Consider the following 57,234-nt stretch of genomic DNA (forward strand, 5'->3'; position numbering starts at 1 on the left):
GGCCGCCCGCGCGCCGCCGGCCGCGGCGGCGTCGGCGGGGATTTCCGGTGCATCCAGCAGCGCAAAAACCCGTTCGGCGGAGGCGGCGCAGGACTGCATCAGGGTGAGCATGCCGCCGATCTGGCCCATCGGCTGGCTGAAAAGCCGGCTGAACTGGATAAACGCCTGGACGCCGCCGATCGTCATGGTGCCGGTGGCGACCTGGAGGGCGCCGATCACCGCGACCGCGATGTAGTTGAGGTTGGAGACGAAGATCATCAGCGGCTGCACAACGCCGGAGAGGTACTGGGCGCCGGAGGCCGCGCGGAAGAGCCGGTCGTTGGCCTCCCGGAAGGTGGACGCGGCAGCACTCTGCCGGCCGAACGCCTTGATCACCTCATGCCCGGTGAAGAACTCCTCCAGGTGTGAGTGCAGGTCGCCGGTGCTGGCCCACTGCTCGGTGAAATGCGCCTGCGACTTGCGGGCCACGAGCACGGTGATCACGGTGGAGACCGGGACCGAGGCCAAGGCGACGAGGGCCAGCAGCGGGGACAGCCAGAACATCATGGCCAGGGCGCCGGAGAGCATCAGAACCGACATGATGAGCTGGTTGAGCAGCTGATTCAACGCCTGCGAGACGTTGTCGACGTCGTTGGTGGCACGGCTGAGCACGTCGCCACGGTGCTGGTCGTCGAAATGGCTCGAGGGGAGCAGGTGGAGCTTGCGTTCCACGGAGGCGCGGAGGCCGTAGCTGAGCCGCTGCACCGCCGTCGCGGTCAGCGCGCCCTGGATCCAGCTGAACAGCGAGGCGCCGAGGTACATGAGTGCCACGGCGAGCAGCAGCCGTCCGAGTTTCGACTGGTCAAAGGCGCCGCGCACCACACTTTCCACCACGACGTCGGTGGCGTCACCAAGGTATTTGGGCGCGGCCACGTTCAGCGCGGCGAAGCCGCAGGTCGCGGCGATGACGCCGGCCATCCGGAGGCGCACCGGGCGCAGCAGCCCCAGCAGCCTTCCGGCGGCCCGCCATTTGGCGGCGGCCCCGGCGGGAGCGGGGAAGGCGGCGCTCACGCGGTTTCCTCCAGGACCAGCTGGGAGGCCGCGATTTCCTGGTAGGTCGGCGAAGTCGCCATCAGCTCCTTGTGGGTGCCCTGCGCGACCAGCCGGCCGTCCTCCAACACCAGGATCAGCCCCGCGTCCACGATCGTGGAAACGCGTTCGGCCACGACCAGCACCGTGGCGCTACGCAGCAGCGGTTCCAGTGCGGCCCGGAGCCTCTCGTCGGTGCCGTAGTCGAGGGCGGAGAAACTGTCGTCGAAGACGTAGACGGGGGCAGGCCGGAGCAGGGCCCGGGCGATGCACAGGCGCTGGCGCTGGCCGCCGGAGAAGTTGGTGCCGCCCTGGCGGACCGGGGCGTCGAGTCCGCCCGTCAGGTCACGGACAAAGTCCGCGGCCTGGGCGGTTTCCAGTGCCCGCCACAGGTCCTCGTCGCCGGCCTCCGGCCGGCCCATCCGCAGGTTGTCCGCGAGCGTGCCGGAGAACAGGTAGGAGTGCTGGGGCACCATGGCAATCCGGCCGCGCAGCGACGCCAGCGGCAGCGCGCGGGTTTCGCGGCCGCCGATGCTGATGGTTCCTTCCGTCGGGTCGATGAAACGCGGCAGCAGGTTCAGCAGTGTGCTCTTGCCGCTCCCGGTGGCGCCGACGATCGCCGTGGTGGTGCCGGGGCGCGCGGTGAATGTGACCCCGGCCAGGACCGGCGCTTCGGCCCCGGGGTAGGCGAAGGCCACGTCGCGGAACTCCACGGTGCCTTGCGGCACGGGCCCTTCCGGCGCTGCCCCATCCGGGCCCGCGGGCCCAGGTACGGCCGGGCCGTCGATGGACGGCTCGGTGTCCAGGACCGCCTGGATCCGCTCGGCGCAGGCCGCCGCCCGCGGGGCCGTGGTGAAAACGTACATCGCCATCATGATGGCGATCAGGATCTGCAGGATGTACGCGATGAACGCGGTCAGGGCCCCGAGCCGCATCTCGCCGGACTGGATCCGGTGGCCGCCGAACCAGACCACCGCGACCGAGGACAGGTTCACCACCACCATGATCAGCGGATTCATCCGGGCCACCAGCAGCGCGGAGTCGAGATTGTTGCGGGTGAGGTCCTTGTTGGCGGCGTCGAAGCGGTGGATCTCGTGGTCCTGCCGGACGAAGCCGCGGATGACGTTGGCGCCGATGATCTGTTCGCGGAGGACCCGGCTGATCCGGTCGATGAGTGTCTGGCCCTGCCGGTAGAGCGGAATCAGGCGGCGGACGATCAGGAACATGATCACGGCGAGAACCGGGATGACGGCCACAACAATCCCCGTCAGGGGAAGGTCCTGGTCCAGGGCGAGGGCGATGCCGCCGATGAAGCTGGCCGGCGCCGCGACGAGCATGGTGAAGGCGAGGACCGTGAGGTTCTGGATCTGGGTGACGTCGTTGGTGGCCCGGGTGACGAGGCTGGGGGCCCCGAATACCCCGACCTCCTGCGACGAGAGCGTCTGGACCTTGGCGAACAGCTCCTCGCGCAGTTCCCTGCCCACGCGCATGGCGACCACCGCGCCAAGGTAGCCGGCTGCGATCGCTGCGCCCATCTGGAGCGCCGCGACGCCGGCCATCGCTCCGCCCAGCCGCAGGATCACGGGCGTGTTGCCGGCGACGATGCCGTCGTCGATGATGGCCGCGTTCAGTGTGGGAAGCATCAGGTTCGCCGTGGTCTGCACAAGTTGCAGGCAGATGATGGCCAGGACGGTCATCCTGTGGGCGGCGAGCAGCCGCCCGATCAGGTTAAAGAGCACCGAACCTCCATCATCAGAACAGGGCTCGGATCCGGAAAGGACGGCGGCCGCCCCCAGACCGCTGTGTCATTGTATGCCCACTACACACCAGTTGTTGTCACACGGCGTGTCACATCCGTCAAAACGGCAGGATCCCGGGGAACTTCCGGAGACGCGGCGCCCCGAAGCGGTGCGGCGGCGGGGGTTTAGCCACGCTTTTGAGCAACGGCGAAGATCCGCCGGAACGGGAACACCGTTCCATGCGGGCCGGGCGAATAGGCCGCGCGGAGCGCCCGCGCGTACTCCGCTTCGAACCTCGCGGCCTCCGCGGCCGTGAGCGCGGCCAGCACCGGGCGCAGCCCGGTCCCCCGCACCCAGTCGAGCACCGGGTCGGTTCCCGGCAGGAGCTGCAGGTAGGTGGTCTCCCAGGCATCGGCGTCGCAGCCGGCATCGAGCATCAGCTCAAGGTAGTCGGCGGGCCCGGCCACCACGTCCTCGTGTCGCAGCACGCCGGCAAGGCGGGGTGCCCATTCGTCCGTGCCGGCCAGGGCCCGCATCAGGGTGTGCGACGGTGCATGGAAGTTGCCCGGCACTTGCAGGGCGAACCAGGCGCCGGGCCCCAGCGCTGCAAGCCAGCGGCCCAGCAGCTCACGGTGCATGGGAACCCACTGCAAGGTGGCGTTTGTGACGACGACGTCGGTCTCCGGCGCCGGCATCCACCCGGCGATGTCCGTCTGGGCGAAGGTCAGGTTCGCGGCGCCGCCGGAAACGGCGCCGGACTGCGCGAGCATCTCGGCGGAGGAATCCAGCCCCTCCACCGCCGCCCCGGGCCAGCGTGCGGCCAGGGTGGCGGTGAGGTTGCCCGGCCCGCAGCCGAGGTCGACGACGTGCCGCGGCGCCTCCGCGCGGATACGTGCGGTCAGGTCGAAGAACGGCCTGTCCCGGTAGTCGCCGAACTGTACGTACCTGGCTGGATCCCACTTCACGCATTTCCTCCGCTTCACCCTGGAGCTCCCAGGCGAAGCCTAACCCCGCGGCGCCGGCCGGACGGTGCCGCCGGTGCCGCGGGCGGGGTTCACGCCGCGGCCAGCCCCCGGATCCAGGCATCCAGCTCGGCCAGGGTCTGGCCGGTGATGCCGTGGCCGCCGGGGTCGCGGCGGGAGTGCGCGGCGGCCCCGGACTCGGCCTGCAGATACTGCCAGGTGCGCGCCAGCAGCTCCGGCGGTATCACCCGGTCCTGCTCGCCGTGCGCGACGAAGACCGGGACGCCGGCCAGCTGCCCGGCGGTCACGGGCACGCCGGCGTCAAACGGCAGCGTGCCGTACAGGATGGCCGCACCGGCAAATCGTGCCGGGTCCGCGAGCAGGAGGCCGCCGGCAAAGGCCGCGCCGCCGCTGAAGCCGACCAGCACGACCGGCCGGCCGGCGGGCGCCACCGCGTCGAGCCAGGTCCGGAACCAGGACATGGTGCTGTCGAGCGATTCGGCGACGGGACGGCCGATGCCGCGGTTGGCGAACCAGGCATAGCCTCCGCCCTCGGCAATCGGCGCCCGGACCGCGGCGTAGGCCGGGCCGGACGGCAGCCGCTCCGCCAGGCCAAGGATCTCCGTTTCGTTGGAGCCCCGGCCGTGCAGCAGCACCACCAGCGGCGCCGCGGGGTCGGCCGACCCGGCGGTCGCCACTACGGGGTCCGTGAAGGTGGTTTTCATTTAGTTGGTGACCTTCAGTCCGGTGTCCCAGTTGAAGTCGGAGAACTCGGGGTTGGCCTGGAGGGTCATCAGGACGAACTGGAAGCCCTCGAGCTCCCTCGCCCGCTTGAGCGGGCCGACGACGAGCGGGCGCAGCCCGGCGGCCCCGACGAAGCTGCTGACCGCCCCGGTGGCCGCGGCGTCGTCGCCGGCAATAAAGACATCCAGCGGCTGGCCGCCGGACTGGCCCGCAAGCAGGGTTCCGGCGAAGGTCGTGTTGAAAGCCTTGACCACGTGGGCGCCCGCGGGGGCCAGCCGGGCGATTTCCTCGGCGGCGGAGGTGTCCGGACCGACGACCAGGGAGTCGAAGGTCTCGAAGTTCACCGGGTTGGTGATGTCCACGAGGGTCTTTCCGGCCAGGGCCTCGCCGTAGTTGCTGACCACGGATGCGGCGGCGGCGAACGGGACGGCCAGGACGACGATGCCGCCACGCGGCGCGTCGGCGGTGCTGCCGAAGGTGACGCCGGCGCCGAGCTCGGCCGCCAGGGCCTGGGCCTTGGCCGCGTCCTGGCCAAGGATTTCGACGTTCCGGCCGGCGGCCAGGGCAGTGGCCGCGATGCCGCGGGCCATGTTGCCGTTGCCGATGATGGTGATGTCAGTCATGGGGGTCTTCTTTCCAAAGATGCGGGCCAGGAGGTTTTTCATCAGAGTCTGTTCTGCCGGGTGGTGAATGTTTAGTTGAAGCTACAACCAACATACAGTTGGAAACTTGAAAGGTCAAGCAATGCCCCGCGATCGCCGGTGCCCGCTGCCGGCCGCCCGGCGGCCCACTAAGCTGGAAGGCAATGAAACTCGTAGATCAGCTCCCCGCCCCGGCCGCCCGCGTCCCCGGCAGGACCGGCCTCGACCCGGATGAGCTCTACACCCGGTTTGTCGAGTGGACGGAGGGCCGCGGGCTGGCCCTGTACGCCGCGCAGGACGAGGCCGTGATGGAGCTCGCGGCTGGCTCCAACGTCATTCTGGCGACGCCGACCGGGTCGGGTAAGTCGCTGGTGGCCATCGCGGCGCACTTCCAGGCCATGGCCCGCGGCGCCCGGAGCTACTACACCGCCCCGATCAAGGCCCTGGTCTCGGAGAAGTTCTTCGCCCTGTGCGAGATTTTCGGGGCCGAAAACGTCGGCATGATCACCGGCGATTCCGGCGTCAACCAGGACGCACCGATCATCTGCTGCACCGCCGAGATCCTGGCGAACGTCGCCCTGCGCGAGGGCCCGGCCGCGGACCTGGGCACGGTCATCATGGACGAGTTCCACTTCTACTCCGACCCGCAGCGCGGCTGGGCCTGGCAGGTGCCGCTGCTGGAGCTGCCGCAGGCCCAGTTCCTGCTGATGTCCGCCACCCTCGGCGACGTCAGCCGGTTCGAGGAGGGCATCAGCGAGCTCACCGGGCGCCCGACGACGACCGTCAGTTCGGCCGAGCGGCCCATCCCGCTGCACTTCTACTACCAGCAGACCCCCGTGCACGAGACGCTCGAGGAACTGCTGTCCACTAAGCAGGTGCCCGTTTACGTGGTCCACTTCAGCCAGCTTGAGGCGATCGACCGGGCCCAGAACCTGATGAGCATCAACGTCTGCACCCGGGAGGAAAAGGACAAGATCGCCGAGCTGATCGCAGGGTTCCGCTTCGCCGCCGGGTTTGGCAAGACCCTGAACCGGCTGGTCCGGCACGGCATCGGTGTGCACCACGCCGGGATGCTGCCCAAGTACCGCCGGCTCGTCGAGCAGCTGGCCCAGGCCGGCCTGCTCAAGGTCATCTGCGGCACCGACACGCTCGGCGTCGGCATCAACGTCCCCATCCGCACCGTGCTGCTGACGGCGCTCAGCAAATACGACGGCGTCCGCACCCGGCCGCTGAATTCCCGCGAGTTCCACCAGATCGCGGGCCGGGCAGGCCGGGCCGGCTACGATACCGCAGGGACCGTGGTGGTCCAGGCCCCGGAGCACGTGATCGAGAACGTCAAGGCGATGGCCAAGGCCACGGCCAAGTTCGGCGACGACCAGAAGAAGCTGCGCCAGGTGGTCAAGAAGAAGCCGCCGGAGGGCTTTGTCTCCTGGGGCGAGCCGACCTATAAGCGGCTGGTGGATTCCGTCCCGGACCCGCTGGTCTCCAGCTTCACCGTGACGCACGCGATGCTGATGAACCTGATGGAGCGGCCCGGTGACCCGTTCAAGGCCGCGCGCCGGCTGCTGACCGAGAACCACGAGCCCCGCGCCGCGCAGTTGCGGCTGATGAAAAAGGCCCTGGGCATCTACCGCGAACTGCTCGCCGCCGGCGTCGTCGAGCGCATCCCGCCCGCGGAGCAGGGCCCGGACGGCCGCAGCGTCCGGCTCACCGTCCACCTGCAGGCGAACTTCGCCCTGAACCAGCCGCTCTCCCCCTTCGCCCTGGCTGCCCTGGAACTGCTGGATCCGGAGTCGCCGTCTTACGCCCTCGACGTCGTCTCGGTGATCGAGTCGACGCTGGAGAAGCCGCGGCAGATCCTCTCCGCTCAGCAGAAGAAGGCCCGCGGGGAAGCGATCGCCGCGATGAAGGCCGACGGCATCGAGTACGACCAGCGGATGGCCATGCTTGAGGAAGTCAGCTACCCGCAGCCGCTCGCGGATATACTCGGCGAGGCATTCGAGGTGTACCGCAGGGCTGCCCCGTGGATCGGCGACTTCGAACTCGCCCCCAAGTCCGTGATCCGGGACATGTACGAACGCGCAATGAACTTCGGCGAATTCGTCCAGTTCTACGGCCTGGCCCGGTCCGAGGGGATTGTGCTGCGTTACCTGGCCGACGGCTTCAAGGCACTCCGCCAGACCGTGCCGCAGGATGCGCTGCGTGAGGACCTTGAGGACCTCATCGCGTGGCTCGGCGAGTTGGTCCGCCAGGTCGACTCGAGCCTGCTGGACGAGTGGGAGGAACTTACCTCCGGTGCCGCCCCGACCCCGCATGATGCCCCGCCGCCCCCGCCGCCGTCGCTGACCTCCAATATCCGTGCCTTCCGGGTCATGGTCCGCAACGAGATGTTCCGGCGGGTGGAGCTGTTCGCCGACGAGGCCGCCGCCGCCCTGGGCGAACTCGACGGCGGCTCCGGCTGGGACGCGGAGCGCTGGGAGGACGCCCTGGACGACTACTTCGAGGAGCACCAGGACATCGGCACCGGCCCGGATGCCCGCGGGCCCGGGCTCCTGATCATCACCGAGGAGCCGGGCACATGGAAGGTCCGGCAGATCTTCGACGACCCGGCCGGCAACCACGACTGGGGCATCTCCGCCGAGGTGGACCTGGCCGCCTCCGACGAAACCGGCACCGCCGTCGTGCGCGTGACCGACGTGAACCGCCTGTAGCCGCTAGTAAACTGGCGACCATGAGTGTAATCCGCCCGGCCACGCCCCACGACGTCCCCGCCATCCTGCAGATGATCCACGACCTGGCCATCTACGAGAAGGAACCGGACGCCGTTCGGAACACCCCGGAGATGCTCACGGAGGTGCTGTTCGGCGAGAACCCCCGGGTGTACGCGACCATGGCCGGGAACGAGGCCGGGGATGTGCAGGGCTTCGCGCTGTGGTTCCTGAACTACTCCACCTGGGAGGGCGTGCACGGGATCTACCTCGAAGACCTGTACGTGATGCCGGAGGCCCGCGGGGCCGGGCACGGCAAGGCGCTGCTGCATCACCTGGCCGCGACCGCCGTCGACCGCGGCTACGCCCGGGTGGAGTGGAGCGTGCTCGACTGGAACGAACCCTCGATCGCCTTCTACCGGAACCTGGGCGCCGCACCGATGGACGAATGGTCCACATTCCGGCTCACCGGCGAGGCCCTGGCGGCGTTCGGCGGCGACCGGACGGCAGCAGCCCGTGGCTGACACCGCGGCTGACATCGCGGCGACCGAGACGGCCGAGACGGCCCGGGTGCCGCACATCGTCAAAGCCAGGCACGACTACCGCGGCATGCGCACCGCGGAGCACTACTTTGAGGTGCCCCTGGACCACTTCGGCGACGCCGGCGAGACGATTACCGTCTTCGCTCGGGAGTACGTTTCCGCGGACCACAGCGAGGAGGCCGCCGCGGAACTGCCGTGGCTGCTCTACCTGCAGGGAGGCCCGGGCGGCCGCGGGAACCGTTTCCCGGCCCTGGGCGGCTGGAGCAAGGCCGCGGCAAAGGACTTCCGCATCCTGATGTTGGACCAGCGCGGCACCGGCCTCTCCTCCCCCATCGACCGCCGCACCCTTCCCCTGCGCGGCAGCGAACTGGACCAGGCGCAGTACCTGGAGCACTTCCGGGCCGACTCGATCGTGGCCGACGCCGAAGCGATCCGACGGGCCCTCGGGGCCGGGCCCTGGACCATCTACGGGCAGAGCTACGGCGGCTTTTGCGCCCTGAGCTACCTGTCCTTCGCCCCCGAGGGCCTGCGCGAGGCCCTGATCACCGGGGGCCTGCCGCCCCTGGCCGGCCCCGCCGACCGGGTCTACCAGGCCACGTTCGCGCGGGTCGCGGCCCGCAACGCCGAATACTTCGGCTGGTATCCGCAGGACCGGGAGCAGGTGAACCGGATCGCCCGGCACCTGCGCGAGGCGGAGGAAATCCTGCCCGACGGCAGCCGGCTCACCGTCGAACGGTTCCAGATGGTGGGCTCGTACCTCGGCGGCAACACCCGCGTGGACGGGCTGCACCACCTGCTCGAGGACGCGTTTGTCAGCACGCCCGATGGCGAACGCCTCTCCGACGCGTTCCTGGAGCAGGTCCGCGGCCTCGTCTCGCGCGCCGCAAATCCGCTGTACGCGCTGATGCACGAATCGATTTACGGCCAGGGCGAGGCCACGGACTGGGCGGCGCTGCGGGTGCTCCAGGACTTCCCGGAGTTCCGCCCGGACACCGCCGCTCCCCTGCTGACCGGCGAGATGGTCTACCCGTGGTACTTCGAACAGGACCCGGCGCTGCGCCCCCTCCGCGCCGTGGCCCAGCTGCTGGCAGAGAAGGACGACTGGAAGCCGCTCTACGACCCCGAACGGCTCGCACTCAACACGGTTCCGGTGGCGGCGGCCGTGTACAGCGACGACATTTACGTGGACCGGGACCTCTCGCTGGAAACTGCCGCCGCGGTGCGCGGCCTGCAGGTGTGGGAAACGGATGAGTTCCACCACGACGGCATCGCGGACGACGGCGATGCCATCTTCGGCCGGCTGCTCGGCATGGCGCGCGCCGCCCGGGCCTGACCGGCCCGGGGTTCCCGACTTCGGGCCCGTAGCCGGCGGCCGGGTGCGCCCTTAGCCGGCGGCCGGCTCCGGGCTGCGGCGTGACCGGACGGCCGCCGGCAGCGCGACGCCGAAAACCGCGGCCGCCACGGCGGCCGCGAGCAGGTTCAGCCCCTGGTAGCCGATCCCGCTCATCACCAGGCCGGCGAAGCCGGACCCCACGGCCCCGGCCACGCCCATCAGGGTGTCGGACACGCCCTGGACCAGGACCCGGTCCCCGGCCGCGACGCTCTCCGCGAGCAGCGTCGAGCCGGCGATGGTGGCCGCGGACCAGCCAAGTCCCAGCAGCACCAGCCCGGTCGTGACCAGCGCCGGCTGCCCTTGGCCGAAGCCGGCGACGCAGACGGCCAGCAGGATCAGCCCGTGGCCCAGCAGGATCACCGGGAGCCGGCCGACCCGGTCGGTGAGCCAGCCCATCACGGGTGAGAGGGCGTACATCCCGGCGATGTGCAGCGAAATGGTGAAGCCGATGAGCACAAACACGTCAGTGCTGGCGGCGTGCGCGTGCCCGGCGGGGTGCCCGGCCAGCGGGCCCTCGGTGAGCAGCTGCAGGTGCAGCGGCGTCATGGACATCACGGCGGCCATGCAGCCGTGCGCGGCGACGACGGCGAGCAGCGCCAGCCGGGCCCGGGGTGCTGCCCGGACCGCGCGCAGGCCGTTCCGCAGCGCGTGCCTTCCCCGGCTTCCCGTGGTCCCCTTCGCGGGTTCCTCGGCTGCGCCGCGGAGCCGGGCGGCCAGCAGCAGCGGATCGGGGCGGAGCCCGATCAGCAGCAGCAGCGCGGCGAGGGCCAGTCCCGCCGTGGAGAACACGAAAGGCCCGGAGATCGGCGGCAGGCCCAGTGCCTGCCCCACGAGTGCACCGGGCTGGATCAGGTTGGGCCCGGCGACGGCCCCGACCGTCACGGCCCAGACCACGATCGCGAGCGAGCGTCCGCGGTGCTCCGGGTCGGCGAGGTCGACGGCGGCGAAGCGTGCCTGCAGGTTGGCCGCCGTGCCGAGGCCCAACAGGGCGGCGGCCAGCAGCAGGACCGGGAAGGCGCCGGTCACGGTGGCCAGGATGACCAGCAGGGCGCCGGTCATTGCGGCGAGCAGCCCGGTCACGAGGGCAGCCCGGCGCCCGCGCCGGCCGGCCAGCCCGGCCAGCGGCAGGGCGGTCAGCGCTGCCGCCAGCGTCATGGTGGTGGTGACCGAACCGGCCCAGGCGTTGGAGCCGGCGAGCTGGACGGCCAGCAGCGAGCCGACGGACAGGCTGGCCCCGTTGCCCACCCCGCTGAGGAGCTGGGCGGCGCTGAGCACAACAACGGTACGGCGCTGCACCCGTTGCGGGTGCAGCGCCGTACCGGCCGCTGTTGCGGCATCAAAGATTTTCACGCTCCGAGCTTAGCCGGTGGCCGGGCCGCGGGGTGGCCCGGCCAACCGCGCTGCGGGGCTTCCGCTGCCGGACCGGGCCGCCGGCTACTCGGCGTCGGTGAGGCTCTTGCGGGAGTCCTCTTCGAGCCGGGCGTCCAGCTTCGCCTTGGAGGCCTTGGAGCTGACCAGGCTCGCGACGACCGCGATGATGATGGTGCCGATGATCACGCCGAGTGAGACGTACGTGGGGATCTCCGGGGCCCATTCGATGTGCTTGCCGCCGTTGATGAAGGGCAGTTCGTTGACGTGCATGGCGTGCAGCACCAGCTTGACGCCGATGAACGCGAGGATGACGGAGAGCGCGTGCTTGAGGTAGATCAGCCGGTTCATCAGTCCGCCGAGCAGGAAGTACAGCTGGCGCAGGCCCATCAGCGCGAAAATGTTCGCTGTGAAGACGATGAACGCGCTCTGCGTCAGGCCGAAGATCGCGGGAATGGAGTCTACCGCGAAGAGCAGGTCGGTCATGCCGATGGTCACGAAGACGATCAGCATGGGGGTGAAGACCTTCTTGCCGTCGACCTCGGTGCGGAGCTTGCCGCCGTCGAACTTCTCCGACATCGGCAGGATCTTACGGATCCGGGCGATCAGCGGGTTTTCCTTGTCTTCCTCGTCCTCGCCCTCGTCCTGGGCCTGCTTCCAGGCGGTCCAGAGGAGGAACGCGCCGAAGATGTAGAAGACCCAGCTGAACTGTTCGATCACGATCGCGCCGAGCAGGATGAAGATGCCGCGCAGCACCAGGGCGATGATGATGCCCACCATCAGCACTTCCTGCTGGTACTTACGGGGTACCGAGAAGCGGGCCATGATGATGATGAAAACGAACAGGTTGTCGATGCTGAGGCTGTACTCCGTCACCCAGCCGGCGAGGAACTGGCCACCGTATTCCGGGCCGGTGAACATGAACATGGCACCGGCGAAGACGAGCGCCAGCGCGATGTAGAAGGAGACCCAGAGGCCGGCTTCCTTCATCGAGGGCTCATGCGGCCGCTTCAGCACCAGCAGCAGGTCGATGGCGAGGATGATGCCGAGAACGACGAAGGAGCCGATCTCGAACCAGAGGGGAAGTTCGGGCACGTAGATACCTTTCGCAGGGTACAACTAAGCGGTGTAAGTCTCTCCGGCCAAGCCGCCGCTCCCCGGGCCATAAACCTCGGGTGCTGCTTCGCTGCCCGCTACGCCCGGCATGGCATCTGTGCCCTGCGTGTTGACGATCGTAGCGCTTGGGATACTCCCCTACGTTGGATCTACTTTACCTTAGGCGTGCCCGGCCGACTGCATCTGCCGCAGTTCCTTCTTGAGCTCGCCCACCTCATCGCGGAGCCGGGCCGCCAGCTCGAACTGCAGTTCGCCGGCGGCGGCGTGCATCTGCTCGGTTAGTTGCTCGATCAGGCCAACGAGGTCCTCGGCCGGTGCCGCGGCGAGGCCGTCGGCCCGGACCTTGGAGCCGCCCTTGCCCTTCCCGCGGGTCTTGCCGGCGCTGGCCAGCAGCTCGCGGGTGTCGGCGTCTTCCTTGGCGAGCTGGTCGGTGATGTCCGCGATTTTCTTTCGCAGCGGCTGGGGGTCGATCCCCTTCTCCGTGTTGTAGGCCACCTGGATGGCGCGGCGCCGGTTCGTTTCGTCGATGGCATGGGCCATCGAGTCGGTGATTTTGTCCGCGTACATGTGCACCTGGCCGGACACGTTTCGGGCGGCACGGCCGATCGTCTGGATCAGCGAGGTCGAGGAGCGCAGGAAGCCTTCCTTGTCCGCGTCCAGGATGCTCACGAGGGACACCTCCGGGAGGTCGAGGCCTTCGCGGAGCAGGTTGATGCCGACCAGCACGTCGAAGACGCCCATCCGCAGTTCGCGGAGCAGTTCCACACGGCGCAGGGTGTCGACGTCGGAGTGCAGGTATTCGACCTTCACGCCGTGCCCCAGCAGGTAGTCGGTGAGGTCTTCGGCCATCCGCTTGGTCAGCGTGGTGACGAGGACACGCTCGTTCTTCGCGGTGCGCGTGCGGATTTCGCCCAGCAGGTCATCGATCTGGCCCTTGGTGGGCTTGACGATCACCTCGGGGTCGATCAGGCCGGTGGGCCGGATGATCTGCTGAACAAAGCCGTCTGCCTTGCCGAGCTCGAACTTGCCGGGGGTCGCGGACAGGTAGACGGTCTGGCCCACGCGCTCCTGGAATTCGTCCCACTTGAGCGGGCGGTTGTCCATCGCCGAGGGCAGCCGGAAGCCGTGGTCCACGAGGTTCCGCTTGCGGGACATGTCGCCCTCATACATGGCGCCAATCTGCGGCACGGTGACGTGGGATTCGTCGATCACCAGCAGGAAGTCGTCCGGGAAGTAGTCGATCAGGCAGTGCGGCGCGGTCCCGCGGGCGCGGCCGTCGATGTGCGAGGAGTAGTTCTCGATGCCGTTGCAGAATCCCATCTGCTGCATCATTTCCAGGTCGTAGGTGGTTCGCATCCGCAGCCGCTGCGCCTCCACGAGTTTGTTCTGGCTCTCCAGCACCTTGAGACGGTCGGCAAGCTCGTCCTCGATCCGCTTGATCGCGCGGGCCATCCGCTCCGGGCCCGCCACGTAATGCGAGGCCGGGAAGACGTACATTTCGTTCTCTTCCCGGAGCACCTCGCCGGTCAACGGGTGCAGGGTGTAGATGTTCTCGATCTCGTCGCCGAAGAACTCGATCCGGATGGCGAGTTCCTCGTACATCGGAATGATTTCCACGGTGTCGCCGCGGACCCGGAACGTGCCGCGGTGGAAGTCCATGTCGTTGCGGGCGTACTGCATGGAGACGAACTTCCGGAGCAGGTCGTCGCGGTTCATTTCGGCGCCCTTGCGCAGCGTCACCATGCCGGCGATGTATTCTTCCGGCGTGCCGAGGCCGTAGATGCAGGAGACGGTGGCCACCACAATCACGTCGCGCCTGGTCAGCAGCGCGTTGGTGGCGGAGTGCCGGAGCCGTTCGACTTCCTCGTTGACCGAGGAGTCCTTCTCGATGAAGGTGTCCGTCTGGGCCACGTAGGCCTCGGGCTGGTAGTAGTCGTAGTAGGAGACGAAGTATTCCACCGCGTTGTTAGGCAGCAGCTCGCGGAATTCGTTGGCGAGCTGCGCGGCGAGCGTCTTGTTCTGCACCATCACCAGGGTGGGCCGCTGGACCTGCTCGATCAGCCACGCCGTCGTCGCGCTCTTACCGGTGCCGGTGGCGCCGAGCAGCACCACGTCCTTCTCGCCGTTCTTGATGCGCTCGGTCAGTTCCGCGATCGCGGCCGGCTGGTCTCCCGCGGGCTGGAACTCGCTGATGACCTCGAAGGGCGCCACAACACGGTTGATTTCCTGGGCAAGGCTCATGTACCTAATCTACCGCCGCCCTCCGACAGCGTGCCCGGATTCAGCTTTGGGCGGTACCCGGGTCCCCGGCGGCGTACGACGGCGGCAGCCAGCCGGTGCGGCGGGCCCAGTCCTCCATCCGCGGAGCGGCGTAGTGCGTGAACCAGTCCTCCTTGTCCGCGGCGTAGCCGGCGGTGGACTTGTCCACGCCGTGCCGCCGGGCCGCACGCCGCTTTTCCGCGACGTAGTCCGCGCGGGCGGCCGCGTCGTCGCGCAGCCAGTCCCGGAAGCACAGCGCATAACGCCAGCCCGGCGAGCCGGCGGCCCGGACGTGGAGGTTGACGGGCCGGCCGGGGTCCGCGTTGCCGTGCACCCGTTTGTCCCAGGCTGACGGGTCGGGGTGTGCCGGCTTGGGGTTGTCAGCCCCGATGCCCGGCCAGCGCGGGAACCCCGCCGCGGCCAGCAGGGGCTCAAGACGGTCCGCCGTCGCCAGGTCCGGGACGGTGAGCTGGAGGTCCAGCACGTCCTTCGCATCCAGCCCCGGGACGGCCGTGGACCCGATGTGGTCCACGGCCAGGATGTCCTCCGGCGCCACCGCCCGCAGCCGGCCGATCAGCCGGGAGGCCTGCGCCGGCCAGTCCGGGTTGGCGGGGCTGAGCACGGGACCGCCGGTGCGCGCGGCCATCCGGCCGCGGGCCAGGTTCTCCGCGAAAGGCTCCAGCCGGTGCCGCCACAGCCGGTCCACCGCGTCGCGCAGTTCGTCCTTGGTCCCGGAATTGTCCAGCACGACGTCGGCGGCCGCCAGCCGGTCCTCCCGCGTGGCTTGGGCCGCCATCCGGGAGCGGGCGTCCTCGACGGTCATTTTCCGGTGCTCCACCATCCGCCGCACCCGGACATCATCCGGGGCGTCCACCACCAGCACAAGGTGGAAGTTGGCGCCCTGTCCTGTCTCGACCAGGAGGGGGATGTCCTGGACCAGGACGGCGCCTTTCGGGGCGGCGGCCGCGAGGGCGGCGGCACGCTCCCGGACGAGGGGGTGGATGATGCCGTTCAGCACGGCGAGGCGCTCTGGGTCGCCGAAGACGAGGGCACCCAGGCGCGGGCGGTCGAGGGCCCCATCCGGACCCAGGACGGAGGCGCTGAAGGCGTCCACCACCCGGGCCAGTCCGGGCGTGCCCGGCTCCACCACTTCGCGGGCCAGCGCGTCGGCGTCGACCAGTACCGCGCCGAGCTCGCGCAGCCGCGAGGCGACCACTGACTTCCCTGAGGCGATGCCGCCCGTCAAACCGATCTTCAGCACCCCACCAGACTAAACTGAAGCGGTGCCAGATGACGCGGTTTCTCCCAGGGGCGGGGCCACGGCGTACACCACTCTGGCGGCCGGCGACGGGTTCCGGCACGAGCTGGAGATCAAACGCTCCCGGTTCATCACCGTGCTCCGGCGCACCGCCGACGAGGAGGGCGCCCGTGCACTGCTCGGGTCGTTGCGCCGGGAGTTCCACGACGCCCGCCACCACTGCTCGGCCTTTGTGCTCGGCCCGGACCGCTCGGTGCAGCGTTCCAGCGACGACGGCGAACCTTCCGGCACGGCCGGGCTCCCGATGCTGGAGGCGCTGCTGAAGCGCGAAACCGCGCCCGGTGTGGCGGACCTCAGCGACGTGACCGCCGTCGTGGTCCGGTATTTCGGCGGGATCCTGCTGGGTGCGGGAGGCCTGGTCCGGGCCTACTCCGAGTCCGTGTCCTCAGCGCTGGCGCTGGCGCCGCTGGTGCACCGGCAGCGGCTGCGGATCTGCGGCGTGCCGGTGCCGCATGCCGCCGCGGGCAGGCTCGAGAACGACCTGCGCGCGGCGGGCTATGTGATGGCCGGCGCCCGCTATGATGCGCAGACGACGGTTCTTCGGCTGGCGCTCCCGGACGAACCGGCGTCTCTGTCGCAGGCCGCCGACCGCCTCGCGGCGCTCTCGGCCGGAAGCGCCGCCCTGGTGCCCGGAGAAACGGAGTGGATCGATGTCGCCATCAGCTGAGCAGGTGCCCGTGGTGGCGCTGGTGGACGTGACGGATCCGGTGCTGGAGCGCCTGCTGGCGGTCGCCCTGCACGACGCGGACGCGGACGAGGTCACCCCGCCGCTGGGGACCGCCGCGGGCTGGAATACGGAGCGGATCAGCTGGTTCCGGGCCTATCACCACGCCGCGGCGGCCGGCATCGACGGCCCGGCACGGCAGAAGTCCTGGGCCATAACCGCCGACGGCGAACTGGCCGGTTCCATCCGGCTGGCCCGGGTCCCCGCCACCGGCGCGGGACCGTTCACGCGCGACGGCGGGGCGCTGGAGACCGGCATCTGGCTTGGCCGGAGCTTCCGGGGCCGCGGCATCGGCACGGAGGCGTTGCGCCTGGTCAAGGCGGCGGCCGCGGCAGCCGGGGCGGACCTGCTGGAGGCGGAAACGACGGCCGGCAACACCGCCGCGCAGGCCCTGCTCCGATCGTTGGGCGCGGAACTCGCCGCCGACGGCCAACGGGTCAAAGCACGTTTCACCCTGGGCTAGACCGGGGCACGGTTAGGGCGGGGTGCCAGCAGCCCTCCCCCGGCCGATGGACATGCCCATCTCCCGGCTCAGGGAATGAGCAATATGGCACTATGTCCAAGGTTCGGACCCAAGAATGGACATGCCCATCAGTGGTCCTGGTACCCCGCAGAGCATGCCCTCTGCCTACGCCGAGCAACGGGCATGCCCATCTCCCGGCACAAGGACTGAGCATGACGGCACTATGTCCAACGTTCGGACCCAGGAATGGACATGCCCGTTCGTGGTCCTTGCACCCCGTCGGGCATGCCCTTTGCCTGTCCCAAGCAATGGACATGCCCGTCCGTGGACGTTGCACCCCGCCGAGCCTTGGCGAGTACGCCAGGGCTGGCACGGTGCGGAAGTGTCGCCGGGGCGCCCTGCGTGCTTGGATGAGGGGAGGCGGCACTCCCGATCCGCGGAACGGCGGGAAACATGTGATCGGCCGGACGAGGAGAGGTGACGTGGACGACCCCTTCAAGCTCGTGCGTTTCGAGGAAGCCCAGGACGCCGTGGGCACCTATCAGCGGGCACTCTCGGAGCTGCGCGCCGGCGACAAGCGAAGCCACTGGATGTGGTTCATCTTCCCGCAGGTTGCTGGCCTCGGCCTGAGTCCGACCTCGCGGAAGTATGCCCTTTCTTCCTTGGACGAAGCGCGGGCCTACCTCAGCCACCCGCTGTTGGGCGCCCGCCTCCGTGAGTGTTTCCTGGCCGTCCTCGCCGTCGAGGGTCGGAGCGCGGAGCAGATCCTCGGCGGCATCGACGCACGCAAGCTGCATTCGTCGTCGACCCTGTTCCTTCGGGCGGCACCGGAGGATCCGGTGTTCCGGCAGATCCTCGACAAGTATTTCGGCGGGATCCCCGATGGGGCCACGGACCGGCTCCTGGGTGTGGCCACCTAAAAGCGCCGCAAGCCGCCCGTGACGACTCCCCCGCCGCGATTCCCAGCCCCGTACCAGACACAGGTCGCTTATGGACATGTCCAACGCACGCCGCGTGCAGTGGACATATGCGGGTTATGTCCACTGCACGTGCCCGGGAATGGGCATGTCCGTCGCGGAACGTCGGCAAGTCACGCACAGTCGCCCGCAGTCGCCCGCACAGCCACCCGCACCCCGCGCACCCCGGCCACCGCGTTAAACCCAAAGCGGGCCCCTGCACGTGGCAGGGACCCGCTGTGGTTGGCCCGGAGCGACCCGGGCCGGCGGCAATTAGTTGCCGGTCAGCTTTTCGCGCAGAGCCGCGAGAGCCTCGTCCGAAGCAAGGGTACCGGCCCCTGCGTTCGACTCGGCAGCCGGCTCGGAGGAGTAGCTGGTGGTGCCGGAGTCGCTCTCGCCGGACGTTGCAGCTGCAGCGTCGTCGGCAGCGTGCTGGGCAACCTGCTTCTTGTGGGCTTCCCAGCGGGTCTGGGCGTCAGCGTACTGCTGCTCCCAGGCGGCGCGCTGCGTCTCGTAGCCTTCAAGCCACTCGTTGGACTCCGGGTCGAAGCCCTCCGGGTACTTGTAGTTGCCCTCTTCGTCGTACTCTGCGGCCATGCCGTAGAGAGCCGGATCGAATTCGGTGGACTCGGCGTCGACGCCCTCGTTGGCCTGCTTGAGGGACAGCGAGATGCGGCGGCGCTCGAGGTCGATGTCGATGACCTTGACGAACAGCTCGTCGCCAACGGAGACAACCTGCTCGGCCAGTTCAACGTGGCGAACGGCGAGCTCGGAGATGTGGACCAGGCCTTCGATGCCGTCTTCAACGCGAACGAACGCGCCGAACGGAACCAGCTTGGTGACCTTACCCGGAACAACCTGGCCGAGGGCGTGGGTGCGGGCGAAGGTCTGCCACGGATCTTCCTGCGTAGCCTTGAGCGACAGGGAGACGCGCTCGCGGTCCAGGTCGACCTCGAGAACCTCGACGGTGACTTCCTGGCCAACTTCGACAACCTCGGACGGGTGGTCGATGTGCTTCCAGGACAGCTCGGAAACGTGAACCAGGCCGTCTACGCCGCCCAGGTCCACGAAGGCACCGAAGTTGACGATGGAGGAAACGACGCCGGGACGGACCTGGCCCTTTTCCAGCTTGTTGAGGAACGTGGAGCGGACCTCGGACTGGGTCTGCTCGAGCCAGGCACGGCGGGACAGCACAACGTTGTTGCGGTTCTTGTCCAGCTCGATGATCTTGGCTTCGATCTGCTGACCGATGTACGGAGCAAGGTCGCGCACACGGCGCATCTCGACGAGGGATGCGGGCAGGAAGCCGCGCAGGCCGATGTCGAGGATAAGACCACCCTTGACAACCTCGATGACGGTGCCGGTGACGACGCCGTCTTCTTCCTTGACCTTCTCGATGTCGCCCCAGGCACGCTCGTACTGAGCACGCTTCTTGGAGAGGATCAGACGGCCTTCTTTGTCTTCCTTGGTGAGCACCAGGGCCTCGACGAGATCGCCGACGGAGACGACGTCTCCGGGATCAACGTCGTGCTTGATGGACAGCTCGCGGGAGGGGATGACACCTTCGGTCTTGTAACCGATGTCGAGCAGAACTTCGTCGCGGTCGACCTTGACGACGGTACCTTCGACGAGGTCCCCGTCGTTGAAGTACTTGATGGTGGCGTCGACTGCTGCGAGGAAGTCCTCAGCGGTACCGATGTCGTTAATCGCGACTACGGGGGTACCGGGCTTCTCGGTGGAGGTGATGGTCATGTAGTAGGGGCTCCGTTGTGGATAGTTAGTCGGTCAGGCAAACCGTCCCGTCCGCGTCGGCGACACGGATGGGGAGCGCGGCAGATCAAAGGCGATCCGCCGGGTCATCCTGATTTTGTGGATTGAGTGCGCGCACGTAGTACACGCCCGTTTAGTCTAGTCGGTTCCGCCAACGCCGGTCAAAGCGCGACGGCGCCCGCCGGCAGCACCCGACGGGCCGTGCGGGACCGGTTGCCTAGAAGTGCGTCAGGCAGTGCGGCGCGCGTTCGACGGCGAACATCAGCCGGGCGGTCAGCGCGGCTCCGGGGGTGTGCTCGGTGATCCGCCCGGCGGCTTTCAGGGTCACCGGGCAGACCGCGCCCAGGTAAATGGAGCCGAGGTCCGCGACGTCCAGCGAAAGCTCCGGGTCCGCGTCGGCGGCCTCGGTGACCGTCGCCTCTCCCCCGGTGACCTCCACGGCGTACGTACCGGCGGCGAAGCCGAGGCTGTCGGTGACGCGCAGTACGAGGGTGCCGTCGGTGGAGTAACGCCGGGCGCCCAAAACCCTGACCGGGTCCAGAACGCGCAGCCAGAGCATGTCCGCGTGGTCGGACGACTCGATACAGCGGGGATCCTCGAGGGCCCAGGCCAGAGGATTGTCCACCGGCGCTTCCTTCCAGGTGACCCGCCGGATCAGATCCATGCTGCCGAGGAATTGCCACAGTTCCAGGTAGGCCGCGTCGGTGGCGGCCACAAGGTCCACGATCTCCACGGTGGCGGGTTCGGTCTCCCAGCCGGCGAACTTGTAGGAGACGTAACCGTCGACGGTTCCGGACGCGTCGTAGTGCAGGGCGCACCTGATCGCGTTGTCCTCGCCGCCGTCGCGGGCCAGCGTTCCGGAGACCCGCAGCCGGTAGGCTTCCTGCCGCATGATTGAGCCGGGTGTGGCGTCGTGGGTGCGTTCGAACACCGCCGGCGCCAGTTCCAGCAGTTCCTTCCGGTCCGCGAGTTCCACCGAACCACTGGCCTCGTGGCGCAGCCGGAACCGCGGCCCGGTCTCCACCTTGATGTCGCGCTCGAAAGTGGCCACACCGAAGCCGAACCGTCCGTAAATCGACGCCTCCGAGGCCGTGAGGGCAGCGAAGGGGACGCCGTCGGCCTTGGCCGCGGCGAGGTCCTCGGTCATCATCCGCCGCAGTAGTCCCTGCCGGCGGTGCGTTCCGCGCACGGTGACAGCGGTGACCAGCTGGGCCTCAAGCTGCCGCCCGTAACCGATGTTCAAATTCTTGCGCAGGGTGGCGAACGTGGCCACCGGAACGTCGGCGGACACGGCGTGCGGTGCCACAGCATTGGTTTGGTAGACGCCCGTCATTTCACGGTTGTCCACCCGGTACATCGCCATGACCTTGTCGATGAACTCGTCTTTGTGCTGCTCGTCGTAGAACCCGATGCCGACGCCGCGGAGCCAGGACACTCCCCGGGCGTACTCCGACGATTCCTTCCCGGCCGCACGGAACCGCCGGATTTCGTAGTGCTTCGCCACGTGCTTCTCCCCCTGGAATTTACTGCGCCCTAGAAACGAATAATGCTGGGCGGCGGCTGCCCGCCGGTGTTAGTGCCCGGCCTCGTACCAGCTGGTGCCGACGCCGATCTGTACTTCGAGCGGAACTGACAGTTGCGCCGCGGCGCCCATCTGTTCCGTGACCAGCTCCTCGACGGCCTCGCGTTCGCCTTCGGCGACTTCGAGGACCAGTTCATCATGGACCTGCAGCAGCATCCGGGACTTCAGGCCCTGCTCGGCCAGCGCGCCGGAGACACCGAGCATGGCCCGTTTGATGATGTCCGCCGCCGAGCCCTGGATCGGCGAGTTTAACGCTATCCGCTCGGCGTTCTCGCGCAGCTGGCGGTCGGTGCTGGTCAGGTCCGGCAGGTAACGGCGCCGGCCCTCGATGGTGGCGGTGTAGCCGTCGATCCGGGCCTGGTCCACAACGCCGCGGAGGTAGTCGCGGACGGCGCCGAAGCGGTCGAAGTAGTCCTTCATCAGGGTCCGCGCCTCGTCCACGGAAATTTCCAGCTGCTTGGACAGCCCGAACGAGGTCAGGCCGTAAGCGAGGCCGTAGGACATCGCCTTGACCTTGGAGCGCATGGCACTGGTCACCTGGTCGGTGGGCACGTGGAAGATGTTGGAGCCCACGAAGCGGTGCAGGTCCTCGCCGTCCTTGTAGGCCTGGATCAGGCCGGCGTCGCCGGAGAGGTGAGCCATGATGCGCATTTCGATCTGTGAGTAGTCCGCGGAGAGCAGGCATTCGTAGCCCTCGCTGACCACAAAGATGCCCCGGACGCGGCGGCCCTCCTCGCTGCGGATGGGGATGTTCTGCAGGTTCGGGTTGTTGGAGGAGATCCGGCCCGTGGCCGCGACGTTCTGCGCGTAGGTGGTGTGGATGCGCCCGTCCTCTGTGACGGATTTCTTCAGCGACTCCAGCATCTGGCGCAGCTTCGAGGACTCGCGGTGCGCCATCAGCTGGACCAGGAACTCGTGCCCGGTCTTCTCCAGCAGGTTCTTGAGCGAGGCCGCGTCGGTGGTGTAGCCGGACTTGATCTTCTTCGTCTTGGGCAGGCCGAGCTCGTCGAACAGGACGGTCTGGAGCTGTTTCGGCGAGCCAAGGTTGACCTCGTGCCCGATGGCCGCGAACGCCAGCTCCTGGGCGTTGTCGATCACCTTCGCGAGGTCCGAGAGCTGCTCGTCCATGCGGGTCATGTCGATGGCGATGCCCGCGAGTTCCATGTTGGCCAGGACCCGGCTGACCGGCAGCTCCAGGGTGGTCAGCAGGTCCTGGGCCTTCCGCTCCGTGAGTTCCGACTCGAAGTAGTGGCTCAGGGCCCGGACGACGGCGGCCTCGTGGACCAGCGCTCCCGCGGCGGCGGCGTCGTCGCCGTCGAACGCCAGCTCCAGCTGGCCGGCCTTGGCGGCCTCGGTGGATACGGAGATGTTGAGGTGGTGCTGGGCCAGCTCTGCGAGCTCGTAGCTGCGGCGGTCGGGCTGGATCAGGTAGCCGGAGATGGAGGTGTCGTCCGCCACGCCTTCCAGCTCCAGGCCGCGGGCGGTCAGCGCCTTCAGGGCGGCCTTGAACCCGTGCATCACCTTGGCTGCTCCGGCGTCGGCCAGCCAGGCGGCGAGTATGTTTTCGGCTGCGGCGTCCTGGCCGGCCAGGTCAATGTAGGCTGCGGCGTCGTCGCGGACGATCGCCAGGGCGGCGGCATCCTCGCCGATCCGGCCGGGCACCAGGTCGACGGCGAGGGCGGACCGCTTGCCGGCGCCGGCCGCGAGGAAGGCTGCCAGCTCGTCGGCGTCCGCGGGGGTGACGAAGTCCGGGGTGTCGAGGCTTTCACGCTCGGCTTCGGTGACTTCACTGCCGTACAGGGCAAAGAGCCGGGTCCGGATGGTCTTGAACTCGAGGGTGTCGAACAGGTCCTCGAGGGCGGCCTGGTCTGGCCGGGGGTCCGCGAGGTCCTCCAGCGTGACGGGCAGTTCGAGGTCGGTGTGCAGCCGGTTGAGCCGCCGGTTGCGCTTGACCTCCTCGACGTTCTCGCGGAGGGCGTCGCCCACCTTGCCGCCGATCGCGTCGAGGTTCTCGAGGACGCCTTCCAGGCCGCCGTAGAGGTTGATCCATTTGGCCGCGGTTTTGGGGCCGACGCCGGGGACGCCGGGGAGGTTGTCCGCCGTTTCGCCCACCAGGGCGGCGAGGTCCGAGTACTGGGTGGGGCTGACGAAGTACTTCTCCTGGATGGCGTCCGCGTCCATCCGGGGAATGTCGCTGACGCCCTTGCGCGGGTAGAGCACGAACACGTTGTCGGTGATGAGCTGGAAGGCATCGCGGTCGCCCGAGACCAGCAGCACCTCGTAGCCGGCTTGTTCACCCATGGCGGCGAGGGTGGCCAGGATGTCGTCGGCTTCCCAGCCGGGCATCTTGATGGTCTTGATGCCCCACGCGCCCATGACCTTGTCGATCAGGTCGATCTGGCCGCTCATTTCCCGAGGGGTCTCGTTGCGGCCGCCCTTGTAGCCGTCGTACTCGGCCTTGCGGTGCGTGGTGTCGTCGGAAACGTCGAACGCCACGGCCACGTGGGTGGGCTTCTGTTCCTTGATCAGGTTGATCAGCATGGAGGTGAAGCCGTGCACGGCGTTGGTGTGCTGGCCGGTGGCCGTGGAGAACTTGTCCGCGGGCAGGGCGAAGAACGCGCGGAAGGCCATGGAGTGGCCGTCCAGCACTAGCAGGCGGGGCTGGTCCGTGAGCGGAATCACCGGCGCCTCGGTGGCGGAAACAGACGCCGCGGCCCGGCCGGTCTTTCCGGCGGGCTTCGCCGCGTCTGCTGATGCGGGCTCAGCTGCCGGGAGGAGGTCAGTCGCGGAAGGGGAAAGGGCCGGTTTGGTAGTTTCGCTCACAGGTGCCAGCCTAGTTCCCATGATCGACAATTTCACGCCAGCCCCGTTCGCCGCCGAACTGGAAGCCGCCGGGGTTCCCGCGGAACTGCACGACTGGCTGGGCCGGATGGGCGTCGGTGCCCTCGTCGTGAAGATGGGCATCCACTTTGTGGAGCTGAGCCCGGAGCGCACGGTGGCCACTATGCCGGTGGAGGGCAACACGCAGGTGGCCGGGATCCTGCACGGCGGCGCGCACGTGGTGCTCGCCGAAACGCTGGGGTCCTTTGCCGCCGGCATGCACGCCGGCCCGGGCCGGCAGGCGCTGGGGATTGACGTCAGCGCCACGCACCACCGCGCCGTTTCCGCCGGGACCGTGACGGGCACCTGCACCGCCATCCATCTGGGCCGCACCCTGGCCACGCACGAAATTGTCATGACCGACGAACAGGGCCGCCGGCTTTCCACCGCGCGGATCACAAACCTGCTCCGCGATATCGACGGGTAGCCCGCGGGCAAGCCGGCCCGGAGCGCCTGCCCGGAGCGCCGGGGCGCCGGGCGGCGTCGTCAGGGCCGGGGCCCCGGGGCCGGCCCCGTGGTTCAGGTGGTGCCGGGGACGCGGTAGCGGAGTTCGACGATGCCGCGGCCCATGGTCCGCGAGGCAAGCAGCTCCAGCGGCGCCGTCGGCCGGGCCAGCGGCAGCAGCGGCTTCCCGTTGCCCAGCACCACCGGAATGATCGAGACGATCAGCTCCTCCAGCAGGCCGGCGTCGGCGAACTGGGCGGCAAGGACTCCCCCGCCCACCACCCAGACGTTCCGGCCCCTGGCCGCCGCCTTCAGGTCCTCCGCGAATTCGGTCACCGGTCCACGGACAAAGGTGACATCGGCGCCCTGCGGGGCCGCCAGTTCGTGGTGCGTGAACACCCAGCACGGGGTTCCGGGGTAGGGCCAGGTGCCGGCTTCGTGCTTCCGGAGCCACGCGTAGGTCTCGCCGCCCATCGCGATCGCGCCGACGTCGGCCATAAACGCCTCGTAGCTCTCCATGCCGCCGGCGAACCCGTCGAACTGGAGGAGCCAGTCAAGGTTGTCGTCCGCGGTGGCGATGAAGCCGTCCAGCGAGGCCGCTACGAAGTACTGGAAAGTCGGCATGGACCAAGCGTAGCCACTCGCGCAGCCCTTTCCCAGAGCGATAACTGCCGCCCCGCTGCCGGGGACCTACTTGCTGAAGTACGGGATGATCAGGTACAGCCCGAAGAGCACCGCGACGCCGCAGAGGCCGAAGCAGACGTAGGAGAGCGGCCGGACCCAGCCGGGCTGGTTGGTCCGCACGTCACCGGCGATGGCGGTGAGCCGGACGCCCAGGGCGTAGAGGACGACGACGGTCACCGCGGCGACGAGGGTTGCCCCCGCGACGAGGACGAGTTCGAGCCATTTCATTTGCGGCCATCCTTGGAGTTGTTGGTGCGGCTGACCGCCGCGGCCTTCTTCTTGGCGAACCGGATGGCCTGGCCGGCCTCTTCAACCTCGACGGCGTTGTGGTGGCCGACGTGGGATTTCCGGGAGGCCACAAACATGTACACCACTGCGGCGGTCCCGGCGACGGCGGCGATGACAAAGCCGACGGTGCCGGTGTGCACCAGCATCGCAGTCAGGGCGCCGACGATGCCCGCGGCCGGGAGGGTAAAGAGCCAGCCGACGACGATCTTCCGGGCCGTGGTCCAGCGCACGGAGGTGCCGCGCCGGCCCATGCCCGAGCCGATGACCGACCCCGAGGCGACGTGGGTGGTGGACAGGGCGAAGCCCAGGTGGGAGGAGGCCAGGATGGCGGCGGCGGTGCTGGTCTCGGCGGCGAAGCCCTGGGCCGGTTTCACGTCGGTCAGCCCGGTGCCCATGGTCCGGATGATGCGCCAGCCGCCGGAGTAGGTGCCCACGGCGATGGCGAGGGCACAGGCGGCGATGACCCAGAACTGCGGGCCGGTGCCGGGGGCCTGGCTGCCGGCAGAAATCAGGACCAGGGTGATGATGCCCATGGTCTTCTGCGCGTCGTTGGTGCCGTGCGCGAGGGCCACGAGGCTTGAGGTGAAGATCTGCCCGGTGCGGAAACCGCCGCGCTTCTGCGTGAGCTTGCTGCCTGTTTCGGGGTCGTGCCGGGCGGTCAGCGCATAGGCGAGCCGGGTGCAGACGTAGGCCACGGCCGCGGCGATCACGGGCGCGAAGACGGCCGGCAGGAGGACCTTCTGGACCACCGAGGTGAAGTTCACCGAGTGCAGGCCGATACCGGCGATGGCCGCGCCGATCAGGCCGCCGAAGAGTGCGTGCGAGGAACTGGAGGGCAGGCCCTTCAGCCAGGTGATCATGTTCCAAAGGATCGCGCCCATCAGGCCCGCGAAGATGACGTCCGGGGTGATCTGGACACCGTCGGAGCCTTCCCGGATGATGCCGCCGGACACCGTCTTCGCCACTTCGGTGGAGAGGAACGCGCCCACGAGATTCAGCATGGCCGCCAGGGCGACGGCGGTCCTCGGCTTGATCGCACCGGTCGCGATGGGCGTGGCCATCGCGTTGGCGGTGTCGTGAAACCCGTTTGTGAAGTCAAAGAACAGCGCCAGCGTTATCACTAGCGCCACCATTACGGTGATTTCCACCTGTTGCCCAATCTGCAGAGTCGACGGTCAGCAGTTTCAGTCCCCGTGGCGGCCCTGTTGGTCACTGTTCATCTGCTCTTAAGCTGGAATCCCTTGCGCAGTTCACCAAAGCTGTCCTGAAACCCAGTAGATCGTACGTGTCTATGCGTGCTGGGCAAAACAACGCGCCCGTGTGCCGCCGCCGTGGCCCGCCGTGGCCCGCCGTGGCCCGCCGTGGCCTGCCGCGGCTCAGACGGGCGGACGGCTGCGGGTCTGTCCCGCGTCGAGCATGCCGGCGATCTTCCCCTCCAGGGAGGCCAGCGTTGCTTCCGGCAGCACGATCAGGCCGTCCAGCTCCCGTCTGGCCCGCTTGTAGGCTGTCTGCCGTTCAGCCGGGGTGGCGGCCGCATCGGAGGCGATCCGCAGCAGCTTCCGGGCAGTGGCGAGCCGCTCGCGTTCCGGGCCGGTGAAATTGCTGTCCCGAATCCGCCGGGCCTCGCGCTCGGCGACGTCGAAGGCCAGCTCGAAGCTGCCCACCGCTGCCCGGTACTCCGCCAGCCGGGCCGCCGTCGACATGTCGGCGGCGGTGGCGGGCCGGAGTCCGTCGGCTTCGCGTTTGGCCCTCAGGAACGCCACAGTGAGGGGTTCTCGCACGTCGGTCATGACAGGGAAATCAATTAATTTACCGACGTCCAGTTCGTAGTCCAGCCAGCGCCGGTTGACCGCATCGTGGGCGTCCACAAGTGCCTGCACCTGGCTCCTGCCGGCCTGCTCGACTTCGGTCTGGTGGTTCCTGAGCCGGTACAGTTCCACCTTCCGGCGGTGCCGACGTTCGGCGGCCTTGCTCCAGGAACGGGCCCAGCCGCCTAGGAGGCCGCTGATCGGAAACACAAGCCACCAGTAGTGGCCGACGAAATTGAAAAGGGAATCCACGGCAACATCCTCCCACCCGGCAAAGACAGCGGAAAGCCCCCTCCGTGAAGGGGGCTCCGCGGGTAACCGCAGGCGTTGGCGGCTCAGTCCCCGTGCTTGACCTTGTGCACCCGCGTCACCACGGTGGGGCTCGTCACGTTCAGCAGCACGGCGTGGGCCGTGGAGCCAAGCACCAGCCGGGAGAAGCCACCGCGGCCGCGGCTGCCGACCACCAGCAGGCGCGCGTCCCGCGCCAGGTCGGTGAGCGCTTTCGCCGGTTCGGTGTCGGTTTCGAGGCGCTGGTGGATCACCAGGTCCGGGTACTTGTCGCCGAGCCCGGCCACCGATTCGGCGAGGACGATCCGGTCCTCTTCGACGATCGTCTCGGCGAGACCGCTCTCGGGCAGCTGGTGTTCAACCCAGCGGGCCGGGCTGCGGAAGGCCAGGACCACGGTCAGTTCGTCGCCGCCGCGGTCAGCCTCGGCGGCAGCGAACGCGACCGCCTGTAGCGACTCCTCCGATCCGTCCACCCCCACCACTACGCCGTGGCTGCCGGTTCCGGGTGTACTCGGGATGACGGCCACCGGGCTGTCCGAGGCGGTCACGATCTGGAGGGCGCGGTCCGTCATGGGTCCGCCGTCCATCCAGTGTTTATCGTGGGCGCCGACGACAACCATGGAGGCTTCTTTCGAGGCCTCGCGCAGGCCCGAGCCGGGACTTCCGTGCCGCAACTGGACGTCAACGTCGACGTCGGGGGCCTGGCTCTTTGCACTGGTCTTGGCCTTCTCCAGCAGTTCCATCCCGGATTCGCGGATGAGCTCGTGGTACTGGAAGTCCGGGGACATCCAGCGGTCGTCCACGGCGTGGACACACAGGACCGGGAGCTTCTGCGCTGCAGCGCGCTTCAGCGCCCACGTCAACGCGGCCTCACTGCCCGCCGAGCCGTTGATGCCGACGACGATTGGTTTACTCATGCTGAATCCTGCTCTTTTCCATGGCGCGAACGTGTGCGTGACCCCGAGCAGGGGCCCCGGCAGCGCACCGTTCTGTGACCACTGCTGAGACCGAGGCGGGGCCGTTGAAGGCCGCTGCTGTTTGGCATGACTCGCCGGCAGCACCGAGGCTCTGCCGACACTTCAGTGTGCCCCGGGCCCCGGCGGCCGGTTAGGGCCTTAAGCCCCTCACCGGGACGCTCCGGCCGCCGGTAGCGTCCCGGCCAGGATCAGCCGCAACCCCGACCGCAGTGCAGCGGACCAGGACGCCAGGACGGGACACGCCATGGACACGCACAGCCACCGGCAGACGCCGCCCAAGGACTCTGCCTACCCCGGCAGCGGAGCCGGGGGACTGAGCGGCCTGGTCTCCGTTGCTCTGGGCATCGTGGGCGGTGCGTTGGAAGGCGCGCTCAGCGGGCCATGGCCCGCGGCCGGGGACCCCGGCTACGCCGGCTACCTGCTCGCCAACCGCACGACGATCCGGGCCCAGAGTATGCTCTTCGTCTTCAGCTCGGCCGCCCTGCTGTGGTTCCTGGCCTACGTCCGCGGATACCTGCTGCGCACCGAAAAGGCTCCCGGCACACTCTCCGCCCTCACTTTGGGTGCCGGGGTCCTCGCCTGCGGCACGAACATCCTCGGCCAGGCCGCCCAGCTCACCCTCACGCTTCCGGCGGAGTCGCACATTACGCCGGACGTGGCGGGGGCGGTGGCCGACCTTTGCCTGGTGACGCTGAACCTGGCGAATCTGCCCGCCGGAATCATGTTCAGCGCCGTCGCGCTGCTGTCTCTCCGGCTGCGGGCGTATCCGCGGTGGCTCGGGCTCATCGCCGCCGCGGCGTTCACCTCGGTCTTTTCGCTCGTCCCGACGGAAGGCGCACTTGCACCCACGGGCTGGCTTGCCACGGTGCTGCGGCTGGTGCCGCTGCTCTGGTACGTCCCGGCCGCCGTCGTGATGTACCGCAGCCGCGGAATGCCGGAGCGGCTACGGCCGCCCTAGAAGCCGGTCGGTTCGGTCTCGAATTCCGGCTCCACGGCCGGCCCTTCGTGGTGCACCGGGCGCAGCGCCGCGGTCTGTTCCAGCCAGATCAGCGCATCGTAGCGCTCGCCCATCCGGGTCGGGACGTAGTTCCCGTGTTCCCGCTCCGGGTGGTAGACGACGCCGATGGCCCGGTGTCCCAGCCAGCTCGACTGCCACGGGCCGGTCCGGTCGTCGCCGAACTCCAGCACGGCGGGCACGCCGAGGGCCACGTGCAGGAAGTCCTCATGGCTGCCGGGCCGGGCGGCGGGGACGGGCAGGATCCGCTCCGGCGTCCCCCAGGCGTCCGCGGCGATCACCGTGCCGCGGTGGGAGGCGAAGCCCAGCAGCAGGACCCCTTCGGGGGCATGCCGTTCCCGAAGGAGCTGGCCGACGTTGACCAGCCCGTCCTGCGCCATGTCGGTGCCGCGCGCGTCCCCGATGTGGGTGTTGTGCTCCCAGATGATGCCCTTGGACCCAGCGCCCAGGTGGCGGCCCAGCCGGTCGATGGTGTCGGCCATGTGGTGGTCCCGGACATTCCAGGACTGCCGGTCGCCGCGGACCATGATCCGGTAGTAGTGCTCGGCATTGGCGGCCACTTCGGCGTTCTGGACGGCGTCGAAGGCCTCCTCGTCATGATCGCCCGGGCTGAACACCCGGCTCCGGACCTCGCTGAGCAGGGCCACGACGTCGGCTTCGCAGGAGTTTGGCACCAGCCGGGTGCTCCAGGCGTACTGGTGCGGGTCCTCGTGGTGCGGCAGGAAGCACTGCCAGGCGCGCATGGCGGCGGGGACGGCGTCGGGCAGGTGCTCCTGGAGCCAGCCGATAATCTCGCGCAGCGAGTCCCAGAGCGAGTAGACGTCGAGGCCGTAGAAGCCGACCCGTTCCGCCGCGGGCCGGCGGGAATTCCAGCTGCGCAGCCAGTCCAGGAACCCGGCCACTTCCTCGTTGGCCCACATCCAGGTCGGCCAGCGCTGAAATCCGGCGAGGAGCGCATGGACGCCCTGGTCCTGGCCGCTGAGCCCGCGGACCCACTGGTTAATCCGCCAGCAGTCGGGCCAGTCCCCTTCCACACCGATCCAGGTGTAGCCCTGCTCCTCGATCAGCCGGCGGCTGAGCGTGGCCCGCCAGGTGTAGAACTCGTGGGTGCCGTGCGAGGCTTCCCCGATCGCGGTGAAGCGGCACTCCGCGGCGCGCCGGACCAGGCCGTCCAGGTCGCGGTCGCTGCGGAGCTGGCGTGCGAGCGAGTGGATCTCGCCGAGGAGGGACGCCCTGGTGACGGTGCCCGGGTTCACCGCGGATCCCCGATGTCGATGCGTTCCAAGTGCTCCGGAACCCGGGCCCGCCAACCCAGCTCGCGCTTGATCCGGACCCGCAGCGCGTCGGCGGCCTCCGGTTCGCCGTGCGTGATGTAGGTCATCCGGGGTTCCCGCGGCGCCGCCTTCATCCAGCTGATCAGGCCGTCCGTGTCGGCGTGCGCGGACAGGTTCTCCATCTGGATGACTTCGGCCCGGATCCGTACGTCCTCCCCGTAGATCCGCAGCTCCCGTTCCCCGGCGGCCAGCGTGGCACCGCGGGTGCCGCCGGCCTGGTAGCCGCTGAGGATGATTGCGTTCTTGGGGTCGGGGCCGTAGGCGGCGAGGTGGTGCAGGATCCGGCCGCCGGTCAGCATGCCGCTAGCGGAAATGATGATCATCGGCCCGCCGCGCAGGTTTAGCAGCTTGGAGTCGTCCACGCTGCGGGTGAGCTTGGCGATGCTGTACATGTGCTCGTATTCGTCCCTTTTGAGCCGGTGCTCCTCGGGGTGCCGCTGGTACATTCCGGAGGCGTCGATCGCCATCGGGCTGTTCAGGTAGACCGGGATGTCCGGGATCGCGTTCTTGCGGCGGAGCCGGGAGAGGTACAGCATGAGCGTCTCGGCCCGTCCGACGGCGAACGCGGCGAACATCACCACGCCGCCCCGCTTGGCGACCCGCGTGATGATCTCCGCGAGCTGTTGTTCGGGATCCAGCGTGGAGTGCAACCGGTTTCCGTAGGTGGACTCGGTCACGAGGACGTCGACGGCGCCCAGCGGCCGGGGCGGGAACATAAACGGATCATCCGCGCGGCCCAGGTCGCCGGTGAAGTGCACCGACTGGGAGCCGATCCGGACGTGGACCTGCGCCGCGCCGAGGATGTGCCCGGCCGGCACGAACGTCAGTTCCATCCCGCCGCCTAGGTCCAGCGGGTCGTCGAAGTCGCGGATCTGGAAGCTGTCGAGCGATTTCACGGCGTCTGCGGCCGTGTACAGCGGCAGCGCCGGGCTATGCCGGGAGGATCCGCGGTGGGCCGCGTAGCGGGCCTCCTCCTCCTGCAGGTAGCCGCTGTCCGGCAGGATCAGCTTGCATAGGTCCGTGGTGCCGTCGGTGGCGATCACGGGTCCGGTGAAGCCGTCCCGCACCAGCGCCGGGACGTAGCCGGTGTGGTCCAGGTGCGCATGGGTGAGGACGACGGCGTCGATCGAACGCGGCGGAACGGGAAAGGGCATGCGGTTGCGCTCACGGCTGCGTTTGTAGCCCTGGAACAGCCCGCAGTCGACCAGCACCCGGCGTCCGCCGGCTTCAAGCATGTAGCGGGAACCGGTCACAGTGTCGGTGGCACCGAAGAACCGGAGGGTCGGCCGCTCGTGTTTCATGGTGCTTCCGTTCCCGAGTCCGTCAAACCCACCTTCCGCGCAATCCGGCCCCTCCCCTAGGGCCGAAAGTCACGGTCACAGCAGGCACCGGGCACCCGGGCATGCAGGCCGGCGGCGCCCGCACCGGTAGGCTTTTTGGGCAGGCTCTTTGGGCCGGCGTGAGGGCGGGGCGAGAGCCGGACACCGCCATTCCCAATGGCAAGGACTGAGCATGAAGAAGAAACCCACCCGCGGCGCCCCGGTCCCCGGCGTCCCCTGGGCGGACCGGCCGTGGACGAAGCACTACAGCCCGGGAGTCCCCGCCAACCTCAAGTTGCCCGAGGGTTCCCTCGTGGACCTGATTGACTCCTCCGTCCGGCGCTTCGGCGCTAAGACCGCGCTGGAGTTTTTCGGCGCCACCACCAGTTACCGGGAGCTGGGTGCGCAGATCAACCGGGCGGCCGCCGGGCTGAAGAAGCTCGGCGTGAAGGCCGGCGACCGGGTCGCCTTGGTCCTGCCGAACTGCCCGCAGCACGTGGTCGCCTTCCACGCCGCGCTGCGCCTCGGCGCGGTGGTAGTCGAGCACAACCCGCTCTACACGGACCGTGAACTGCGGCACCAGTTCGAGGACCACGGCGCCGCCGTCGCGATCGTCTGGGACACGGCGGTGGAACGGGTGCTGCAGCTACCCGCCGACGTCGGGCTGCAGAGCGTCGTCTCTGTCGAACTGATCCCGGCGATGCCGCTGGGCAAGCGGCTCGCGCTGCGGCTGCCGCTGCCGGCAGCGCGCCGGGCGCGGGCCGCCCTGTCCGCCGGCAAACCGTCCGCCCGTAAGCAGGCAGCCGGCCATGCTGGCGGCGGCGCCCGGCGCCAGGTCCTGCCGTGGCGCGAGCTGCTCGACGCCGGTGAACTGAAGAAGCGGCACCCGCGCCCCGCGCCGGAGGACCTGGCCGTGCTGCAGTACACCTCCGGCACCACCGGGACGCCCAAGGGCGCCATGCTCACGCACGCCAACCTGCAGGCCAACGCCGCCCAGGGCAGGGCCTGGGTGCCGGGCCTCAAGGACGGGCGCGAAACCGTGTACGCGGTGCTGCCCATGTTCCACGCGTACGGGCTGACCCTGTGCATGACCTTCGCCCTAAGTACCGGCGCAAGGCTGGTGCTGTTCCCCAAGTTCGACGTCGACCTGGTCCTGAAGGCGCACCGGAAATCCCCGGCGACCTTCCTGCCCGCGGTGCCTCCGATCTACGACCGGCTCGCGGCCGCGGCGGCCCGGCAGGGCATCAGCCTCAAGGGCATCCGCTACTCCATTTCCGGGGCGATGAACCTGCCGGCTGCGACGGTGGAAACCTGGGAGAAAGCGACCGGCGGCCAGCTTATCGAGGGCTACGGGCTGACCGAGACCTCCCCCATCTCGGTGGGCAACCCGTTCGGGCCGAGCCGTAAGCCCGGCACAGTGGGGGTGCCGTTCCCGCTGACCGACATCCGCGTGGTGGACCCGCAGAACGTCCTGATCGACCGGGGCCCGGGCGAAGCCGGTGAACTGCTCATCCGCGGGCCGCAGGTGTTCGCCGGCTATTGGAAGCGGCCGCAGGAGACCGAGGAGGCGCTGCTGGAGGGCGGCTGGTTCCGCACCGGGGACATCGTCTCGGTCGACAATGATTTCTTCGTCACCATCCGGGACCGGATCAAGGAACTCATCATCTCCGGCGGCTTCAACATCTCCCCCACCGAGGTGGAGGACGTGCTCGCCGAATTCCCCGGCATCGCCGAGGTCTCCGTCGTCGGACTGCCCCGGCCCGGCGGCGGCGAGGACGTGGTGGCCGCCGTCGTACCGGCCCCCGGAGCCACCGTCGACGCCGGTGCCCTCCAGGAATTCGCACGCCGGCAGCTTGCGGCCTACAAGGTGCCGCGGCGCGTGGTGGTCCTGGAGGAGCTGCCGCGCTCGCTGATCGGCAAGGTCCTGCGCCGGGAGATCCAGAAAATGCTGGTGGCCGGCTGACGGGTCGCTGGGAACCCGCCAGCCGGCGGTACCACCATGCTGCCCCTGGACGCGGCGCCCGCTCCTGTAACGCGTCAGGACGCGGGGGCCGGAGGGCGCGAACCCACATCCAGAAGCTGATGGTGTTAACAGAATGCAGGCCGGTCCTTGCGAAAACTTGGACCGGCCTCCCGCTGCCGACGGCGCACAGCGTTCGGAGGGCCCCGCCAGCCGCAGGATCTGCCCAATTGCTTGCGGCGCTCCGGGCAAGCTGATAGGCCTGTAAGGAGCGTGAAGGTAGGGTGCCTAGTGTTGTTATGCCCGCCGCCGGATGCCCGGCGGCGTCTGCAGAAGGGAAGTTGACGTGACTCGTAAGACTCCGCGCATTGAGGAAACCAGCGAAAAGGACCTGGAGGTCGGCAAGGGACCGAAGCACTGGGCTGCCGGTGTCCCGGGCGTTTACCATTCCATGGTCCCGGCCGTGGAGCAGATGGGCCTCAACCGGACCCGCAAGACGGTCATGAAGATGAACCAGAAGGACGGTTTCGACTGCCCCAGCTGCGCCTGGCCGGACCCGCACCACCGGAAGGCCTTCGAGTTCTGCGAGAACGGCGCCAAGGCCGTCACCTGGGAGGCGACGCCAGTGGTGATCCCGACGTCGTTCTGGGCGGAAAACTCTGTCAGCGAGCTGCGCAACCGCTCGGACTACTGGCTGGGCATGCAGGGCCGGCTCACCGAACCGGTCTACAAGGCCGCCGGCGAGGACCACTACAAGCCGATCGGCTGGGACGAAGCAATCCGCATCATCACCGGCAAACTCAAGGGGCTGGACTCCCCCGACGAGGCCGCCTTCTACACCAGCGGGCGGACCTCCAACGAGGCTGCGTTCCTCTACCAGCTCCTGGTCCGCGGCTACGGCACCAACAACCTGCCGGACTGCTCCAACATGTGCCATGAGTCCTCGGGCTGGGCCATGGGGCAGACCATCGGCATCGGCAAGGCCACGGTCAACTTCGACGACTACGCCGACGCCGACCTGATCATCATCATGGGCCAGAACCCTGGCACCAACCATCCGCGCATGCTCACCGAGCTCGAGAATTGCAAGCACAACGGCGGCGAAATTGTCGCCGTCAACCCGCTGCCCGAGTCCGGCCTGCACCGTTACAAGAACCCGCAGAAGGTCAAGGGCATCATCGGCCGCGGTACCTCCATCGCGGACCAGTTCCTGCACATTCGCATCGGCGGGGACATGGCCCTGCTCCAGGCGGTCTCCAAGCGTGTGCTCGACGCCGAGGCGAAGAACCCCGGCACCGTCCTGGACCAGGCCTTCCTGGCCGAACACTGCGAGGGCCTCGAGGAACTCAAGGAACACCTGGCCCTGCTGGACGAACAGGCCGTGCTGGACGCGACCGGGCTGCGCACCGAGGAAATCGACGAGTTGGCCGCCCGCTACCTGAAGGCCGAAAAGGTCATCATCACCTGGGCCATGGGGATCACGCAGCAGAAGAAGGGCGTGGCAACCATCAAAGAGATCATCAACCTGCTCCTGCTGCGAGGCAACATGGGCAAGCCCGGCGCCGGCGCCTCGCCGATCCGCGGGCACAGCAACGTGCAGGGCGACCGGACGATGGGCATCTGGGAACAAATGCCGCAGTCCTTTATGGAAGCCCTGGGCGAGGAGTTCGGCTTCGAACCGCCCCGCGAGCACGGCGTGGACGCAGTGGAAACCATCAACAAGATGCAAGAGGGCGAAATCAAAGTCTTCATGGCCATGGGCGGCAACTTCGTCGGCGCCATCTCGGACACCAACGCCGCTGAGGCCGCGGTGGCCGGGACGGAAATGTCGATCCAGGTCTCCACCAAGCTCAACCGCTCGCATGTGGTGACCGGAGCCGAAGCCCTGATCCTGCCCACCATGGGCCGGAGCGAGATCGACATCCAGGAGTCCGGCGAGCAGTTCGTCTCGGTGGAGGACACCGTCTGCGCGGTGCACCCGTCCTGGGGCAGCGTGGAACCGGTTTCGCACCACCTGCTCTCCGAACCGGCCATCCTGAGCCGCCTCGGCAAGGCTCTGGTCGGCGACAAGATCAGGGCCGACTGGGACGGTTACGAGAAGAACTACGACCTGATCCGGGACCACATCTCGCGGGTGGTGGGCGGCTGCGAGGACTACAACGAGCGGATCCGCCAGGAAGGCGGCTTCATCCTCGCCAACGGCCCCCGCGACTCGCGCACCTTCCCGACGCCGACCGGCAAGGCCGTCCTCACCGTGAACGAACTCGAACACGTGGAGCGGCCCGCGGGCACGCTGATCCTGCAGACCATGCGTTCGCACGACCAGTTCAACACCACCATCTACGGCCACAACGACCGCTACCGGGGCATCAAAAAGGGCCGCCACGTGGTGTTCGTGAACCCGGACGACATCAGCGAACTGGGCCTCTCGGACGGGCTCTACGTAGACATCCACGGCGAATACCAGGACGGCGTCGAGCGTGTGCTGCGCAAGTTCCGGGTGGTCTCCTACCCCACGGCTCCGGGCTGCGCCGCAGCGTACTACCCGGAGGCCAACGTGCTGGTGCCGCTCAATCACACGGCCGAAGGCAGCAACACGCCGGTCTCGAAGGCGGTCATCGTCCGGCTCGAACCGAGCCTGGACCAGACGCCGGACAGCCCGGCCCGGCTGCACGCAGCCCCGGGGGTCACGACGCCGGCCTAGGCCGCCGCCGCGGGGCATGTGCCGTGGGCCCGGCGCCTCTGGACATGCCCAACCCCGGTTACGGCCACTGGACATAATGCCAATATGTCCGTTCTTGGCGTCACGCGAAGGGCAAGTCCCTTAGGCCCGGCGCCAGGGACCACGGCATATGTGCTGCCGCGCGCCAGCGGACATGCCCAATCCGTGCCGCAGCCACTGGACATGCCCAGTCCCGGCTGCGGCCATTGGACATAATGCCTATATGTCCATCCTTGGCCGTGGACTGGTCACCGCCAAGGAAGGGCATGTCCATTGGGAGGGCTCACGCTTCGGAGGACATGCCCAATCCCGGCCGCGGCCACTGGACATAATGCCTGAATGTCCATCCTTCGCCGCCAAGGGACGGCATGTCCATCGGGAGCGCTCACGCTTCGGAGGACATGCCCAATCCTGGCTGCGGCCACTGGACATAATGCCTATATGTCCATCGTTGGCCGCCAAGGATGGGCATGTCCCCCGGAGGTGGGTTGGCGGCACAGGGTGCCAGGATGCTATTGGGCGCGCTTGGCCCAGCCCTTCTCGTCCGGGCCGCCCGACTCCCCGTGTTCGCACAGTTCGATGACCTTGTTGGAGGCGGCGTGCACGGCTTCCTGGGTGTTCTTGCGCCCGTTGGTGGACGCCGTCCCCGCGGCATAGCCCACGATGAACGCACTGATGGCATCCGCGTGCGGCCCCACGGCCTTTAGTGACTCGTCCGCGACCTGGACGATCTTCTCGTGGTCGACTTCCAGGTCCAGGATCTGCAGGGCCTGGATCAGGCGGGCGCTCCAGTGCCGCAGCGAGCTGTCTTCATCTCGGGGCAAAGTCATGTGCTACTCCTCTTCGTCGGTACAAACGTCGATCGGCTGTCCCTCAAGGGGTAGCACCGAATCCGGCCAATGTGCAACGCGACACAGGCAACGCCGGCCCCGGTGTGCCGGCCGTTAGCTCCACAACGCGACGTGAAACTTGGAACCGCGCCGCTCCAGGCCGCGGGAACCGCCGCGGGCGACCATGGCCGCCGTCGCGTCCGCGGTGCGGACAAAGCGCTGCAGGGTTTTCGCCATGGTGGTGGTGCGGTGCTGATCCAGCGTGCTGGCCCACCACAGGCCCGGAACGGGGGTGCCGGCGACGGGCAGGCGCAGCAGGGCGCCGCTGCGGACCTCGGCCTGGACGATGTGCCCGACGGCAAGCATGGTCCCCTCCCCTGCCCGCACGGCAGCCAGGGCGTCGGTCTCGCTGCTGAGCCTGATGATCTCCGGCACGACGCCGAGGCCCGCGAGCCAGCGCCCCTCCTCCGAGCTGTCCAGGATGCCCGCGGGGCCGGCGAACCACGGCCGCCCGAGCAGCCGCTCCACGCCGAGCGGGCCGCGCACCCGGCCCAGCGGGTCGGAGCCGGCCGCGACGAAGACCCGCTGGTAGCGCAGGAAGGGGACGGACTCAAGGCCAGGGTCGGCGGCCGTGGTGCCGGCGGGGGCCGGCGGCCGGGCACCAAGGGCGATGTCATAGGCGCGCTCCAGCAGCAGACCGGCGAGGTCCTCCGCAGCCACGGCGACCACGTCCACGGAAGCGCCGGGGACGCGTTTGGTGAACAGGTCCAGCAGCCGGCCCGCCGCGTGCTCGGCGAAGGGTGCGGTGGCGGCGATTTTCAGCCGCCCGGCGTCGTTCTTGGCGTTGGCGACCTCCCAGCGGGCCTGGTCCGCGAGCCCGACGATGTCCTGCGCGTAGTCCGCGAGTGCCCGTCCGCCGGGGGTCAGGGTGATCCCGCCCGCGGCCCGAACAAACAAGGGATCGCCGAGATCCTGCCGGAGCGCGGCCAGGGCCGCGGAAACCGCGGGTTCGCTGACGCCCAGGGCCGTGGCCGCGGCGTGCAGGGAGCCCAGCCGCGCCACCAGCGCGAACGTCCGCAGCTGGCTCAACGTCATCGACACGGCTTCATAACCTTTCGCTTATGTCGATATTGACACCCCTCTCGGGGCGGGGCAACACTTGCCTTAAACCGGCGCCGTGCGACGTTGCCTGCGCCCCGGAGTGAGGTGGGACTATGCAGATTCCGGCTCCATTCGACTATGTTCGCGCCACCACCGTGGAGAACGCGCTCGAGCTCCTGGCACGCCACGGCCCCGAGTCTCGGATCATCGCCGGCGGCCACAGCCTGCTTCCGATGATGAAGCTCCGCCTCGCCCGGCCCGAATGGCTGATCGACATCAACGACCTCTTTGAACTGGACTTCATCCTGCAAGGCGGCGGGGAACTGCGCGTCGGCGCCCTCACCCGGCACAGCACGCTGCTGGAATCGGAGGAGATCGCCCGGCTGTTCCCGATTGTCCGGGACGCCGAACGCGTCATCGCCGACCCTGTGGTGCGCAACCGCGGCACGATCGGCGGCTCGCTCTGCCAGGCTGACCCGGCCGAGGACCTCTCCACGGTCTGCGACGTCCTCGGCGCCGTAGCGGTGGTCCGCGGCCCCGGCGGCGAGCGCATCCTGTCGATGCGGGACTTCCACCGCGGCCCGTACCAGACCGCCGTCGGGGCGGACGAGCTGCTGTCCGAAGTCCGGTTCCCGGTCCGGCCCCGTTCCTCCAGCGCCTACGAGAAGGTGGAGCGGCGCGTGGGCGACTGGGCGGTCGGGGCTGCCGGCGCGGCCGTGACCCTCGCGGAGGACGGCAGTATCGCCGAGGCCGCCGTCGGGCTGACGGCGCTGGGCCTGGACCACACCGTCGAGGCGGCCGCCGAGCGGCTGCGGGGCAAGCAACCGTCCGAGGAGCTGTACGCCGAGGCCGGCGCTCTGGCGGCCGAGGCCTGCGACCCGGTGGCGGACCAGCGCGGGCCAGTCGACTACAAGCGGCACCTGGCCGACGAACTCACCCGGCGGGTCCTGCGGCGGGCCTGCGCCCGCGCCACCGGGACGGCCGAACAGACTCAGGAAGGCTGAAGCACATGCAGATCAGCATGACCGTGAACGGCAACGAAGTGACGTCCGAGATCGAACCGCGGGTGCTCCTGGTGCATTACATCCGCGAGGTGCTGGGCCTGACCGGCACCCACTGGGGCTGCGACACCAGCAACTGCGGCACCTGCGTGGTCCTAATTGACGGCCAGCCGGTGAAGTCCTGCACCGTCCTCGCGGCCATGGCCGCCGGGCACGACATCCGCACCGTGGAGGGGCTCGCCAGCGGGGCCACACTGGATCCGGTCCAGCAGGGCTTTATGGAGGAACACGGGCTGCAGTGCGGCTTCTGCACCCCGGGCATGATGCTTACCGCGCGCGCCCTGCTGGATAAGAACCCGCACCCGGACGAGGGTGAGATCCGGCAGGCCATCTCCGGCCAGATCTGCCGGTGCACCGGCTACGCGACGATCGTCCGCTCGGTGCAGTGGGCCGCCGCCCATCCCGCCGCCGCTACCGGCGGCGAAGGCGCCGACGAGGTCCTCGACGGCACCGACACCGTGGTGGAGGACGTCGCGGCGGAAACCGACAATGCAGAGGTGAAGGCATGACTGTCATCCACGAGCGGGGCAGCAACCCCGCAGCCGGCGACGCGGACCGCCCGATCGGCTACGGCCGCATCCAGCGCAAGGAAGATCCCCGCTTCGTTCGCGGCAAGGGCCACTACATCGACGACCTCGTGCTGCCCGACATGCTGCACGGCGCGATCCTGCGCGCCCCGGTGGCGCACGCCCGGCTCGTGTCGATCGACACCACCAACGCCCTGGCCCACCCCAAGGTCCTCGCCGTCATCACCGGCAAGGACCTCGAGGGCCTCAAACTCGCCTGGGCGCCGACGCTCTCCGCCGACGTGCAGGCCGTGCTGGTCACGGACAAGGTCCGGTTCCAGGGCCAGGAGGTCGCGTTCGTCGTCGCCGAGGACCGGTACGCCGCCCGCGACGCGCTGGAACTGATCGAAGTCGAATACGACGTACTGCCGCCGCTGGTCGACGCGCGCCGGGCTCTCGACGCCGACGCCCCCGTCATCCGGGACGAAATCGCCGGCCGGACGGACAACAGGATCTTCGACTGGGAGATCGGCAGCGCGGCGGAGACCGAGGCCGTATTCGCGAGCGCCGACGTCGTCGTCAGCCAGGAGATGGTCTACCCGCGCGTGCACCCGGCGCCGATGGAAACCTGCGGCGCCGTCGCCGACTTTGATGCCGTGAACGGCAAGCTGACCCTCTACGAGACCACCCAGGCCCCGCACGCCCACCGCACGCTTTTCGCCATCGTCGCGGGCATCCCGGAGCACAAGATCCGGATCGTGTCCCCGGACATCGGCGGCGGCTTCGGCAACAAGGTGGGCATCTACCCGGGCTACATCCTCGCCGTCGTAGGCTCCATTGTCACCGGCCGCCCGGTCAAGTGGGTGGAGGACCGTTCCGAGAACCTGATGTCCACCTCGTTCGCCCGCGACTACATCATGCAGGGCGAGATCGCCGCGACCCGGGACGGCAAGATCCTGGCCCTGCGCACCAACGTGCTGGCCGACCACGGCGCCTTCAACGCCACCGCCCAGCCCACCAAAACCCCGGCCGGCTTCTTCTCCATCTTCACCGGCAGCTACGACCTGCAGGCCGCGTACTGCAAGGTCACCGGCGTCTACACCAACAAGGCCCCCGGCGGCGTGGCCTACGCCTGCTCGTTCCGCGTCACCGAGGCTGTGTACCTCGTGGAGCGGATGGTGGACATCCTCGCCCGGAAACTGGAGATGGACCCCGCGGAGCTGCGGCTGAAGAACTTCATCAAGCCGGAGCAGTTCCCCTACGCCAACAAAACCGGCTGGGTCTACGACTCCGGCAACTACGAGGCGGCCATGCGGCAGTCCATGGAGCTGGCCGGCTACGAGGACCTCCGCCGCGAACAGCAGGAGAAGCGGGCCAAGGGCGAGCTGATGGGCATCGGCATCTCCTTCTTCACGGAGGTCGTCGGCGCCGGGCCGCGGAAGCACTTCGACATCGTGGGCCTGGGCATGGCCGACGGCGCCGAACTCCGGGTCCACCCCACCGGCAAGGCCGTGGTCCGGATCTCGGTGCAGAGCCAGGGCCAGGGCCACGAAACCACGTTCGCGCAGATCGTTGCGGAGGAACTCGGCATCCCGCCGGAGAACATCGACGTCGTCCACGGCGACACGGACCAGACGCCGTTCGGCCTGGGCACCTACGGCAGCCGTTCGACACCGGTCAGCGGCGGCGCCGTGGCGCTCGTGGCGCGCAAGGTGCGGGAGAAGGCGAAGCTGATCGCCGCCGCGATGCTGGAGACCCGCCCGGAGGACCTGGAATGGGAGAAGGGCCGCTGGTTCGTCAAGGGCGACCCCACCGCGGGAAAGACCATCGAGGACATCGCGATGGCCGCCCACGGGACGCTGACGCTGCCCGAGGGCGTGGACGGCAACCTCGACGCGGAAGTCACCTACGACCCGCCCAACCTCACCTTCCCCTTCGGCGCGTACATCTGCGTCGTCGACATCGACCCGGGCACCGGGCACGTCAAGGTGCGGCGCTTCGTGGCGGTGGATGACTGCGGGACCCGGATCAACCCGATGATCATCGAGGGCCAGGTCCACGGCGGCCTGACCGACGGCGTCGGGATGGCCCTGATGGAGATCATCGAGTTCGACGCGGACGGCAACAACCTGGGCGGGTCCTTTATGGACTACCTGATCCCCACCGCCATGGAAGTGCCGGACTGGGAGACCGGTTTTACGGTCACTCCCTCCCCGCACCACCCCATCGGCGCCAAGGGCATCGGCGAGTCCGCCACGGTCGGCTCCCCGCCGGCGATCGTCAACGCCGTCGTGGACGCGCTGGCGCCGTTCGGGGTCACGCACATGGACATGCCTTGCACCCCGGCCCGGGTCTGGGCCGCCATGCAGGGCCGGGCAAGGCCGCCGATCTGAGATGGCCGCCACCGCTGAATCCATCGCCGCCCGGGCCGGCGAGCTCGCCGCCCGCCGCGAGCCGTTTGTGCACGCCACGGTGGTCCGCGCCCAGCATCCGACCAGCGCCCGCGCCGGCGACACCGCCCTGCTGCTACCCGGCGGCGAGCTCCAGGGCTTCGTTGGCGGGAACTGCGTTGAGTCCTCGGTCCGGGAGTACGGGCTGCAGGTGCTGGCCTCCGGGGAACCCCTGCTGCTGCGCGTCCTGCCCGGCGAACCGTCGCACCGCACCGAGGAGGGCGCCGTCGAGGTGTCCAACCCGTGCCTGAGCGGCGGCGCGATCGAGATTTTCCTGCAGCCCCGGATCCCGGCGCCCCGGGTGGTGGTGGTCGGGGGCGCACCGGTGGCGCAGGCGCTCGCCGCGCTGGGGCCAGGCGTCGGGTTCGACGTCGAACTGGCCGACGGCGACGCGGCCCAGCCCCGTGCGGGGGACGCAGCCCTGATTGTCGCCTCGCACGGCAAGGCCGAGGAGGGCGCCCTCGAAGCGGCGTTGCGCGCCGGCGTGCCCTACGTGGCCCTCGTCGCGAGCGAGGTGCGCGGCGCCGCGGTGCTGGACTCCCTCGACGTCGACGATGTGTTGCGCTCTCGGGTTTACACGCCGGCGGGGCTGCAGCTGGGCGCGCGCACCCCGGGGGAAATCGCCCTGTCCATCTTCGCCCAGCTGGTCCAGGAGCGGGCCACGGCGCGGGCCGGCGCTCAGAACAGGGCGCACACCGGCGGGGTTCCGGGCCCCTCGACCCCGCAGCCGAAGACCGCGGTGGATCCGGTGTGCGGCATGTCCGTGCCGGCGGTGGAATCTTCCCTGCACCTCGAGCACAACGGCGTCACCGTCTACTTCTGCTCCCCTGGCTGCCGCGCGGCCTTCCGCAAGGACCCGGAGCGCTATGCCCTCAGCACCTGACTCCCCCATCCCTGAGTCCCCGGTCCCGGCCGGCACGGCCGCCGTCATCCTGGCGGCCGGGGGCTCGCGGCGCCTGGGCAGGCCCAAGCAGTTGCTCCCCTACGGCGGCGGCGTGCTGCTGGACGCCGTCCTCGCGACAGCCCGGCGCTGCGGCTTCGCCCAGATTGTGCTGGCCCTGGGCGGCTCCGCCGAGGAGGTCCTGGGCGCCGTGGACACCTCGGGCTGCGAGGTGGCGCTCAACCCCGACTACGACGAGGGCTGCTCATCCTCGATTGCCGCCGCGATAGCCCTGCTGCGGCCGGATACCAGTGCGGTAGTGCTGCTGCTCGGTGACCAGCCGGGCGTCCGCGCCGGGAACGTGGCACCGCTGCTCCGCGCGCTGGCACGGCCGGACGGCCCCGGGGCCGCCGTATGCCGTTACGACGACGGCGTCGGCCATCCCCTGGCGTTCAGCCGGCGGCTGCTGCCGGAGGTGGCCTCGCTGCACGGGGACAAGGCTGTGTGGAAGCTGCTGGAGCAGCGGGCGGACGACGTCGTCGAGGTCCGGACGCCGGGGCCTGTCCCGCTGGACGTCGACAACGAGGAGGACTACCAGCGGGTGCTGGCCGAGCTGCAGGGGGCCGGGTGACCACGGCGGCCCGGACGGGGGCAGAGGACGAGATACAGCGGCGGGTCCCGGACGTGGCGTCGCTGATGGCGGCCCTGGACCGGCACGACTACCTGGCCGACACCGGGCTGGCGACCGCCCTGTTCCTCGCGGTGCGGCTGCCGCAGCCGATCCTGCTCGAGGGCGAGGCCGGGGTGGGCAAAACGGAGGCCGCCAAGACCCTGGCGGAACTGCTGGAAACACCCCTGTTCCGGCTGCAGTGCTACGAGGGCATCGACGCGGGCGAGGCGCTGTATGAGTGGAACCACCAGCGCCAACTGCTGGGCATCCGGCTGGCCGAGGCCCGCGACGCCGAAGTCAGCGAAGCCGAGCTGTTCGGCCCCCAGTACCTGCTGCGCCGGCCACTGCTCCAGGCCATCGAGCATCCCGGGCCGCGGCCGGCCGTGCTGCTGCTGGACGAGATCGACCGAGCCGACGCCGAGTTCGAGGCGTTCACCTTCGAACTGCTTGCGGAAGCCTCGGTCACCATCCCCGAGCTCGGCACCATCCGCGCCACCCATCCGCCCATCGTGGTCCTGACCTCCAACCGCACCCGGGACCTGCACGACGCGCTGACCCGCCGCTGCCTCTACCACTGGATCGACTACCCCGGGCCGGGGCGGATCGCCGAGATCGTCCGCCGCCGCGTGCCGGCCAGCAGCGGGCCGCTGGCGTTGCAGGCCGCCGCGGTGATCACCCGGCTGCGGACCCTTGACCTGGCGAAACCGCCGGGGATCTCGGAGGCGATTGACTGGGTCTCGGCTCTCGCGGTGCTGGGGATCGAGCGGATCGACGCCGCCACGGCCGAACAGACCTGGGGCTCGATCGTCAAGAACCGTGACGACCTGGAGCTGGTGGACTCCCGCGGGGCGGCCTGGCTGGTTGGAGGCACGGGTGACTGAGACGAGGCCGGGTCCGGTTGCCCCGCCGTCGTTTGTGGAGGCTGCCGCCCTGGCCGCCGCCGTCATCACGGCCCTGCGCCGCGCCGGCGTTTCCTGCTCCCCGGACCGGGCCGCCCGGCTGGCGGAGGCCCTCCGCCTGGTCCCCCCGACATCCCTGGAACGGCTCTACTGGACACTGCGCGTGGTCCTGGTGGCCAGCCTCGAGCAGCTTCCGGTGTTCGACGCCGTGTTCAACACCGTCTTCCGGGGCGGCTTCGATCCGGCCGCAGCGCTGGACCGCAGCGCCGGCACCCCCGTCCCGGCGCCGCCTGCCCCGCCGCCGGACGAGGGCTCGAGCCCCCGGCCCGCTGCGGACAGCGGCCGCCCCACCGAGTCCGGCCCCACCGCCGGCCCCCGGCACCCTGCCGTGGCGACGGGCCGCGACGACGACGGCGCCCGCTCCGGACCCGATCGCGACGCCATCCTCGCGATGGCATCCACGGAGGAGCACCTGCACGGGACAAACTTTGCCGAGCTCTCCGCGGCCGAGGCCGCCGAGGTACGGCGGCTCGCAGCCCGGATCCAGCTGGCCACACCCGTGCGCCGGAGCAGGCGGACCCGCAAATCGCCGCACAGCACCGCGCGCCTGGACGTCCGGGCCACCGTGCGGGCCGCCCGCCGCGCCGGCCACGACTCCCCCCGGCTGTACTACGCCCGGCGCCGGGAGCAACGGCGCAAGCTGGTGCTGCTGTGCGACGTGTCCGCTTCGATGGAGTCCTACTCCCGGGTCTTCCTGTCCCTGCTGCAAGGTGCCGTCGCGAACGCCGGAGCTGAGGCCTTCGTGTTCTCCACCCGGCTCACGCGACTGACCCGTCAGCTGGCTCACCGTGATCCTGATCTGGCCCTCGCAGAGGCCGCCGCCACGGCGCCCGACTGGGCCGGCGGCACCAGGATCGCCGGGAGCCTGCGGCGCTTCCTGGACGACTACGGCCGCCGCGGGCTGGCCCGGGGCGCCGTCGTGGTGGTGTTCTCCGACGGCTGGGCGCAGGAGGATACGGGACAGGTCGCTGCGCAGATGGCCCGGCTGCGGCGTCTCGCGCACCGGGTGGTCTGGGTGAACCCGCGCAAGGCCGCGCCGGGCTACCGGCCGCTGGCCGGCGGCATCGCCGCGGCGCTGCCCTACTGCGACGCCTTCGTCAGCGGACACAGCTATGCGGCGCTGGCGGAGCTCGCGGCCGCCATCCGGGGCGACGTCGTGACGACACCGGACGGGCGAACTCCGGGACCACCAAGGACCGGCACACAACGGGAAGACAAGGGAGAAGCTCATGCAGATTGACAGCAGTTTTTCGGTGGTGGCACCAATCGACAAGGTCTGGGACACCCTGATGGACTTCGAACGGGTGGCAGGCTGCCTTCCGGGCGCCCAGATCCTGAACAAGCTCTCCGACGACGCCTACCAGGTCGGCATGACGGTCAAGCTGGGCCCGGTAAACATGCAGTACAAGGGGCTGCTCAACGTTCTGGAGCGCAACGCCGCTGAGCACCGGGCCGTGCTCGGCGGCAAGGCCCAGGAAACCCGCGGCCAGGGCACTGCGGAAGCCCAGGTCACGCTGGCCCTCACGGAGGAAGGGAGCACCACGCGCGGAACCGTCAGCGCCGATCTGGCACTCTCCGGCAAGGCGGCGGCGATGGGGAAAAGCGTGATCGGCAGTGTCACCGAACAAATGATGGGGCTGTTCGCCGGCAACCTGCAGGCCATGCTCGCCGAACCGGGTGCGGCGTCGACTGCCACTGTCGAGGGGGCGACGGCGGCCGCGGGACCTGCACCTACGGCGGCCGCCACCCCGGTGGCGGCGCCCTCACCCGTGCCCGCAACCTCGGGCGCCGGCGCGCCGTCCCCGCAGCCGCTGCCCGCGCCGTCGCCGTCGCCGTCGCCGTCGAGCAGCCTCGAGGCCTTCAGCCTCGCCAAGGGCATCGCCGCCGACCAGCTCTCCAGCCCCGGCAAGGTCCTCGGCCTGGTCGCTGCCGTGGCCTGCGTCGCCTACTGGGCGGGCCGGCGCTCCGCGTTCCGGATGCTCCGGCTCTGCGGACGGCTCTAGGAGGCACCATGCGGGATGTCCTGGCGGCCATCATGCCGGACTGGCAGCACGGCACTACCGCCGGCCTCGCCACCGTGGTGAGCACGTTCAAGTCCGCTCCCCGGCTGCCCGGCGCGTCCATGGCCGTTACAGCCGGCGGCGAGGCCGTCGGGTCCGTGTCAGGCGGCTGCGTGGAAGGCGCCGTGTACGAACTCGCCACCCAGGTCAAGGACGACGGCGTCCCGGCGCTGGTGCGGTACGGGATCAGCGACGACGACGCGTTCGCCGTCGGCCTGACCTGCGGCGGGATCATCGACATCTTCGTCGAACCGGTCTCCCGGGAGCGCTTCGCGGAGCTCGACGGCGTCCGGCAGGACATCGCCGACGGGAAGCGGGTGGGGGTGGCCACGGTCATCGAGCACCCCGACAGCGCGTGGCTGGGACGGCATCTGGTGGTCCGTCCGGACGGCTTCGAAGGCAACCTGGGCTCGGAGCGCGCCAACTTGGCCGTCGGCGACGACGCCCAGGGCTATCTGGCGGCGGGCCGGACCGGCATCCTGAGCTACGGCCCGGACGGGGAGCGGCTGGACAGCGGGATGCGGATCTTCTTCACCAGCTACGCCCCGGCGCCGCGGATGCTCGTCTTCGGCGCGATCGACTTCGCTTCGGCGCTGGCGCGGCTCGGCACCTTCCTCGGCTACCGGGTGACCGTCTGCGACGCCCGCGCCGTTTTCGCCACGCCCGCGAGGTTTCCCGACGCCGCCGAGGTGGTCAACGAGTGGCCGCACCGCTACCTCGCCGCTCAGCAGAAGGCGGGGCTGGTGGATGAACGGACGGTCATCTGCGTCCTCACGCACGACCCGAAGTTCGATATTCCGCTACTGGAGGTAGCCCTGCGCGGAAGTCCCGTGGCGTTTGTCGGCGCGATGGGTTCGCGGCGCACCCACGAGGATCGGCTGAGGCGGCTGCGCGAGTCCGGACTCGGCGATGCCGAACTGGCCCGGCTGCACAGCCCGGTCGGCCTGGACCTCGGCGCCCGGACCCCGGAGGAGACGGCGGTGTCCATCGCCGCGGAGATCATCGCCAAGCAGTGGAGCGGCAGCGGCGAGCCACTGCGGCAGCTGGACGAACGGATCCACCACGACGAACTGCACCGCGAACAGCCGCCGGCCTAGCCGCAGTTCGACGTCGGCCCCCGCCCCCGAAGGTACAGCAGCCCCGCGGCGCCGGGCGTAAGCTCATGCCATGGCGAGATTCTTCGATGTGCACCCCGATAACCCCCAGCCGCGCTCCATCACGCAGGTAGTGGAGCTGCTGAAGTCCGGTGGCCTGATCGCCTACCCGACCGACTCCTGCTACGCCCTGGGCGCCCAGCTGGGGAACCGGGACGCCCTGGAGCGGATCCGCGCAATTCGGCATCTGGACGACAAGCACCACTTCACGCTGGTCTGCAAGGACTTCGCCCAGCTCGGCCAGTTCGTGCAGATCGACAACGACGTGTTCCGCAGCATCAAAGCCGTGACGCCGGGCAGCTACACCTTCATCCTGCCCGCCACCAAGGAGGTGCCGAAGCGGCTGCTGCACCCGAAGAAGAAGACCGTGGGCGTCCGGATCCCGGACCACACAGTGGTCCAGGCGCTGCTGGCCGAACTTGGCGAGCCGCTGCTTTCCAGCACCCTGCTGCTGCCGGACGAGGAGGAGCCGCTGACCCAGGGCTGGGAAATCAAGGAGCGGCTGGACCACGTGGTGGACGCCGTGATCGATTCCGGTGACTGCGGGGCGGAGCCGACGACGGTCATCGACTTCTCCAGCGGCGTTGCCGAGGTTGTCCGCCACGGCATGGGCGACCCGTCCAGGTTCGAATAGGGACCAATAGCGCCGGAACCGAAGCCCGTTCGACTAGGCTCTTGGGATGCCTCGCCTCATCGCTCCGGACGTCCGCTTCCACTCCACCTGGCTGGAGGGATCCGCTGAATTCAACGGAGCCCACCGGGACGGCGGAGGCGCTGAGGACTGGTCCCTGGATGAGTTTAGGGATGCCGGGTCGTTCCGCCGCTTTGTGGACGCCCTCATCAACGGTGCTTTGCCGGAGACCCCGCGGAAACCGGGCTATGTGCCCTGCACGTACCTGTGGATCGTCGAGGGCGAGAAGTTCCTGGGCTCCCTGGCCGTCAGGCATGAACTGAACGATTTCCTCTTCAATGAGGGCGGCCACATCGGTTACAGCGTGCGGCCCTCCGCCCGGCGCCGCGGCCACGCGGCGGCAGCGCTGGCTGAGGCCCTGCCGGTTGCCCGGGACCTCGGAATCCCCCGCGCTCTCGTTACCTGCGACGAGGACAATGCCGGTTCCCGGGCAACCATCGAAAAGAACGGCGGCGTCTACGAGGACAGCCGCAACGGCAAACGCCGCTACTGGATCGATACCGCTCCCAACGGCGGCGCCTGACCTCCTACGCCGGGCTGCTCTTTGAGGTCCGGGATTGGTTCGCCTGTTCTACCAGGAAAGATCCTCTTCACCGAGGGAACAGAAGCGGGGGGACGTCCGGACGCCCGAATCGACCAGTTCCCGCAGTTGCCGGGCGGCGGTGCGCGGATCTTTGGACGCATCGGGCTGCCCCATCCCAGTCGCAAGTTTGCCCGGGTGTACCGCCCAACAGCGAACCCGTCCCTGGAGGTCTTGCGCCAGCGCTACGGTCAGCATGTTCTGCGCGGCTTTGGAGATTTTGTACGCATAACTCGTCGACAGGTCTGAGAAGTCACCGTTGGCCTGGGCCGCCAGGGACCCCAGCCGGGACGTCACGTTGATAATGATCGAATCAGGGGCCGCCAAGAGGTTCGGCAACAGGAACTGCACCAGGCGCAGCGGACCGGCAACGTTCACGTCAACGGCGTTCAAGATTCCTTCCGGGGGAATCGCCCCGAGGTCGCCATGGGGTGCTCCCTGCGCCGCGTTATTGATCAGCACGTCGACGGGGCGGCCGTCTAGGGCCTCAAGAAGTTCTGTCGCAACGGCTGATCGAACATCATGGTGGACGGTTACCACGTCGCGTGCGTGCGTGCGGGCGCTCTCGGGCTGAGGCGTCCGCGCGATCGCTATGACGCTCCAGCCGGACGCCGAAAACTCGTTGACCAGGGACAGCCCAAGACCGCGGCTGGCACCTGTCACCACAGCCAGTTTCTTCATCTGCTCAGGCTAGCCGTAGTGCGGGGCGATTCTTGTGCTGGCCTAGTTGGCCTCGAGGACGAAGAAGATGAAGGACAGGAACGCCGACTTCTCCCCGCTAAGGATGCGCGGCGGAAGCAGTTCGCGCGGAGTATCGGGCGACGGCTCCGGTTCGCTCACGGTGGCCACGCGGTAGCCCGCCGATATGAAGGCGTTGATCATCGCGTGCAGCGGCCGGTGCCAGAAGGTCAGGACCGCCGGTTCGCCGTCGAACTCATAGTCCTCCGAGTACTGCCGGAGGGCGAAGTAGTCCTCGGTTGGGTGGTTGACCACACTGACCGTGGGGTGGTTGACGGACAGGATCAGGCGGCCGCCCGGCTTCAGCACGCGCCGCAGTTCGGCAAGCGGCGACGTCCAGTCCTCCAGGTAGTGCAGCACCAGGGACGCGACGACGTCGTCGAAGGAGCCATCGGCGAAAGGGAGCGGCTTGCTGAGGTCGGCCACGTGCAGGTCCGCGGTCGCGCCCAAGCGCTGTCTTGCCAACTCCAGCATCGCAGGGCTGGAATCGAAGCCGGTCATGATCGCGCCCTTCGCGCCCAATGCCGCGGACAGAGGCCCGGCGCCGCACCCCGCGTCCAGGATCCGGCGCCCGTCGACGTCGCCCGCGAGCGCAATCATCGCCGGCCGCTCGTAGTACGCGTTGAGGAGGCTGGACTCGTTCTCCGCCGAATAGCTCTGGGCGAAACTGTCATAGTGGTCGACGTTCATTGCGCTTCCCTTCAGGCGAAATCCCACGCGCGGGACAATAAGGGTTGACCCTAGCAAGCCGGCACCGCCCTTCACCAGCCACGGCGCCGAGGGTCCATTGTCACCCCTCGGGGCTACACTTAGATTCGAAGATATGTTCGAATAAAGGTGTGTTGTGGGCGTAATCATCGGGCCGCGCGTGATAGATGCGGGCTCCTCCCTCTTGTCGGTGCTGATCTCGCCGGTACCGGTCGCCGCCGGCTATCCGTCGCCGGCCCAGGACTACTTTGACGGCCGGATCGACCTCAACGAACACCTCATCAAGGACATCACCAGCACCTACGTGGTGCGGGTGTCCGGGGACTCGATGGAGGGCGCCGGCATCAGCGACGGCGACGAACTCATCGTGAACCGGGCACTGGAGCCCCGCGACGGCTGCGTCGTCGTCGCCGTCCTCGACGGCGAACTCACCGTCAAGCGCCTCCGCCTGACAGCGTCTGGGGTGGTCCTGCAGGCGGACAACCCGCGCTACCCCGACATCCGGGTGCCCGCCCTCGCCGACCTCGTCATCTGGGGTGTCGCCACCCGGTGCCTGCACCATGTCTGAGACCATGCCTGAGACCAATGATTGAATCCCGCGTCCGCCGAGGCAGCATCGCGCTCGTGGACGTGAACTGCTTCTACGCCAGCGCCGAACGCGCCTTCGATCCCTCCCTGGAGGGCAGGCCCGTGGTGGTGCTCTCGAACAACGACGGCTGCGCGGTCACCCGCTCGGCCGAAGCGAAGGCCCTCGGCATCCCCCTCGGGGAACCCTGGTTCAAGATCGCCCCGCGGGCCAAAGAGTGGGGGCTGGTGGCAAAGTCAAGCAACTACGAGCTTTACGGGGACATCAGCGCCCGCGTGATGGAACTCCTGGGCCGCTATTCGGCCTGGTTGGAGGTGTACAGCATCGACGAGGCCTTCCTTGGCGTCCGGGGAACCCCGGAGGAATTGCTTCGGTTGGGCCAGGCCATGAAGACGGCGGTGCGCCGGAATGTGGGCGTCCCGGTCTGCGTCGGCATCGCCGGCACCAAAACCCTTGCGAAGCTGGCCAACAAGTGGGCCAAGCACAACCCGGACTTCGACGGCGTCTGCCATTGGGATTCTGTTCCCGCGGACAGGCGGGAGCACCTGATGGCCCGGCTGCCCGTGATCGAACTCTGGGGTGTCGCCACGCGGCTGACAAAACGACTCAACGGGATGGGGATCCATACCGTGCTGGATCTCGCCCGCGCGGACCCGATCAGAATCAGGGACCGCTTCTCGGTGGTGCTGATGCGGACCGTCCTGGAACTTCAGGGCACCCCCTGCATCCCGCTCGAGGAGGAACGCGTCGGCCGCGACCAGCTGATCTTCAGCCGGTCCTTCGCCACGCCCATCAGCACCGCGGCCGGCATGCGCCAAGTCCTCGGCATCTACGCCCAGCAGGCCAGCGCCCGGCTCGCCAGGCACGAGCTGCAGGCCGCGGTCCTCACCGCCTTCGCCGCGACGTCCCACTACAACCCCCGCGACAGCTCATATCCCTCGGCCTGTGTCAGGCTGCCGATGCCCACCGCGGATCCGGTGCTGCTGGCCCGGGCGTCCTACGCCCTGCTCCCCCGGATCGACGACGGCGTGAAGTACGCGCGGGCGGGCATCATGGTCACGGACCTGCGCCCGACCGCCCGCCAGGCTCCACTGGCTGCCTTTGAGAACCCGCATGAGGAACGCGGCATCGGCCCGCTGCTGGAGGAGGTGAGCCGCAAATACGGCCGGGGCTCCATCGGCCTGGGGCACGCCGGAATCCGCGGCGGACCGGACTGGACGATGAAGCGCGACATGCTGTCCCCGCGTTACACCACCCACTGGGACGAGCTGCCCGTCGTCAAGGCGGGCTGACACCGCCGACCCGCCTGACGGCCGGACACCGGTCCGACGACGGGACAGTGGCGGTTCAGACGGCCGCGCGGACGCGCTGCAGGAAGGAATCCAGGATCCGTCCGGCGTTCTCATGCAGCCGGTCGTCGGCCGCCAGGCGCTGCGGTCCGGCGCCGTGCAGCCTCTCGCCCAGGAAGAGCAGGGCCGCGAGCACTTCGGAGAGTTCTGTGTTTGCTTCCGCGCGCTGGCGCAGGAGCCGCAGATGCGCCGCCTGGAGGGCCGGGCCGGGAGAGCAGGCCAGGTCGCGGTCAAAGAGCCGGCGGCATCGGTCGTAGGCGGAGAGGCCCTCCACCGGCAGTCCGGCAAGTTCGTACGCCGTCACCAGGACCGTCCAGGCCCGTTCGTTAAGCGGCTCCGTCCGGATCGCTGCCTGTGCCCAACGGATCGCCTCGTCATGACGCTCCAGGAAAGTCGCCGTCTCGGCGGCGAAGATCATCGCGGCGACCCGCTCAGCGGAGTGGCGGGTGCGGGCCTCTTCTGCCCAGTCGGCCACGAGTTCGAAGCCGAGGAGCGGTTCGGCGGAGAGTTCCAGGGCCTCGAGCAGGAGCGGATACGCATCGGCTGGGGCCGCGAGGCTGGCCGCGCGGAGCAGACCGCGGAAGCGCGAGAGGTCCAGGTCCACCAGCTGGGGATCCAGCACGTAGCCGCTGTTCGCGGTCCGGAGCGGGCCGGTCTTGGTCTGGCCCGGCTGAATTGCTCGGCGGATACCGCTGACATAGCTCTCCAGCGTTGCCACGGCGCCGTCACTGGCACTTGGACCCCAGAGGATCTCGATCAGGCGGGTTTTGGAGACCGGCGTGCCCAGATTCAGCAGGAGAATCTCAAAAATGTGCCGCGGTTTGCACCCGCCCAGATCCGCGGCAGTGAGTGCCACGCCGTCGCGGCGGATTTCCAAGGATCCAAAAAGTTGAACGGATATCGATGGTGTTGCTCCCGGCAAATTGTTCACGATGTTCTCCGATTTCCCCAGGTAAAACGATTTAAATCGCGTCATTCAAAGGCCGAAGTAGAGACGGAACAGTGCGGACTGAAACCCCTGTTCTAGCCGACCCCTCACAGCCACCGTGACACGATGAACATTGGGCAACAAGCAGGGAAACTACCCGATTTCTGGGGGAATGAAAGACGGGTACGGCTGCCAGTACTGCTGAGTAAGCGCGCGAGAACAGATGCAGGTAATCACGGTCCGGGCCAAGTAGGCAGCACCGGGAAAGAGTGCCGCTTCAAGTATCCTCGGAACGTCACCTGCCACATTCGCGGACTCGTCAACCACGTAGCCGGACGGCGCCCGCGGGGCCCGGAATTGGCCCACGAACGACGCACTAATTGCCGGCAGGGGTGCCGCGGCCTGATTTCCGCCGTCGGATTGCCCTGACAATAAACCACGCCACGAGGGCGGCGACGGCCACGTAAACGGCGTAATTGAGGTACCGGGAATATTGCTCGATCAGCTCGTACTGGGCTCCAAGGAAGGCGCCCAGACCGATCAGGAGCCCGTTCCACAGTCCGCTCCCGGCGATAGTGAAAAGGCTGAAGGTGAGCATGTTCATTTTTTGGGCGCCGGCGGGAAGGCTGATCAGGCTCCGCACGCCGGGGATCAGCCGGCCGAAGAAGATGGCCGGCCGGCCGTGGCGGTCGAACCAGTGTGCGGCCTTCTCAAAATCCTCCCGGTCCACCAGCGGCAGCCGGGTCAGCCAGCGGATGGACCGCTCCAGCCCCAGGCGGGCGCCGAGCCAGTAGAGCAGCAGCGCACCCACGTACGCGCCCAGGGTGCTGGTGAGAAAGACGAGCGCCAGGCTCATGGATCCCTGGCGGGTGAGGAAACCGGCCAGCGGCAGGATGACCTCGCTGGGGATTGGCGGAAAGACCGTCTCCGCCAGCGTGAACAGCCCAACACCCCATTCCCCGAACGCGTCGATGGCCTGGGCAGCGAAGCCGACGATTCCGGTCAGCTCGTGCGCTTGGGACGCTACAGGCACCACGGCGGGCACGGACATCGTTCGGACTCCTCGGGCGCGGCGGAACTCGGGTCATCCCCTACCCTGCCACACCCTCCCCCGCCGGACCGCCATCCACCCGGCCACGACGCCGTCGCCCCGACCGCTTTCCGGCCGGTTCCCCGGCCACGGACCTGCGCTCCCGGGTCGGCGCTATTTCCCTGCAACGGGAGGAAGATTGGATCAGGCAGCAACACGTCCAAAGCCACGAATCCGGGTCACCGGGATAGGGGTTGCACCATGAACACCGGAAATGCGCGCGTCACGCTCCTGCTGGCGGCGGTCCTGCTGGGAGCTGCCGGCTGCGCCCCGGGAGGCGGACCCGCGGCGCCCCCGGCCAACACGGCCGGCCCGGCAACTGCACCTGCAAGTGCAGCTGCCACTATGGCCATCACCATCCGCGACTTCGGCTACGGCGAGCCGCTGCTGGTGCCCGCCGGGGCCGCGCTGACCATAACGAACATGGACAGCGCCGCACACACCGTCACCGCCGACGACGGCTCGGCGTTCGACGTCGACGTCAAGGGCAGCGGCGGCACGGCCACCTTCACCGCACCGTCCAAACCCGGAACGTACACCTACCACTGCAGGTACCACCCCAGCATGCACGGGACGCTGACGGTCCGGTGAGCGTACCAGCCAGCCGCGCCGCGCCGACCCGGGGACGGGGACGAGACGTTGGCCTGCGTGCCCTCACGGCCGTTGCCCTGCTGGTCGATGCCGCGGTCCACCTCCATCTCGCTCCCGGCTACCAGGCCGGCTCTCCGCAGGGCATCGGCCAAGGCACCCTGTTCCTGCTCGAATCCGCGGCGGCCGCGCTCGCCGCGCTGGCGGTGCTGCTGCGCGGCAGCCGGGCCGCGTACGCCTTCGCCCTGCTGGTGGCGCTGAGCGCGTTCGCTGCCGTCGTGCTCTACCGCTACGTGGACCTGCCCGCTTTCGGCCCGTTTCCGGCCATGTACGAGCCGGTCTGGTACTTCGAGAAGGCGGCCAGCGCGGGCGCAGAGGGCGCCGGCGCCGTGCTCGCCGGCGTCGGCCTGGCACGGACGCGTACCCGGTACCGCGCGCCGGCACGCTGACGTCGGCCGGCGCCCTTCCCGGGCCCGTCCTGAACGGTGCGTTGTTAGCATGGGGGCGAGGTGCCCATGGCAATCAGAACACCCGGCCGCGGATCGGCCGACGTCGCGGCCGCCGCGGCCGCCTACTTCGCTGCGGGCGGTTGGCTCGTGTCCGTTCACTCCCCGGACCCACTCGCCGGGCTGGTGGCTACGGGCGCCGGCGCCGCGGTAATGGTCCGCACCGCCGGGTCGATCCTGCAGCGCAGGCCCAGGGTGTGCACGCCGGCGGACCGCGTCACCCTGGTCCGGGCGGTGCTGGTGGCGTGCTGTGCGGCGTTGGCCGCCACCGGCTTCCTCGGCCGTCAGCCCCCGGGGACGCTCCTGCTCCTCCTGGGTGCCACGGCGTGGGCGCTGGACGCGCTGGACGGCCCGGTGGCGCGGCGCACCCGTTCGGCGTCCGAGGCCGGCGCACGCCTGGACACCGAGACGGACGCGGCATTGACGCTGGTGCTTTCCTGCGCCGCCGCGGCCGCCCTCGGGCCGTGGACACTCCTGATCGGTTCGCTGTACTACGCCTTTACCGCCGCCGGCCGGTTCCGCCCCGCCCTGCGGAAGACCCTTCCGCCCTCGCGCGCCCGCAAGGCCATCGGCGCTGTCCAGCCGGGTGCCCTGCTGCTGGCCCTGGCGCCCGGGGTCCCGGCGGATGTGGGGGCGGCGGGACTCCTTGCGGCCCTTGCCCTGCTGCTGTTCTCCTTCGGCCGCGACGCCGCTGCCCTGGAACGGAGGGCGGCTGTGGAACCCGAGG

51 protein-coding genes (1 of these 51 only partly in view) are annotated in these 57,234 nt (G+C 69.0%); 26 read left to right on the forward strand and 25 right to left on the reverse strand.

Annotated elements, in window-relative coordinates; translation table 11 throughout:
- From ABLI39_RS01590 to ABLI39_RS01610, 5 genes are all read right to left on the reverse strand, one after another.
- Positions 1-957: ABC transporter permease (locus tag ABLI39_RS01590; protein WP_349411893.1), on the reverse strand; the 957-nt coding region annotated here is incomplete at its 3' end.
- Positions 958-1,046: 89 nt separating this feature from the next.
- Complete coding sequence (locus tag ABLI39_RS01595) at positions 1,047-2,807, reverse strand: ABC transporter ATP-binding protein (RefSeq protein ID WP_502935170.1); 1,761 nt, start codon at positions 2,805-2,807, stop codon at positions 1,047-1,049.
- A 185-nt stretch (positions 2,808-2,992) separates the two neighbouring features.
- Positions 2,993-3,772, reverse strand: a complete 780-nt coding sequence (locus ABLI39_RS01600) for a trans-aconitate 2-methyltransferase (protein ID WP_349411609.1) — start codon at positions 3,770-3,772, stop codon at positions 2,993-2,995.
- Positions 3,773-3,861: 89 nt separating this feature from the next.
- Positions 3,862-4,494 (reverse strand): alpha/beta hydrolase, encoded by a 633-nt coding sequence (locus tag ABLI39_RS01605; RefSeq protein WP_349411610.1) that lies wholly within the window; start codon positions 4,492-4,494, stop codon positions 3,862-3,864.
- Complete coding sequence (locus ABLI39_RS01610; RefSeq protein WP_349411612.1) at positions 4,495-5,136, reverse strand: NADPH-dependent F420 reductase; 642 nt, start codon at positions 5,134-5,136, stop codon at positions 4,495-4,497. It abuts the gene before it with no gap.
- Between the two features lie 182 nt (positions 5,137-5,318).
- Here ABLI39_RS01610 and ABLI39_RS01615 point away from each other — a divergent pair, with 182 nt between their 5' ends.
- The 3 genes from ABLI39_RS01615 to ABLI39_RS01625 all read left to right on the forward strand — a co-directional run bounded on the left by ABLI39_RS01615 (position 5,319) and on the right by ABLI39_RS01625 (position 9,737).
- On the forward strand, positions 5,319-7,865 hold the full coding sequence (locus ABLI39_RS01615) for a DEAD/DEAH box helicase (RefSeq protein WP_349411613.1): 2,547 nt from the start codon (positions 5,319-5,321) through the stop codon (positions 7,863-7,865).
- A gap of 20 nt (positions 7,866-7,885) precedes the next feature.
- Positions 7,886-8,386: a GNAT family N-acetyltransferase gene (locus tag ABLI39_RS01620; RefSeq protein WP_349411614.1), complete on the forward strand. Its 501-nt coding sequence runs from the start codon at positions 7,886-7,888 to the stop codon at positions 8,384-8,386.
- An 85-nt stretch (positions 8,387-8,471) separates the two neighbouring features.
- Positions 8,472-9,737 (forward strand): alpha/beta fold hydrolase, encoded by a 1,266-nt coding sequence (locus ABLI39_RS01625; protein ID WP_349411895.1) that lies wholly within the window; start codon positions 8,472-8,474, stop codon positions 9,735-9,737.
- Between the two features lie 51 nt (positions 9,738-9,788).
- Here ABLI39_RS01625 and ABLI39_RS01630 read toward each other — a convergent pair whose 3' ends face one another.
- The 4 genes from ABLI39_RS01630 to coaE all read right to left on the reverse strand — a co-directional run bounded on the left by ABLI39_RS01630 (position 9,789) and on the right by coaE (position 15,801).
- Positions 9,789-11,147: an MFS transporter gene (locus tag ABLI39_RS01630; RefSeq protein WP_349411615.1), complete on the reverse strand. Its 1,359-nt coding sequence runs from the start codon at positions 11,145-11,147 to the stop codon at positions 9,789-9,791.
- An 84-nt stretch (positions 11,148-11,231) separates the two neighbouring features.
- Positions 11,232-12,260, reverse strand: coding sequence for a TerC family protein (locus ABLI39_RS01635; protein WP_349411616.1), 1,029 nt, complete (start codon positions 12,258-12,260; stop codon positions 11,232-11,234).
- A 180-nt stretch (positions 12,261-12,440) separates the two neighbouring features.
- Positions 12,441-14,522: an excinuclease ABC subunit UvrB gene (uvrB, locus tag ABLI39_RS01640; RefSeq protein ID WP_349411617.1), complete on the reverse strand. Its 2,082-nt coding sequence runs from the start codon at positions 14,520-14,522 to the stop codon at positions 12,441-12,443.
- Between the two features lie 40 nt (positions 14,523-14,562).
- The gene (gene coaE, locus ABLI39_RS01645) at positions 14,563-15,801 is read right to left on the reverse strand and encodes a dephospho-CoA kinase (RefSeq protein ID WP_349411618.1); all 1,239 of its coding nucleotides are present in this window, start codon (positions 15,799-15,801) and stop codon (positions 14,563-14,565) included.
- A gap of 22 nt (positions 15,802-15,823) precedes the next feature.
- Here coaE and ABLI39_RS01650 point away from each other — a divergent pair, with 22 nt between their 5' ends.
- From ABLI39_RS01650 to ABLI39_RS01660, 3 genes are all read left to right on the forward strand, one after another.
- A complete protein-coding gene (locus ABLI39_RS01650) occupies positions 15,824-16,525 on the forward strand; it encodes an IMPACT family protein (protein WP_349411619.1) in 702 nt (233 codons plus the stop codon).
- On the forward strand, positions 16,509-17,045 hold the full coding sequence (locus ABLI39_RS01655) for a GNAT family N-acetyltransferase (protein WP_349411620.1): 537 nt from the start codon (positions 16,509-16,511) through the stop codon (positions 17,043-17,045). Before ABLI39_RS01650 ends, ABLI39_RS01655 begins: the two co-directional genes overlap by 17 nt.
- A gap of 482 nt (positions 17,046-17,527) precedes the next feature.
- A complete protein-coding gene (locus ABLI39_RS01660; protein ID WP_349411622.1) occupies positions 17,528-17,965 on the forward strand; it encodes a DUF1810 domain-containing protein in 438 nt (145 codons plus the stop codon).
- Positions 17,966-18,274: 309 nt separating this feature from the next.
- Here ABLI39_RS01660 and rpsA read toward each other — a convergent pair whose 3' ends face one another.
- The 3 genes from rpsA to polA all read right to left on the reverse strand — a co-directional run bounded on the left by rpsA (position 18,275) and on the right by polA (position 23,984).
- On the reverse strand, positions 18,275-19,753 hold the full coding sequence (rpsA, locus tag ABLI39_RS01665) for a 30S ribosomal protein S1 (RefSeq protein ID WP_349411623.1): 1,479 nt from the start codon (positions 19,751-19,753) through the stop codon (positions 18,275-18,277).
- A gap of 235 nt (positions 19,754-19,988) precedes the next feature.
- On the reverse strand, positions 19,989-21,275 hold the full coding sequence (locus ABLI39_RS01670) for a GNAT family N-acetyltransferase (RefSeq protein WP_349411624.1): 1,287 nt from the start codon (positions 21,273-21,275) through the stop codon (positions 19,989-19,991).
- A gap of 69 nt (positions 21,276-21,344) precedes the next feature.
- Complete coding sequence (gene polA / locus ABLI39_RS01675) at positions 21,345-23,984, reverse strand: DNA polymerase I (protein ID WP_497900219.1); 2,640 nt, start codon at positions 23,982-23,984, stop codon at positions 21,345-21,347.
- Between the two features lie 211 nt (positions 23,985-24,195).
- Between polA and ABLI39_RS01680 the strand changes: the two genes are divergently transcribed.
- Positions 24,196-24,660 (forward strand): hotdog fold thioesterase, encoded by a 465-nt coding sequence (locus tag ABLI39_RS01680; RefSeq protein WP_146337665.1) that lies wholly within the window; start codon positions 24,196-24,198, stop codon positions 24,658-24,660.
- A gap of 92 nt (positions 24,661-24,752) precedes the next feature.
- Here ABLI39_RS01680 and ABLI39_RS01685 read toward each other — a convergent pair whose 3' ends face one another.
- From ABLI39_RS01685 to ABLI39_RS01705, 5 genes are all read right to left on the reverse strand, one after another.
- A complete protein-coding gene (locus ABLI39_RS01685; protein ID WP_349411626.1) occupies positions 24,753-25,301 on the reverse strand; it encodes a dihydrofolate reductase family protein in 549 nt (182 codons plus the stop codon).
- A 66-nt stretch (positions 25,302-25,367) separates the two neighbouring features.
- The gene (locus tag ABLI39_RS01690; protein ID WP_349411627.1) at positions 25,368-25,589 is read right to left on the reverse strand and encodes a hypothetical protein; all 222 of its coding nucleotides are present in this window, start codon (positions 25,587-25,589) and stop codon (positions 25,368-25,370) included.
- Entirely contained in the window at positions 25,586-26,797 is a 1,212-nt protein-coding gene (locus ABLI39_RS01695) for an inorganic phosphate transporter (RefSeq protein WP_349411628.1), read from the reverse strand. The genes ABLI39_RS01690 and ABLI39_RS01695 overlap by 4 nt, the downstream gene beginning before the upstream one ends.
- 228 nt (positions 26,798-27,025) lie before the next feature.
- Positions 27,026-27,709, reverse strand: a complete 684-nt coding sequence (locus ABLI39_RS01700) for a hypothetical protein (RefSeq protein WP_349411629.1) — start codon at positions 27,707-27,709, stop codon at positions 27,026-27,028.
- Between the two features lie 83 nt (positions 27,710-27,792).
- A complete protein-coding gene (locus ABLI39_RS01705) occupies positions 27,793-28,662 on the reverse strand; it encodes a universal stress protein (protein ID WP_349411630.1) in 870 nt (289 codons plus the stop codon).
- Between the two features lie 304 nt (positions 28,663-28,966).
- Between ABLI39_RS01705 and ABLI39_RS01710 the strand changes: the two genes are divergently transcribed.
- A complete protein-coding gene (locus tag ABLI39_RS01710) occupies positions 28,967-29,680 on the forward strand; it encodes a hypothetical protein (RefSeq protein ID WP_349411631.1) in 714 nt (237 codons plus the stop codon).
- On the opposite strand, the gene ABLI39_RS01715 is transcribed toward ABLI39_RS01710, so the two are convergent.
- Complete coding sequence (locus ABLI39_RS01715) at positions 29,677-30,993, reverse strand: erythromycin esterase family protein (RefSeq protein ID WP_349411632.1); 1,317 nt, start codon at positions 30,991-30,993, stop codon at positions 29,677-29,679. The genes ABLI39_RS01710 and ABLI39_RS01715 overlap by 4 nt on opposite strands.
- A complete protein-coding gene (locus ABLI39_RS01720; RefSeq protein WP_349411633.1) occupies positions 30,990-32,372 on the reverse strand; it encodes an MBL fold metallo-hydrolase RNA specificity domain-containing protein in 1,383 nt (460 codons plus the stop codon). The genes ABLI39_RS01715 and ABLI39_RS01720 overlap by 4 nt, the downstream gene beginning before the upstream one ends.
- Before the next feature lie 211 nt (positions 32,373-32,583).
- Here ABLI39_RS01720 and ABLI39_RS01725 point away from each other — a divergent pair, with 211 nt between their 5' ends.
- Both ABLI39_RS01725 and ABLI39_RS01730 read left to right on the forward strand, forming a co-directional pair.
- Positions 32,584-34,353, forward strand: coding sequence for a long-chain-fatty-acid--CoA ligase (locus ABLI39_RS01725; RefSeq protein ID WP_349411634.1), 1,770 nt, complete (start codon positions 32,584-32,586; stop codon positions 34,351-34,353).
- A gap of 343 nt (positions 34,354-34,696) precedes the next feature.
- Complete coding sequence (locus tag ABLI39_RS01730) at positions 34,697-37,054, forward strand: FdhF/YdeP family oxidoreductase (protein ID WP_349411635.1); 2,358 nt, start codon at positions 34,697-34,699, stop codon at positions 37,052-37,054.
- 530 nt (positions 37,055-37,584) lie between these two features.
- Here ABLI39_RS01730 and ABLI39_RS01735 read toward each other — a convergent pair.
- Together ABLI39_RS01735 and ABLI39_RS01740 are read right to left on the reverse strand one after the other, a co-directional pair.
- Positions 37,585-37,902, reverse strand: a complete 318-nt coding sequence (locus ABLI39_RS01735) for a DUF6457 domain-containing protein (RefSeq protein ID WP_349411636.1) — start codon at positions 37,900-37,902, stop codon at positions 37,585-37,587.
- A gap of 114 nt (positions 37,903-38,016) precedes the next feature.
- Entirely contained in the window at positions 38,017-38,997 is a 981-nt protein-coding gene (locus ABLI39_RS01740; RefSeq protein WP_349411896.1) for a LysR family transcriptional regulator, read from the reverse strand.
- A gap of 119 nt (positions 38,998-39,116) precedes the next feature.
- On the opposite strand from ABLI39_RS01740, the gene ABLI39_RS01745 reads away from it, so the two are divergent.
- The 11 genes from ABLI39_RS01745 (at position 39,117) to ABLI39_RS01795 (ending at position 49,957) form a co-directional block, all read left to right on the forward strand.
- The gene (locus tag ABLI39_RS01745; RefSeq protein WP_349411637.1) at positions 39,117-40,007 is read left to right on the forward strand and encodes an FAD binding domain-containing protein; all 891 of its coding nucleotides are present in this window, start codon (positions 39,117-39,119) and stop codon (positions 40,005-40,007) included.
- Positions 40,008-40,012: 5 nt separating this feature from the next.
- The gene (locus ABLI39_RS01750; protein WP_349411638.1) at positions 40,013-40,573 is read left to right on the forward strand and encodes a (2Fe-2S)-binding protein; all 561 of its coding nucleotides are present in this window, start codon (positions 40,013-40,015) and stop codon (positions 40,571-40,573) included.
- Positions 40,570-42,963 (forward strand): aerobic carbon-monoxide dehydrogenase large subunit, encoded by a 2,394-nt coding sequence (locus tag ABLI39_RS01755; RefSeq protein WP_349411639.1) that lies wholly within the window; start codon positions 40,570-40,572, stop codon positions 42,961-42,963. The genes ABLI39_RS01750 and ABLI39_RS01755 overlap by 4 nt, the downstream gene beginning before the upstream one ends.
- Position 42,964: 1 nt before the next feature.
- Positions 42,965-43,903, forward strand: a complete 939-nt coding sequence (locus tag ABLI39_RS01760; protein ID WP_349411640.1) for an XdhC family protein — start codon at positions 42,965-42,967, stop codon at positions 43,901-43,903.
- A complete protein-coding gene (locus ABLI39_RS01765; protein WP_349411641.1) occupies positions 43,887-44,531 on the forward strand; it encodes a nucleotidyltransferase family protein in 645 nt (214 codons plus the stop codon). The genes ABLI39_RS01760 and ABLI39_RS01765 overlap by 17 nt, the downstream gene beginning before the upstream one ends.
- On the forward strand, positions 44,528-45,451 hold the full coding sequence (locus tag ABLI39_RS01770) for an AAA family ATPase (protein ID WP_349411642.1): 924 nt from the start codon (positions 44,528-44,530) through the stop codon (positions 45,449-45,451). The genes ABLI39_RS01765 and ABLI39_RS01770 overlap by 4 nt, the downstream gene beginning before the upstream one ends.
- Complete coding sequence (locus ABLI39_RS01775; RefSeq protein ID WP_349411643.1) at positions 45,444-46,769, forward strand: vWA domain-containing protein; 1,326 nt, start codon at positions 45,444-45,446, stop codon at positions 46,767-46,769. The genes ABLI39_RS01770 and ABLI39_RS01775 overlap by 8 nt, the downstream gene beginning before the upstream one ends.
- On the forward strand, positions 46,759-47,532 hold the full coding sequence (locus ABLI39_RS01780; protein WP_349411644.1) for an SRPBCC family protein: 774 nt from the start codon (positions 46,759-46,761) through the stop codon (positions 47,530-47,532). The genes ABLI39_RS01775 and ABLI39_RS01780 overlap by 11 nt, the downstream gene beginning before the upstream one ends.
- Before the next feature lie 8 nt (positions 47,533-47,540).
- A complete protein-coding gene (locus ABLI39_RS01785) occupies positions 47,541-48,686 on the forward strand; it encodes an XdhC family protein (protein WP_349411645.1) in 1,146 nt (381 codons plus the stop codon).
- 70 nt (positions 48,687-48,756) lie between these two features.
- Complete coding sequence (locus ABLI39_RS01790; RefSeq protein WP_146337688.1) at positions 48,757-49,377, forward strand: L-threonylcarbamoyladenylate synthase; 621 nt, start codon at positions 48,757-48,759, stop codon at positions 49,375-49,377.
- A gap of 46 nt (positions 49,378-49,423) precedes the next feature.
- The gene (locus ABLI39_RS01795; protein WP_349411646.1) at positions 49,424-49,957 is read left to right on the forward strand and encodes a GNAT family N-acetyltransferase; all 534 of its coding nucleotides are present in this window, start codon (positions 49,424-49,426) and stop codon (positions 49,955-49,957) included.
- Between the two features lie 48 nt (positions 49,958-50,005).
- Here the strand turns inward: ABLI39_RS01795 and ABLI39_RS01800 are convergent, their stop codons facing one another.
- Positions 50,006-50,695, reverse strand: coding sequence for an SDR family NAD(P)-dependent oxidoreductase (locus ABLI39_RS01800; protein ID WP_349411648.1), 690 nt, complete (start codon positions 50,693-50,695; stop codon positions 50,006-50,008).
- A 42-nt stretch (positions 50,696-50,737) separates the two neighbouring features.
- The gene (locus ABLI39_RS01805) at positions 50,738-51,442 is read right to left on the reverse strand and encodes a class I SAM-dependent methyltransferase (protein WP_349411649.1); all 705 of its coding nucleotides are present in this window, start codon (positions 51,440-51,442) and stop codon (positions 50,738-50,740) included.
- Between the two features lie 154 nt (positions 51,443-51,596).
- On the opposite strand from ABLI39_RS01805, the gene ABLI39_RS01810 reads away from it, so the two are divergent.
- Together ABLI39_RS01810 and ABLI39_RS01815 are read left to right on the forward strand one after the other, a co-directional pair.
- Positions 51,597-52,028 (forward strand): LexA family protein, encoded by a 432-nt coding sequence (locus ABLI39_RS01810; RefSeq protein ID WP_349411650.1) that lies wholly within the window; start codon positions 51,597-51,599, stop codon positions 52,026-52,028.
- A gap of 17 nt (positions 52,029-52,045) precedes the next feature.
- Positions 52,046-53,338 carry a Y-family DNA polymerase gene (locus ABLI39_RS01815; protein ID WP_349411651.1) on the forward strand — a complete coding sequence of 431 codons (1,293 nt, stop codon included), beginning with the start codon at positions 52,046-52,048 and terminating at the stop codon, positions 53,336-53,338.
- Positions 53,339-53,393: 55 nt separating this feature from the next.
- Here ABLI39_RS01815 and ABLI39_RS01820 read toward each other — a convergent pair whose 3' ends face one another.
- Both ABLI39_RS01820 and ABLI39_RS01825 read right to left on the reverse strand, forming a co-directional pair.
- Positions 53,394-54,272 carry an AfsR/SARP family transcriptional regulator gene (locus tag ABLI39_RS01820; RefSeq protein WP_349411652.1) on the reverse strand — a complete coding sequence of 293 codons (879 nt, stop codon included), beginning with the start codon at positions 54,270-54,272 and terminating at the stop codon, positions 53,394-53,396.
- A 427-nt stretch (positions 54,273-54,699) separates the two neighbouring features.
- Positions 54,700-55,374 carry a DedA family protein gene (locus ABLI39_RS01825; RefSeq protein WP_349411654.1) on the reverse strand — a complete coding sequence of 225 codons (675 nt, stop codon included), beginning with the start codon at positions 55,372-55,374 and terminating at the stop codon, positions 54,700-54,702.
- A gap of 240 nt (positions 55,375-55,614) precedes the next feature.
- On the opposite strand from ABLI39_RS01825, the gene ABLI39_RS01830 reads away from it, so the two are divergent.
- The 3 genes from ABLI39_RS01830 to ABLI39_RS01840 all read left to right on the forward strand — a co-directional run.
- On the forward strand, positions 55,615-56,004 hold the full coding sequence (locus tag ABLI39_RS01830; protein ID WP_349411655.1) for a cupredoxin domain-containing protein: 390 nt from the start codon (positions 55,615-55,617) through the stop codon (positions 56,002-56,004).
- Entirely contained in the window at positions 56,001-56,450 is a 450-nt protein-coding gene (locus ABLI39_RS01835) for a hypothetical protein (protein ID WP_349411656.1), read from the forward strand. The genes ABLI39_RS01830 and ABLI39_RS01835 overlap by 4 nt, the downstream gene beginning before the upstream one ends.
- A gap of 66 nt (positions 56,451-56,516) precedes the next feature.
- Positions 56,517-57,234: the 5' portion of a CDP-alcohol phosphatidyltransferase family protein gene (locus tag ABLI39_RS01840; protein ID WP_349411657.1), read on the forward strand. It continues 32 nt past the right edge of the window; only the first 718 of its 750 coding nucleotides appear in the window; its start codon is at positions 56,517-56,519; its stop codon lies beyond the right edge, outside the window.

Origin of the sequence: Pseudarthrobacter sp. B907, from assembly GCF_040137805.1 — a bacterium.
In the GTDB taxonomy this organism is placed as follows: domain Bacteria; phylum Actinomycetota; class Actinomycetes; order Actinomycetales; family Micrococcaceae; genus Arthrobacter.

Coding starts and splice junctions, on each gene's coding strand:
- ABLI39_RS01605 (WP_349411610.1), bottom strand. CDS start 4,494: ATGAAAACCACCTTCACGGACCCCGTAGTGGCGACCGCCGGGTCGGCC.
- ABLI39_RS01610 (WP_349411612.1), bottom strand. CDS start 5,136: ATGACTGACATCACCATCATCGGCAACGGCAACATGGCCCGCGGCATC.
- ABLI39_RS01615 (WP_349411613.1), top strand. CDS start 5,319: ATGAAACTCGTAGATCAGCTCCCCGCCCCGGCCGCCCGCGTCCCCGGC.
- ABLI39_RS01620 (WP_349411614.1), top strand. CDS start 7,886: ATGAGTGTAATCCGCCCGGCCACGCCCCACGACGTCCCCGCCATCCTG.
- ABLI39_RS01625 (WP_349411895.1), top strand. CDS start 8,472: ATGCGCACCGCGGAGCACTACTTTGAGGTGCCCCTGGACCACTTCGGC.
- uvrB (WP_349411617.1), bottom strand. CDS start 14,522: ATGAGCCTTGCCCAGGAAATCAACCGTGTTGTGGCGCCCTTCGAGGTC.
- ABLI39_RS01655 (WP_349411620.1), top strand. CDS start 16,509: ATGTCGCCATCAGCTGAGCAGGTGCCCGTGGTGGCGCTGGTGGACGTG.
- rpsA (WP_349411623.1), bottom strand. CDS start 19,753: ATGACCATCACCTCCACCGAGAAGCCCGGTACCCCCGTAGTCGCGATT.
- polA (WP_497900219.1), bottom strand. CDS start 23,984: ATGGCCTTCCGCGCGTTCTTCGCCCTGCCCGCGGACAAGTTCTCCACG.
- ABLI39_RS01680 (WP_146337665.1), top strand. CDS start 24,196: ATGATCGACAATTTCACGCCAGCCCCGTTCGCCGCCGAACTGGAAGCC.
- ABLI39_RS01685 (WP_349411626.1), bottom strand. CDS start 25,301: ATGCCGACTTTCCAGTACTTCGTAGCGGCCTCGCTGGACGGCTTCATC.
- ABLI39_RS01690 (WP_349411627.1), bottom strand. CDS start 25,589: ATGAAATGGCTCGAACTCGTCCTCGTCGCGGGGGCAACCCTCGTCGCC.
- ABLI39_RS01705 (WP_349411630.1), bottom strand. CDS start 28,662: ATGAGTAAACCAATCGTCGTCGGCATCAACGGCTCGGCGGGCAGTGAG.
- ABLI39_RS01710 (WP_349411631.1), top strand. CDS start 28,967: ATGGACACGCACAGCCACCGGCAGACGCCGCCCAAGGACTCTGCCTAC.
- ABLI39_RS01720 (WP_349411633.1), bottom strand. CDS start 32,372: ATGAAACACGAGCGGCCGACCCTCCGGTTCTTCGGTGCCACCGACACT.
- ABLI39_RS01725 (WP_349411634.1), top strand. CDS start 32,584: ATGAAGAAGAAACCCACCCGCGGCGCCCCGGTCCCCGGCGTCCCCTGG.
- ABLI39_RS01735 (WP_349411636.1), bottom strand. CDS start 37,902: ATGACTTTGCCCCGAGATGAAGACAGCTCGCTGCGGCACTGGAGCGCC.
- ABLI39_RS01740 (WP_349411896.1), bottom strand. CDS start 38,997: ATGACGTTGAGCCAGCTGCGGACGTTCGCGCTGGTGGCGCGGCTGGGC.
- ABLI39_RS01745 (WP_349411637.1), top strand. CDS start 39,117: ATGCAGATTCCGGCTCCATTCGACTATGTTCGCGCCACCACCGTGGAG.
- ABLI39_RS01750 (WP_349411638.1), top strand. CDS start 40,013: ATGCAGATCAGCATGACCGTGAACGGCAACGAAGTGACGTCCGAGATC.
- ABLI39_RS01755 (WP_349411639.1), top strand. CDS start 40,570: ATGACTGTCATCCACGAGCGGGGCAGCAACCCCGCAGCCGGCGACGCG.
- ABLI39_RS01760 (WP_349411640.1), top strand. CDS start 42,965: ATGGCCGCCACCGCTGAATCCATCGCCGCCCGGGCCGGCGAGCTCGCC.
- ABLI39_RS01765 (WP_349411641.1), top strand. CDS start 43,887: ATGCCCTCAGCACCTGACTCCCCCATCCCTGAGTCCCCGGTCCCGGCC.
- ABLI39_RS01780 (WP_349411644.1), top strand. CDS start 46,759: ATGCAGATTGACAGCAGTTTTTCGGTGGTGGCACCAATCGACAAGGTC.
- ABLI39_RS01785 (WP_349411645.1), top strand. CDS start 47,541: ATGCGGGATGTCCTGGCGGCCATCATGCCGGACTGGCAGCACGGCACT.
- ABLI39_RS01790 (WP_146337688.1), top strand. CDS start 48,757: ATGGCGAGATTCTTCGATGTGCACCCCGATAACCCCCAGCCGCGCTCC.
- ABLI39_RS01795 (WP_349411646.1), top strand. CDS start 49,424: ATGCCTCGCCTCATCGCTCCGGACGTCCGCTTCCACTCCACCTGGCTG.
- ABLI39_RS01800 (WP_349411648.1), bottom strand. CDS start 50,695: ATGAAGAAACTGGCTGTGGTGACAGGTGCCAGCCGCGGTCTTGGGCTG.
- ABLI39_RS01805 (WP_349411649.1), bottom strand. CDS start 51,442: ATGAACGTCGACCACTATGACAGTTTCGCCCAGAGCTATTCGGCGGAG.
- ABLI39_RS01815 (WP_349411651.1), top strand. CDS start 52,046: ATGATTGAATCCCGCGTCCGCCGAGGCAGCATCGCGCTCGTGGACGTG.
- ABLI39_RS01825 (WP_349411654.1), bottom strand. CDS start 55,374: ATGTCCGTGCCCGCCGTGGTGCCTGTAGCGTCCCAAGCGCACGAGCTG.
- ABLI39_RS01830 (WP_349411655.1), top strand. CDS start 55,615: ATGAACACCGGAAATGCGCGCGTCACGCTCCTGCTGGCGGCGGTCCTG.